A 55,188-nucleotide genomic window follows, 5' to 3' on the forward strand; every position below is an offset into this window, starting at 1 on the left:
GGATCGAGGCGCGCGCCCGCAGCACACCGTCCGCGACGGTGTCGTCGATCTGATCCTGCACCGCCCCGTCCGGGGCCCATCCGGTCGCCATGGCGAAGAGATGGGAGGGCGGCGCCGGCCCTTCCAGGCCTGGAGCCGATCGGCCTATCGCTTCCTCAGCCAGCGCTTGGCGATGCGGCAGGCCACGGTGAAGGCGGGGTTGAAGACATTGCCCACGTCGTAGCGAACCACCTGCCCCATCAGATGGCTCGCCGCGCGCGCATCAAGCCCGTAATCCTCGCCGAGCCAGCGCGACATCTCGGTCGTGGCGTGCTGAAGGGCCTGGTCGAGGGGCCGGGCATTGCCGATCGTGAAGATGTCCTCCGCCGTCTCGCCGCGCGGCCAGGCGATGGTGCGCTTCAGGACCTGGAAGGTGACCTCCATCTCGAAGGAGGTCTCGATGCCCGTGCCGGTGATCTCGCCGTCGCCCTGGCAGGCATGCCCGTCGCCCAGATAGAAGAGCGCGCCCGGCACGGCGACCGGGAACCAGGCCGTCGTGCCCGGCGCGAAGAGCCGATAATCCATGTTGCCGCCGTTGCGGTCGCTGGTGGCCGTCGAGAAGGCCTGCCCGCCCGCGGGTGCCACGCCGAAGCAGCCAATCATGGGCTGGATGTCGGGGGCGAAGTCTTCCAGGCCCCTCTCCGGCTCGCGCAGCCGGACCGTCCCGGCATTGTTGTCGATGGTCCAGACGGCGCGCTGCGGCGGCGGGCGGTCGGGGATCGCGGCGGGGTCGAGCACGGTCAGCGCCAGGGGCGAATAGGTCCAGCCCGTGGCGCGGCTAGGCGTCAGGCGGTCGATGCGGACGGCGAGCGTGTCGCCGGGCTCCGCGCCCTCGATGAAGAAGGGGCCGGTCATAGGGTTGGGGCGGCTGGCGACGGCGACCTCGTTCGCGTCGAGGCCGGAGGCGTCGACGGTGGCGGCGATGATCGTGTCGCCGTCGGCGACGTGGAGGACGGGCTCCGCGGTGCCGAGGGTGTTGTGGTAGCGGGTGGGGCGGAAGCGGTGGGTGGCCATCGGATTTCCTCGGCGCGAGATCAATCCACGCCATAGCTGTACCCGTGACGCTAGGAAGCGGCCGGAAGAGGGTCAAGAAGCGGGATTCGCGCTGTCCGGGACAACCCGCACGCATCCGCCGCTTCATGGGCTTGACGGGCTATCGCGCCTCGCTGATCGATTCTATCGATCTGTTCGCACTTCGACTGCGAGATCCGAGTACGAACTGGCCTTTGATACCTGGCCGATTAACTGAGCAATCGCTGGCTCTTTTTGCCGCACGCGGCGGAAATCCTCATGTGTGCGCTTATCCACGTAAAGTACGTTTGAATATGCAGCGAGCACAGCAAGATGCTCGTCCGCCACGTTGCTGCCGGGGCGCACCACTCGCTTCTGCCCATGCTTGCGCAGCGCCTGCACAATTCGCCAACTCGGCAATTGCTCCATTCGTATCCGTTTGAGGCGATCGAAAGAGAGATTTGCCTGCGCCGCCACAGCCCGCAAATGGCTACGCACGGTTGCGAGAACAGACAGGTCTGAAATTTTTGCACTGTCGCAAATTCGGCCAGATCAATGCCCTTTGCAACGTAGGTCGAAATGAGAAGCTCGCGGGCCGAGGCATCATGAGAAGGCATTTCGGCAACCACTCGCGCCATAAAGTCGTCTGCTATTGCGGAAGCTTCCGGCACAGTGCGCTTTGAATCCGCGGTCATAGCTTCGCGAAACGCTCGCAGACGGATTGCTGCAAGCACACGTGCGGCATCCTCAGGATGGCGTCTCGCCTGTGTTGCGACTTCGCCAAAAGTCTGATTGTCATTGAATGTATGCAGATTACTTAGGGCTGCAACCATGCCTGAATGTTGGCGCCGCGCGAGAATTGTTGGCCGTAATGACTCCCATACCCATCCTTCTACGCCGACCGCGTCGGTGGCCGAGCCAGTCTGGATCAATAGCTGGCGGACATGGTCACGCACCGTTGTCAGAGTGTCGCAGCCAGCTTCGTGCGCCATCACCTCCGCTGCCAGGATGTCAGTGATGGAGCCAGGCCCAACTCGCGCTCGCGGTAAGCGCATCCACGCGACAAGCGGCAATGATTCCAGAAAAGCGATGCGTTCCCGCGCACGAGCTTCGTCTTCAATGCCAAGTAGCTCTTCGATATGATGCCAGGATAAGAAGGGTATCTTTCCCTGATGAAGAAGCCGCTGATGGAGTCCTCGTGCAGCGTCGCGGCGCGCGCGATCTGCGCTCAATGCATCGTCGATCCAATTTGCCCAATGCGAACTGTCAGGCGCGACGACCAACGGAGCAATTAGCGCCAAAATTCAGTCTCTCATTGTTGAGCACGTTATCACGCCACCCGCATCAACTTTGGCGCTACCTTTATGCTGCGCACCTCTGCTTCTTCGAACTCCGCCGCCGCGATCGCCCGTTCCAACGCCGCTCGCAGATCCTTCGCGGTCTCCAGGGTCAGTTCGACCGCCGCCCGCGCTCCCGGCTCCAGCCCGGCGTTCAAGAAGTCCAGGGTGATCACGTCGCCCAGATTCGCATGCCGCGCGTGGTCATAGGCGACCACCGCCTGCGTCAGCGGAAACCATTCGTCCCCGCGCTTGGCCATGCCCTCGGCGGGAACGATCTCGACGATGGAGGTGCACATGGCCCTACCGCCCCAGATGCTTGCCGAAGAAGGCGAAGGTCTTCTGCCAGCCGTCCATGGCCTGCTCGGGCCGGTAGAGCGGCCGGTGCCAGTAGTTGAAGCCGTGGCCCGCGCCGTCGTAGCGATGGAATTCGTAGGTCTTGCCGAATTTCTTCAGCTCGGCCTCGTGCTGGTCCACCTGCTCGGGGCTCGGCGCGCGGTCGTCATTGCCGAAGAGGCCGAGCAGCGGCGCGGAAAGGTCCTTCGTCATGTCGATCGGCGCCACGGGCGTCTTCGCGTTCAGCTCGTCGGCACCCATCACCACGCGGCCGCCCCAGAGCTCGGCGATGGCGTCCACGTCCTGGCGCTGGCAGCCGTAGAGAAAGGCGTGCCGCCCGCCGGAGCAGGAGCCGTAGAGGCCGACCTTGCCGTTGTGCTCGGGCTGCGCCCGCATCCAGGCCACGGCGGCGGCGGTGTCGCCGACCATCTGGGCATCGGGGATGCCGCCCTCGGCGCGGACCTTGGCGGCGACGTCGTCCGGATTCCCCTCGCCCGCGCGCTCGTAGAGGTTGGCGCAGATGGCCAGGAAGCCGTGATGCGCGAAGCGGCGCGTGCTCTCGGTATAGAGCTCGCTCCAGCCCGGCAGGTGGTGGATCAGCACCACGCCCGGGAAGGGGCCGGGCCCCTCGGGCTTCGCCACATAGGCGGTGATGGGGGTTCCGCCGTCGCCCTTGAGGGTGACGTTGGTGCAGGTCATGCCGCGGTAGAACGCCATTCTGTTCCTCCTTTGCGCCGGGGGCCGGGGGCTCGGTTCCCGGCGTCCTGGTCCGTCAGTGCATGATGTCACCACCATTCGGCGACAGACAGGCCCCGCAATAATAGGTGCCCCCCGGCCCGGCCAGCAGCACGGCCGTCGCCGCGATCTCCTCGGGGAAGCCAAGCCGCCCCAGCGGCAGGCTGGCCGAGATCCGCGCCTTCCATTCCGGCCCGCGCCGCGCCGTCAGGTCCGTCTCGATCGGCCCGGGCGCGATGGCGTTCACCAGCACGCCGTGCGGCCCCGCCTCGAAGGCCAGCGCGCGGGTGAAGCTCAGGATGCCGCCCTTGGCCGCGCAATAGGCCACGATGCCGGCCGAGCCCTTGATGGCGAGCTGCGAGGAGATGTTGATGATCCGCCCGCCGCCGCGCGCCACCATGCCCGGATAGACCGCCTGGGCCATGAAGAACATGCCCTTCATGTGGATGTCGAACATCCGGTCGAACTCGGCCTCGGAGACCTCGCCGAAGGGCGTGCGGATATTGATGCCGGCATTGTTGAGCAGGATGTCGCAGGGGCCGAGCGCGGCCTCGGCGGCGGCGGCGAAGGCCTTGACCCGGGCGACCTCGCCCATGTCGGCCTCCATCTGGAAGGCGCGGCGGCCCATGGCCTCGATGGCCGCGACGACGGCCTTTCCTTCCGCCTCGTCCTGATAGTGGCAGAGGGCGACGTCGGCCCCGGCCTCGGCGAAGGCGAGCGCGCTGGCCCTCCCGATGCCCCGGCTGCCGCCGGTGACATAGGCGATCTTACCCGCAAGGCTCATGCGCCCAGGCTCCTCATCGTAGCGGCAAAGTTTTCACGGATGGTCCCCTCGCGGATGTGGCGGCCGCCCTCGACCACCACCCGCCCGCCGACGGCGACGCTGCGGACCATGCGGTCGGCGGGGCCGAAGATCCAGGCGTCGAGCAGCGCGTCGCCCTCCCGGCCGACCAGGGTCGGATGCTCGTCGTCCAGCTCCACGAGGTCGCAGCGCAGGCCCACGGCGATGGCGCCGAGTTTCACGCCGCAGGCCTGGGCGCCACCGGCGAGCGCACGCTCCAGCAGGCCGCGGCCGGGATGCGGCCGCGCCTCGTCGGTGGCGACGCTGCGCAGCTCCAGCGCCAGGCGCTGGCTCGTTTCCAGCTGGCGGAGCTCGGCGGCCGGGTCGATGCCGACATGGCTGTCGGTGCCGATGCCCAGCACGCCGCCCTGCCCCAGATAGGGCAACAGAGGAAAAATGCCGTCGCCGAGCGAGGCCTCCGTGCTTGGGCACAGCCCGGCGACGGCGCCGGTCGCGGCCAGCTCGCGCGTCTCGGCCTCGTTCATGTGGGTGGCGTGGATCAGCACCCAGCGGCGGTCGAGCGGGCAGTTGCGCAGCAGCCATTCCACCGGGCGCAGGCCGGTGGCGGCGAGGCATTCGCCCACCTCGCGCTCCTGCTCGGCGGCGTGGATGTGGATGGGCGCGTCGAGCGCCGCCATCGCCCGCAGCATCTCCGGCGTCACGGCGCGCAGGCTGTGCGGGGCCACGCCCCAGGCGGCGTTGCGCTGCCGGCGCGCGGTGGCCTTCACCGCCTCCAGGATCTCGAAGAAGCCGTCGAGGTCGTTGAGGAAGCGGCGCTGCCCTGCATGCGGCGGGGCGCCGAAGATGCCCCCGTGTCGGTAAAGGCTCGGCAGCAATGTCACGCCCATGCCCGTGGCCTCGCCGGCCGCGAAGAGGCGCTGCGCCATCTCGGAACGATCCGCATAGGGCGAGCCGTCGGGCGCGTGATGGAGGTAGTGGAACTCGGCGACCTGGGTGAAGCCGCGCGCCAGGCACTCGGCATAGAGGAGGGCGCCGATCGCCTCGGCATCCTCGGGCGAGATGGTGAGGGCGAAGCGGTACATGGTCTCGCGCCAGGTCCAGAAGCTGTCCTGCCCGGCGGGGCTGCGCCGCTCGGCGCCGCCGGCCATGGCGCGCTGGAAGGCGTGGCTGTGCAGGTTCGGCACACCCGGGATCACGGAACCGCGCAGCCGCCGCGCTTCGCCGGCCGGCGATTCGGGCGTGACGGACGTGATGAGTCCGGCCTCGTCGCAGGTGACCCGCACGTCCCGCCGCCAGCCTTCCGGCAACAGGGCATGGGCGGCCAGGAATTCCGGCATGAAGGGCCTTTCTCCGCGAGTGCCGGTGAAACATCGACGCCGCCCCCGAGAGGCGCAACCCCGCCTGCTGACATCCCGTGCGCGCCGACCCTATTCTCCGGCGATGAAGCAACTCATCCAGGCGGGCCAGGCTCACCTTGCCGGTCTCCGCGCCATCCGCGACGGCGCCGCCCTCGAGCTGGCGGAGGGCTGGGGGATGGACGTGGCCGCGGGCCTCGCGACGCTGCACGCCGCGCTCGCCAGCGGCGAGCCGCTCTATGGCGTGAACACCGGCTTCGGAAAGCTGGCCTCGACGCGCATCCATGAGGGGGAGCTGGCGAAGCTCCAGCTCAACCTGCTGCGCAGCCACGCCGCCGGCACGGGAGAGGACCTGCCGCGCGCCGTGATCCGGCTGGCGCTGGCGCTGAAGGCCATGTCGCTGGCGCGCGGCGCCTCGGGCGTGCGGCCGGAGATCGTCGAGACGCTTCTGGCCCTGCTGGAGCACGACATGCTCCCGGACGTGCCGAGCCAGGGCTCGGTGGGCGCCTCGGGCGACCTGGCGCCGCTCGCGCATCTCTCGCTGGTGCTGGTGGGCGAGGGCTCGGCGACCGACACCACCGGCGTGCGGCGCGACGGCGATGCGGCGCTGCTCGCCATCGGGCGCCTGCCGGCGGTGCTCGGGCCCAAGGAGGGGCTGGCGCTGCTGAACGGCACGCAGGTCTCGACGGCGCTGGCCATCGATGCGCTGTTCCGCGCGGAGGACCTGCTGCGCGCCTCGCTGCTCACGGGCGCCATGAGCGTGGATGCCGCGCGCGGCTCCGACACGCCCTTCGACCCTCGCATCCACGCGCTGCGCGGCCAGCCGGGGCAGATCCGCACCGCGGCGGCGCTGCGCGGGCTGCTGGCCGGGAGCGCGATCCGCGAGAGTCATCGCCACGGCGACGTCCGCGTGCAGGATCCCTATTGCCTGCGCTGCCAGCCCCAGGTCGTCGGCGCCTGCCTCGACCTGATGGAGCAGGCGGCGCTCACGCTGGAGCGCGAGGCCAATGCCGTCACCGACAATCCGCTGCTGGTGGCCGGCGGCGAGCTGCTGTCGGGCGGAAACTTCCATGCCGAGCCCGTGGCCTTCGCGGCCGATACGCTGGCGCTGGCCATCGCCGAGATCGGCGCCCTCGCCGAGCGCCGCATCGCCCTGCTGACCGACCCGGTGCTCTCGGGCCTGCCGGCCTTCCTGGTACAGGCCGGCGGCGTGAATTCCGGCTTCATGATCGCCCAGGTCACGGCCGCGGCCCTGGCCAGCGAGAACAAGTCCCTCGCCCATCCGCGCAGCGTGGACAGCATGCCCACCTCGGCCAACCAGGAGGACCATGTCTCCATGGCGACGGGCGCGGCGCTGCGGCTGCGGCCCATGCTGGACAACCTCCAGGGCATCCTCGCGATCGAGCTGCTGGCGGCCGCGCAGGGCATCGAGTTCCACCGCCCGCTGACCAGCTCCGCGCCCGTCGAGACGGCCCATGCCGCGCTGCGCGAGCATGTGGCGCCCTGGGACGAGGACCGGCTGATGGCTCCCGACATCGCCGCCGCGCGCAGGTTGCTGGCCGGGCACCGGCTGGCCGCCCTGGTGCCGCTCGCGTGAGCTTCGACCATGTCTGGCTGGGCGCCCATCTCGCCACCATGCGCGACGACGCCCTGGGCCTCGTCGAGGACGGCGCCGTCGCTGCGAAGGACGGTCGCATCGCCTATGTCGGGCCGCGCGCCGGCCTGCCCGCGCACCAGGGCCACGTCACCGACTGCAAGGGCGCCTGGATCCTGCCCGGGCTGATCGACTGCCACACCCACCTGGTCTTTGGCGGCAACCGCTCGGGCGAGTTCGAGAAGCGGCTGGCCGGCGCCTCCTACGAGGAGATCGCACGCGGCGGCGGCGGCATCCTCTCCACCATGCGGGCGACGCGCGAGGCCACCGAGGAGGCGCTGATCGGCGCCGCCCTGCCCCGGCTGGACGCATTGCTGCGCGAGGGCGTCACCACGGTCGAGGTGAAGTCCGGCTACGGGCTGTCGCTCAAGGCCGAGCTGAAGCAGCTCCGCGCGGCCCGCGCGCTCCCCGGCGCGCGGGAGGTGAGCGTGGTCACCAGCCTGCTCGCCGCCCATGCGGTGCCGCCGGAATATGCCGGGCGCCGGGGGGACTACGCGCGGTTCGTCGCGGAGGAGATCCTGCCGCGCGCGGCCTCGGAAGGACTGGCCGATGCGGTCGATGCCTTCTGCGAGAGCATCGCCTTCACCCTCGACGAGACCGCCATGGTCTTCGAGGCCGCGCGACGTTGCGGCCTGCCGGTGAAGCTGCATGCCGACCAGCTCACCGATGGCGGGGGCGCGGCCCTGGCCGCCCGCTTCGGTGCGCTCTCGGCCGACCATATGGAGCGCTCCAACGCCGGCGGCATCGCCGCCATGGCGAAGGCGGGCACGGTCGCGGTGCTGCTGCCCGGCGCGACGCTCACCCTGCGCGAGACGTATTTCCCGGATATCGCCGCGATGCGCGCGACGGGCTGCCGCATGGCGCTCTCCACCGACATGAATCCGGGCTCCTCGCCCGTGCTCTCGCTGCTGCTGATGCTCAACCTCGGCTGCACGCTGTTCCGCCTGACGGTGGCCGAGGCGCTGCTCGGCGTCACCCGCCACGCCGCCGCGGCGCTCGGGCTGAAGGATCGCGGCGTGCTGGAAGAGGGGATGCGCTGCGACCTCGCCCTCTATGCCGTCGAGCAGCCCGCCGAGCTCTGCTACTGGCTCGGCGGCAACCCCTGCCTCGGCCGCGTGTTCGCGGGGCTGCCGGCATGACCCCTGCCCCGCCTTCCACCATCGCCCTGGCCGAGATCGAGGCGATCCTGCATGCCGGCGTGCCGCTCGGCGCCGAATGGGGCGTGCGGCTGCTGGAGGCCTCGCCCGGCTATGCCAGGCTGGAGCTGCCCTCAAGCCCGCGCGTGCTGCGGCCGGGCAACACGGTCTCGGGGCCGGCCATCATGGGCCTCGCGGATATCGCCATGTGGGCCGCGCTGCTCGCCGCGACCGAAGGGCGCGACGACAGCCTGACCACGACGATGAACGTCAACTTCCTCCGCGCCTGCGGGCCGGGGCCGATCGTCGCCACGGCGCGCGTGCTGAAGGGCAGCGGGCGCACCATCTTCGGCGAGGTGCTGGTGACCCGGGCCGACAGCAACGAGGTCGCGGTCCACATCACCACGAGCTGGGTCAGGACGAAGCCGAAAGCCTGAGGCGACTCAACCCACCCGGCGGCCCGTGAAAAGCACGGCGACCAGCATCGCCCCCATGCAGAGGGTGGCGCCCAGCGCCTTCACCGGCCCGATCTCCTCGCCCAGCACCACGGCCGAGAGGATCAGCCCCGTCACCGGCACCAGCACCGAGAGCGTGCTGGCCCGCGTGGCACCGAGCGTCTCCACGCTGCGGGCGAAGAGCAGCATCGAGATAGCGCCGAGCAGGACGCCCTGCGCCACGAGCATCCAGACGACCAGGCCGGGCGGAAGGGCGAAGAAGGCCTCCGCTCGGAACGCCAGGAAGGGCGGTAGGATCAGCGGCAGCGAGACCAGCGTCACCGCCGCGGCTGCGGGGATTGCCGAGACCTGCCAGCGACGCAGCAGCACGGTGAAGACGGACCAGGTGACGCCGGCGCCCGCCAGCAGCAGGTCGCCGCGCCAGGCGCCCGGATGCTGGCCGAGCCCGTCCCAGCCGATGACGAGCACGCCCGCGAGCATGACCGCCAGGGCGATCGCGCGGCCCCGCGTAGGCCGCTCCGCCAGCAGCCACCAGGCCAGCAGCGCGCCGAAGACCGGCGAGATCATGGGCGCGATGGTCGAGCCATGGGTCGCCGGCGCGAATTTCAGCGCCGAGACGAAGAGGATCAAGTTGCCGCAGCCGGCGAAGAGGAAGAGGACGAAGATCCGCCGCCAGCCGAGCCGTCGCATTTCCTCGCGATGCCGCCAGACCAGCGGCAGCAGCAGCAGCGAGGCCGGCACGTAGCGGCAGAACAGGATGTCGAGCACGTGGAAGCCCTGGCCGACGAGGGCAAGCCGCGCGACCACCGCGTGGCCGCCCCAGATCACCGAGGCGAGCGAGCCGAGCAGCAGGCCGAACAACAGGCGGGGGCTAAGGTTCAGCACGTGGCACGCATCGCGCGCCAAACTCGGGAGGCGGAAGCCCCGCGTCAACCCGCAGCGGCGGAATCAGGCCAGGACGAGGTTCACGCCCTCGGCGAAATCGCGGAAGGGAACGCCATAGACATGGATGGAGACGGCGACCTCGGCCCCGCAATTGGCGATGCGGTGGATGAGGTCCGGATCGGCCGGCCCGTGGCTGACGGCGCCGCGGCCGCGCAGATGGACGGCGTTCGGGCAGGGAGTCTCGCCCGGCGCGAAGAAGTGCTCGCTCAGCACACCGCGATGCACGCCGAGCGCGCACCAGGTGCGGTGCGCATGGACCGGCGACATCTGCCCCGGGCGCCAGACCAGCGCCACGACCGCATAGCCGTCGCCCTCGTCGAGCAGGTGGCGGATGTAGCGATCGGGGCAGCAGGGGCAGTCCTTGCCGGCGAGCAGCTTCGGATCGTCGAGGTGCGGGGCGATGGCGGCGGCCACGGCCGCGGGGCGGCCTTCCAGCTGCGTCCGGGCCGCGAGGCGGATGTCCCGCAGCATTGCGTCGAGGCGCGTGGAAGCCGAGGAGTCGGGCCGGGTGAGCGGCGCCATCATGTTCACAACACGGTCCTCGCATCGGGAGCGGTGAGCGCGGCGAGCACCATCTTCCGGCTGGCCGAGACCTGTTCATGCATGATCCGCGCGGCCTCCTCGGCACGGCCGAGCGCCAGCGCCTCCACCAGCACGTGGTGCTCATGCGCCATCTCGCCGGTGCGGTCGCGCGGGCGGAGGCCGAGCACCAGCATGCGCGTGCTCTCGTCGAGTAGCCGGTCGAGCTGGCGGGCGAGGCGGGCATTGCCGGCCAGCTCGGCGATGGCGACGTGGAAGGCCTTGTTGGCGTCCAGGAAGCGCATGGCGCTGTCCTCGTCGGCGCAGTCGTAGCCCTCGGCGCAGACGGCATCGAGGCGGGCCAGGATCTGCGCGTCCACCCGGCCGGCGGCCCGGCGCGCCGCCTCGGGCTCGAGCATCAGGCGGAGGTCGAAGACCTCATGGATGTCGCGGATGGTGACGAGGCTGACCATCCAGCCGCGGCGCGGGACGGCGATGACCAGCCCCTCCTCGGCGAGGCGGGCCAGCGCCGCGCGGACCGGCGCCTTGCCGAGCTCCAGATGCTGGGCGACCGCACCCTCGGAGACCGTCTCGCCGGGGGCCAGGCGGGCGGTGAGAATGTCGCGACGCAGCTCCGCGACGGCGCGCTCCGTCAGGGAGGGCGGGGCTTCGATGGGGGTCAGCAGCGACATTCGTCTGGAACCGTCCGTAACATGTCACTGCAAGTTCTACGGTGAGTACCTGTGGTTCCGCAAGCAGAAACAGCGGAAAACCGGGCCGGAGTCACCGGCCCGGCTGGACTTCAGTCCACCGAGGCGCCGGACCGGCGGACGATCGCGCCCCAGCTCTCGACGTCGCGGCGCTGGATCTCGGCGAAGCCCTCAGGCGTGTAGACGGGCGGCAGGCCGATGCCCTGGTTCTCGGTCAGCCACTTGGCGAATTCGGGATCGCGCAGGACGGTGGTGAAGGCGGCCGAGAGCTTACCCAGGATCGCCGCCGGCAGATTGGCCGGGCCGAACATGCCGTACCAGGTCGTGCTGACGAAGCCCGGCAGGCTGCAGGCCTCGGCCACGGTGGGGACATCGGGGAGGACGGCCATGCGCTCCGCGGTGGTGACGCCGAGCCCCCTCACCTGACCCTGCCGCATCGCGCCCATGGCGGGGCCGGACTGGTTCAGGAAAAAGTCCACGTCGCCCGCGAGCAGCGCCGTCTGCGCGCCGGGCTGGCCGCGATAGGGGATATGCGTGACGTCGATACCGGCGGCCATGGCGAATTGCGCGCCGGCGAGATGCGTCGAGGCGCCATTGCCGGTCGAGGCATAGTTCAGCCGGCCGGGATTGGCGCGCGCGAAGCGCAGCAGCGCCGCGCAGTCGGTGAATTCGGGACGGCGCTCGGGGCTCACCGTCAGGATATTGGGCACGTCCCCGAGATGGGCGATCGGCGTGAAGTCGCGGATCACGTGAAACGGCAGCGTGCGGTAGAGCGTCTGGTTGATGGCATGCGTGCCGGCCGTGCCGAAGTAGAGCGTGTAGCCGTCCGGCCGCGACTTCGCGACGAAGTCCGATCCGATATTGCCCCCGGCGCCGGTGCGGTTGTCGGCCAGGACCGTCACGCCCAGGACGCGGCCCAGCGGCTCGAGCATGCGGCGGACGTAGATGTCGATGCCGGAGCCGTTGGGAAAGCCGCTGTAGATCGTGATCGGGCGGTTGGGAAAGGCGGCGTCCTGGGCCATGGCGGCCACGGGCGCAGCGAATGGCAGGGCGAGCAGGGAGCGGCGGAGCATGGGCAGGTTCTCCAGAATGTGAGGTCGCGCGCAATCTAGGGGGGGACAGGAGCGAGGGAAATCATGACGGCGACGATCAAGCGGAGCGGCAGATCCATCCATGGCGCTCCCCTCGGCATCCTGATGCTGGAGGCCCGCTTTCCGCGCATTCCCGATACGGTGTCGGGCGCGCATCAGCGCGGCTTGGGCCCAGGCGGAGCTCGCGAGCCGTCCAGGTAGATCTGCGGCACGATATTCGGCCAGGGCGTCTGGGGATCGTTGGGCCGACAGTCCGGCCTGAGCGCGCCGCAATCCCAGCGATGCGCGTCCGGCCGGCCGCTGAACTGCGCGCCCTGCTCGAAGCGGCAGCGGCAGAGGCGGCCGTCGAAACAGGCGGTCATGCCCTCGCGCAGGCCGTTGCAGACCGGCACCTGCGCTGCGGCGGGAACGGCCCGTATCGGCAAGACCAGCAGCAGGACCAGCAGCGCGCGCATGCCGCCATGCTGCGCGCCCACCTCTTAATCAAAGAAAAAGGCCCCGGACGTTTCAGTCCGAGGCCCCCGAAAGCCGTGCCGGGAGGCAGGGCTTACTTCATGCCGACAGCCTGCCGGCCACGCTGGCCGTCACGCACGTCGAGCGAGACCTTCTCGCCCTGCGCGAGATCGGTGCGGCCCGCGCGCGTCAGGACGGAGGAGTGCAGGAACACGTCCTGGCCGCCATCCTCGGGGGTGACGAAGCCGAAGCCGCGCACCTGGTCGAACCACTTCACGGTGCCGTTCAGCGGATAGACGGGGCCGGTGCCCTCGTCGAAGTTCCGTCGGGGGCCGCGATCGCCGCCGCCACCGAAGCCGCCGGGGCCGCGCGGGGCGCCGAAGCCGCCACCGCCACCCGGGGGGCCACCGAAGTCGCGCCGGGGCGGACGATCGCCGAAGCCGCCGGGAGCGCCGAAGTCGCGCCGCGGCGGGCCACGGTCGCCGAAGCCGCCGGGAGCGCCGAAATCGCGCCGCGGAGGACGATCGCCGAAGCCACCGCCGCCGCCCGGGCCGCCAAAGTCGCGCCGGGGGGGACGATCGCCGAAGCCGCCGCGGGCACCGCCGCCGCCACCCGGACCGCGCTTCAGCTCGGTGATGCGGGTGACGAGCCGGCGACCCTGACGGTCGGAGCCGATCTCACATACGAGGATGTCGTCGGTGTCGGGCTGGTCGATCCCGGCTTCGGTCAAAGCCGAAGCGTGGAAGAACACGTCCTGCCCGTCCGGGCCAAGCACAAAGCCGAAGCCCTTGCGGCCGTTGTACCACTTGACCTTGGCCTCGATCAGGCCGGTGTCGCCGCCCTCAGGCGCATAATCGTCAGACACGTCTCTCTTCAATCCACGCTAGTGTTCTCGGCCGAACGGGATGCTGGGCGAGTGATTCAGCATGGCACCCCTCTCGACATAATGCACGCGAAAACATCAAGCGAAACGACGGGGCGAATAGGGTCCGGGCGGCACCGGGGGGGGCGCGTCGGTGAGCAGGGCGACGGCCAGTTCCGCACTGCGCGGCGCCGCGACGAGGCCGACATGGCCGTGGCCGAAGCAGTGGAGGATGTCCCCGCTGGCCGAGGACTTGCCGATACAGGGCAGTCCGTCCGGCATGGAGGGGCGGTGGCCCATCCAGACCTTGATCCGCTCGGCCGGGATTTCCCGGGGCAGGCCGGGGAAGCTGCGCAGCAGGTGGTCGCGCAGGATCTCGGCGCGTCTCCAGTTGGGCGCGGCCTCCAGCCCGGCGATCTCGACCTGGCCGGCCACGCGGAGGCCGGCCTCGGTCATGGTGAGGCTCATCTTGCCGTCCGAGGGCATCATGGGCGTGCGCGGCCCGGCCTCGGGATCGGCGATGACGGCGTGGTAGCCGCGCTCCGTCTCCAGCGGCAGCGTGTCGCCGGCCTCGCGGGCCAGCGCCCTGGAATAGGCACCGGCGGAGATGACGGCGCGGTCGGCCGCCACCTCGCCCTGGTCGGTCGTGACGGCCTTGAGGCGGCCGGCCTCGATACGGAAGCCGGTGGCGCGGGCCTTGACGCGCCTCATGCCCTGCGCCTCGGCCAAGGCGACGAGGGCGGCGACATAGGCGCCCGGATCGCGGCAATGGCCGCCTTCCTCGACCAGCAGCGCGAACTTGTACCGCCGGTCGAGATCGGGCTCGCGCTGGCGAAGCTCGTCCTCGTCGATCTCCAGCCATGTCACGCCGGTCTGCGCGCGGATGCGCCAGGCCAGCGCCTCGGCCTCGAAGGCCGCGCGGTCGGGGAAGACGTAGAGCAGCCCGCGCCGCTCCACGAGATGGCCGACGCCGGCCTCCTCGGCCAGCGCCGCATGCAGCTCCGGCGCGCCGGCGACGAGCGCCCGGAGGGCATGGCCGGTCCTCAGCACCTTGGCCTCGGTCCAGCCCGAGAGCAGGTAGCGGACCAGCCAGGGCGCGACCTTGGGGAAGTACGACCAGCGGATGGCCAGCGGCCCGAGCGGGTCGGAGAGGAACTTCGGCACCTTCTTCCAGAGGCCCGGAAGCGCGGGCGGGACCGTGCTGGAGGGGCTGAGCCAGCAGCCATTGCCGTAGCTGGCCGCCTGCTCGCCACCCGGCGCGGCCGGCTCGACGAGGGTGACCTCGAAGCCCGCGCGCTGGGCCGCCAGCGCCGTGCAGGCGCCGACGATGCCGCCGCCGAGGATCGCGAGCCGGCCCCGGCCGCCGGAGGGCGAGGACGGGAGGCGGGCGTCGATCGCGAAGCCGCTCATACCCGGCCCGGGTCCTGGCCCGCGAGGAGGGAGACATGCGCCGAGACCACGCGCCAGCCGATCTCCGGCAGCCGCACCATGATCTTCGTCTCCCGCCCGATCAGCCCCGTGCCGATTCGCTCGTATTCCAGGTGCGTGCAGGCGAAGTCCTGGCCGAACGCGGTGATATGCACCTTCTTCTGCACCCGCTTCGCATAGGCCTTCACGCTGCCGCGAAAGGCGCGGATGGCGTCGATTCCGTACAGGATCTCCGTGATGCCGAAGCGCACGGTCCGCGCATCGCCCCAGAAGATGCCGTCGAGCACCTCCGTGCGGTTGTTCATCAGCGCATCCTCGTAGCGATCGAAGACGGCGCGGGCTTCGGCGATGACGCCGGGATCATCAAGCTGCATGGCCTGGATGCTTGCCCGGCCTCCCGTGGCGCGCAAGCATCAGCCATGCGCATTCTCCCGGCCGCCTTATCCGCCCTCCTGCTGGCCGGCTGCTCGACCGCCCGGGCACCGGCCACGCCGGGGGCCGAATCCGATCCGAGGAGCCTGCTCGCCACGCCGCTCGCGCAGACCCTGGGCGCCGAGGAGGCCGGCCGCATCCGCGCGATGGCCGAGGCGAACGGCATGCTCGCCCACTGTCGGCTGCGCTGGGAGGGGTATTTCGGCCGCATGACGACGCAGCAACGCGACCTCAACCGGTCCGAGGCGGAGATCCAGCGGATCGCGGTCTGGCACGGCTATTGGCTGGGATCGACCCGCCGCGCGGCGGACCGCGACCAGATCGCCTGCCCGGCCGAACTCCTGACCTCCCTGCGCGAGCGCGCGGAGGGGCTCCTGCGCCTGGCTCCCGCGCCCTGAGCGGGCTTCAGCCCGCTGAGGCGACCGCGCGCTTGGCCATCACCGTCACGAGATGGGCGCGGTATTCGGCGCTCCCATGGATGTCGCCGTTCATGCCTTCCGGATTCTGCTTCACCCCGGCCACCGCCTCCGGTGACCAGGAGCCGGCAAGCGCCGCCTCCATCTCTCCCTGGCGGAAGACGCAAGGGCCCGCGCCGTTGATGGCGACCCGGATGCCCTGCGGCCCCTTCGAGACGAAGGCGCCGGCCATGACGTAGCGGCTCGCCGGGTTGCGCATCTTGGCGTAGCCCGCCTTCTCGGGGATCGGGAACTTGATCGCGACCAGCAGCTCGTCCGTCTCGAGGGCGGTGGTGAACATGCCGAGGAAGAACTCGTCGGCCGGGATTTCGCGCTTGCTGGTGACGACCGTGGCGCCGAGGCCGAGCACCGCGGCGGGATAGTCCGCCGCCGGGTCGTTGTTCGAGACGGAGCCGCCGAGCGTGCCGCGGTTGCGCACCTGGGTGTCGCCGATATGGGCGGCCATCTGCGCCAAGGCGGGGATGGCAGCCTTCACCTCGGCGCTCGTCTCCACTTCGACATGCTTCGTCAGCGCGCCGATGACAAGCGTGTTCCCCTCGCGCCGGATGCCGCGCATTTCGCCGATGCCGGTGAGGTCGACGACGGTTGTCGGCTTGTTCAGCCGGTGCTTCAGCGCGGGCAGCAGCGTCTGGCCGCCGGAGATGAACTTCGCGTCGGGGTCTGCCGCCAGGAGCTTGGTGGCGTCGGCGACGGAGGAGGGCTTCGTGTAGGTAAAGTCGTACATGATCTTGTCACTCCTTGTGTCGTGACGCCGGCCGATTCACGCCTCCGGGCAGTTGCGCTCCGGCGATCGGATGGTCGGCTCCCTCAGTGCGTGCTGCCGTGGATGATGGACCAGATTTTGGGGGCTGTCGCCGGCATCTCGACGTGATTCACGCCGAACTCCCGCAGCGCGTCGACCACCGCGTTGATCACCGCCGGCGGCGAGCCAATCGCCCCCACCTCGCCGCAGCCCTTCACGCCAAGCGGGTTGTGCGTGCAGAGCGTGGTGTGGGTGGCGACGCTGACCGGCGCCAGGTCGTCCGCGCGGGGCATCGCATAGTCCATCATGGAGGCGCTGATGAGCTGGCCGGAGCTGTCGTAGACGCAGTTCTCCAGCAGCGCCTGGCCCACCCCCTGCGCCACGCCGCCCTGCACCTGGCCCTCGACGATCATGGGATTCACCACGCGGCCGACATCGTCCACGGCGGTGAAGTTGAGCAGGTGGACCTGCCCCGTCTCCCTCTCGATCTCCACCTCGGCGATGTGGCAGCCGCCGGGATAGGTGAAGTTCTTGGGGTCGTAGAAGGCGGTCTCCTCCAGCCCGGGCTCCAGCTCGTCATGCGGGAAGTTGTGCGGCACGTAGGCGGCGAGGCTGATCTCGGCCAGGGCCTTGGTCCTGTCGGTGCCGGCGACGCGGAAGGTGCCCCCCTTCTCGCCTCTTGGGTCGAACTCGATGTCCTCGACGGAGGCCTCCATCAGATGCGCGGCGATGCGCTTGCCCTTGGCGATGATCTTGTCCATCGCCTTGTCCATGGCCGAGCCGCCCACGGCCAGCGAGCGGCTGCCATAGGTGCCCATGCCGAAGGGCACCTTGCCCGTGTCGCCATGCACGATGTCGACCTGCGCGACGGGCACGCCGAGCTTGTCGCAGACGAGCTGCGCGAAGGTCGTCTCGTGCCCCTGCCCATGGCTGTGCGCGCCGGTCAGCACGGTGATGCTCCCCGTCGGATGCACGCGGATGGTGCCGACCTCGTAGAGCCCTGCCCGCGCGCCGAGCGAGCCGACCACCGCCGAGGGCGCAATGCCGCAGGCCTCCAGATAGGTCGAGATGCCGATGCCGCGCAGCTTTCCGCGCGATGCCGATTCCGCGCGCCGCGCCTCGAAACCGGCCCAGTCGGCCGTCTCCAGCGCCTGGTTGAGCGTCGAGACATAGTCGCCGCTGTCATATTCCAGCGCCACGGGCGTCTGATAGGGGAAGGCGCTGGTGGCGATGAAGTTCCGGCGGCGCAGCTCGACCTTGTCGAAGCCGCACTGCCTCGCCGCCACATCCACCAGCCGCTCCAGCAGATAGGTGGCCTCCGGCCGCCCCGCCCCGCGATAGGCATCGACGGGCACGGTGTGGGTGAAGACGGCCTGGACCTCAGCATAGATGGCGGGCGTCGAATACACGCCGGCCAGCAGCGTCGCGTAGAGATAGGTCGGCACGCAGGGCGCGAAGGTGGAAAGATAGGCGCCCATATTGGCCTGGGTGTGCACGCGCAGGCCGAGGAAGGTGCCGTCCTTGTCCAGCGCCAGCTCCGCGCGCGACACATGGTCGCGGCCATGGGCGTCGGACATGAAGGCTTCGGTCCGGTCGGCCGTCCATTTCACCGGACGGCCGAGCTTCGCCGCGGCCCAGGTGACGATGGCCTCCTCGGCGTAATGGTAGATCTTGCTGCCGAAACCGCCGCCGACATCGGGCGCGACGACGCGCAGCTTGCTCTCGGGAATCTGCAGCACGAAGGCGCCCATCAGCAGGCGGATCACATGCGGGTTCTGGCTGGTGGTGAAGAGCGTGTGCTCGCCCGTGGTCGTGTCGTAGTCGCCGACGGCGGAGCGCGGCTCCATGGCATTGGGGACGAGGCGGTTGTTCGTCGTCTCGAAGACCACGTGATGCGCGGCCTTCGCGAAGGCGGCGTCCGTCGCCGCCTTGTCGCCGATATGCCAGTCGTAGCAGAGGTTGCCGGCCACATCGTCATGCACGCACGGCGCAGCGCCGGCCAGGGCGGCGGTGGTGCCGGTGACGGCGGGCAGCGGCTCCACGTCCAGGACGATCGCCTCGCCGGCATCCCGCGCCTGGCTGCGCGTCTCGGCGATCACGACGGCGATGGGGTCGCCCACGTGGCGCACCTTGCCCTCGGCGAGGACGGGGTGCTTCGGCTCCGCCATGGGCGTGCCGTCCTTGTTGTGGATCTGCCAGCCGCAGGGAATGCCGCCGATGCCGGTCATGTCGGCGCTGGTGTAGATGGCGACGACGCCAGGCATCTTTGACGCGGCCGTGGTGTCGATCGAATTGATGCGCGCATGGGCGTATTGGCTGCGGAGGATCCAGGCATGGGCCTGGCCGGGACGGTTGATGTCGTCCACATACTGGCCGCGGCCGGAGAGGAAGCGGAGGTCCTCCTTGCGCTTGACGCTGGCGCCGATGCCCTCGAACGGCAGGACTGCGTTCATGGCCTTCTCCCTGTTTCGTGACTTTCCGCCACTTGTTTTCGAGGGGCTTTGCCCCTCGAGCGTCCCATTGAGTCCAAGGGTCCAGGGCCAAAAGCCCTGGCGGGGGTCCAGGGGGCGGAGCCCCTTGGCCTTTACTGCGCCGCGGCCGCGATCGTCTCGCGCCTGCCGTGCATGACGTCCTGGGCGGCGGCGATCGCCTTCACGATGTTGTGATAGCCCGTGCAGCGGCAGAGGTTCCCCTCCAGCCCCTCACGGATTTCCGCCTCGCTCAGGCCTTCGGGATGCTTCTGCACCAGGTCCACCGCCGACATCACCATGCCCGGCGTGCAGAAGCCGCACTGCAGGGCGTGGTATTCGCGGAAGGCCTCCTGCATCGGGTGCAGCGTGCCGTCCGGCCTGGCCAGCCCCTCGATGGTCGTGACGGAGGCGCCCTCGCACATCGCGGCCAGGGTGGTGCAGGCCTTCACGCTCTCGCCGTCGATATGGACGACGCAGGCGCCGCACTGGCTGGTGTCGCAACCGACATGGGTGCCGGTGAGGCGCAGCTTCTCGCGCAGCAGCTCCACCAGCAGCGTGCGGCCCTCGATCTCGACGGTGTGCGACTTCCCGTTCACGCTCAGCGTCACTTGCGGCATCGCGCACTCTCCCCTGGTTGTACCGTGCCGCCGAAAGGTCGCGCTCAGAAGGCGCGTCGTCAAGCGTTACGGGTTGCGCCGTGTCGCGGGATTCGGACCTCCGGCGCGGGCGCGCCTTCGGCCATCCCGCTTCAGGGCGGCAGTTCCTGCTCCAAGGTGAGGCGCCGGCCCCGGGTGACAAGGGTCAGGATGCCGAGGATCAGCGCGCCCAACGGCCAGACCGTCCAGATGCCGAAGGCCAGGAGCGCGCCGAACAGCCCTGCCCCGGCCGCCACATCGGGATCCTCGGAGGCGACGTAGGGAATCACGACGGCGCAATTGGCCAGGGAGAGCACGAGCATCAGCAGGTTGAAGCCGATGAACAGCCATTTGCAGAAGCGCCCGAAGGCGCTGCGCGGCGCCCGGGCGACGAAGGTGACGCGTCGCCCGGACATGGGGCCTCAGGCGGCTTCCGTGCGGAAGGCGGTCGGCGGAGCCTTGTTGAGCAGCGGGTTCTGCGCGGCCGGGAGGTCGTTCAGATGGCAGGCCGAGAAATGCCCGCCCCCATTGTCGCGAAGGGCCGGCTCCTCCTTGCGGCAACGCTCGAAGGCATAGGGGCAGCGCGTATGGAAGCGGCAGCCCGGCGGCGGACGGATCGGGCTCGGCACGTCGCCCTTCAGCACGATGCGCTCGCGCATGGCCCCCGGCATCGGCACCGGCACGGCGGAGAGCAGCGCCTCGGTATAGGGGTGCAGGGGCCGGCCGAAGAGGGCCTTGCGCTCCGCGACCTCGACGATCTTGCCGAGATACATGACCGCCACGCGGTGCGTCATGTGCTCCACGATCGCGAGGTCGTGGCTGATGAAGAGCATGGCCAGCCCGAGCTCCGACTGCAGGTCCTGCAGCAGGTTCACGATCTGCGCCTTCACCGAGACGTCGAGCGCGGAGACCGCCTCGTCGCAGACGATCACATCCGGCTCGGCCGCCAGCGCCCGCGCGATGCAGATGCGCTGGCGCTGGCCGCCCGAGAATTCGTGCGGCCAGCGGTCCACGGCGTCGCGCGGCAGCCGGACCTTGTCCATGAGGAGGCCGATCCGCTCCTCGAGGTCGGCGGCGTCCTTCGCCAGGCCGAAGTTCTTGATCGGCTCGGCCAGGATCTCGCGCACGCGCATGCGCGGGTTCAGCGAGGAGAAGGGATCCTGGAAGATCACCTGGATCTGCCGGCGCAGCGGCCGCAGGGAGCCCACGGGCATCTCGTCGATGCGCGTGCCGTTCAGCACCACCTGCCCCGCCGTCAGCGGGAAGAGGCGCAGCACGGACTTGCCGACGGTCGACTTGCCGCAGCCGCTCTCGCCCACGAGGGAGAGCGTTTCGCCCTTGTCGATGTGGAAGGACACGCCGTCCACCGCGTAGACATGGCCCACCGTGGTGCCCAGCAGCCCGCCACGGATGGGGAAATGCTTCTTGAGGTCCGAGACCTCGAGGATGCGCTCGCCGCTCATCGGCCGTTCCATTCAGCGAAAAGGGTCATGCGGCCACCGCGCCGCTGACCGACGCCTCGACGGGCGCGTAGTGGCAGGCGGCGATATGGTTCGGCGCCTTCTCCTGCAGGGCCGGGGCGACGGCGCGGCAGAGCTCGGTCACCTTCGGGCAGCGCGTCGCGAAGACGCAGCCCGGGATCTTCTGCTTGAGGCTCGGCACCAGGCCCGGGATCTCCACGAGCCGGGTGGTCTCCCCGGTCAGCGAGGAACCGAGCTTGGGCACGGAGCCCAGCAGCCCCTGCGTATAGGGGTGCCGCGGCGTGCGGAAGAGCTCGTTGACTGGCGCCTCCTCCACCTTGCGGCCGGCATACATGACGACCACCCGCTCCGCGACCTCGGCCACCACGCCGAGATCATGGGTGATGAGCACGATCGCGGCGCCGACCGTGTTCTTGAGGTCGCGCATCAGGTCCAGGATCTGCGCCTGGATGGTCACGTCGAGGGCGGTGGTCGGCTCGTCGGCGATGAGCAGCTTCGGGTTGCAGGCCAGGGCGATGGCGATCATCACGCGCTGGCGCATGCCGCCCGACAGCTGGTGCGGGTATTCGCGCACGCGCCGCCCCGGCTCGGGGATGCCCACGAGGCGCAGCATCTCGACCGCGCGCTCCTCGGCCTTCTGCTTGGAGAGGCCCTGGTGCAGCCGCAGTGTCTCGCCGATCTGGCGGCCGTTGGTGAGCACCGGGTTCAGCGAAGTCATCGGCTCCTGGAAGATCATGCTGATCTCGTTGCCGCGGATCTGCCGCATCTCCTTGTCGGAGAGCTTCAGCAGGTCCTTGCCCTGGAAGCGGATGGCGCCCGCCATCTTGCCCGGCGGCTCGGGGATGAGCCGCAGGATGGACATGGCGGTGACGGACTTGCCGCAGCCGCTCTCGCCCACGATGGCCAGCGTCTCGCCCGAGCGGACATGGAAGGACACGCCGTCCACGGCGCGGTTCACGCCGTCCATGGTCCGGAAGTGGGTCTGGAGGTTGTCGACCTCCAGGAGGATCTCGCGATTGTCGCCTTCGGCGCGCGTCATGCTCATCAGAGTTTCTTCGCCAGTCGGGGATCGATGGCGTCACGCAGGCCGTCACCCAGCAGGTTGACCGCGAGCACCGTGATGGAGAGGAAGATGGCCGGGAAGAAGACGATGTAGGGCTTCACCTGCCACAGCGCCCGGCCCTCGGCCATGATGTTGCCCCAGGACGGGATGATCGGCGGCGTGCCTGCGCCGATGAAGGAAAGGATGGCCTCGGTGATCATCGCCGCCGCGCAGATATAGGTCGCCTGCACCGTCAGCGGCGCGAGCGTGTTGGGCAGGATGTGCTTGAAGATGATGAAGATGGTCCGCGTGCCGGAGGCGACCGCGGCCTCGACATAGGGCTGCTCGCGCAGGCTCAGCACCACGCCGCGCACGAGGCGCGACACGCGCGGGATCTCCGCGATGGTGATGGCCAGGATGACGTTCTGTACCGAGCCCCGCGTCAGCGCCATCAGGGCGATGGCGAGCAGGATCGAGGGGATGCTCATCATGCCGTCCATGATGCGCATGATGATGCTGTCGGCGAAGCGGTTGAAGCCCGACATCAGCCCGATGAAGAGCCCGACGGCCGAGGCGCAGATCGCCACCGAGAAGCCCACCAGAAGCGACACGCGCGAGCCGTAGAGCACGCGCGAATAGACGTCGCGCCCCAGCATGTCCGTGCCGAACCACCAGCGGGCCGAGGGCTCGCGCGTGCGCAGCGCCGGCGCCAGCGCGGTCGGGTCCTTGGTCCAGAGGAAGGGCGCGAAGATCGCGATGCAGAGCATGATGATCAGCAGGCCGCCGCCGATCGCGATGGTCGGATACCGCCGCAGGAAGCCGATGACGCCCCGCCGCGGCTTGACGTTGGACAGGATGTCCGGCTGCGGCGCCGCGATCGCGAGGCCCGGCGGGATCTCGATGCCCGGAGGGAGGGTGGCTGCGCTCAATACCGGATCCTCGGATCAAAGAAGGTGTAGCTGAGGTCGATCAACAGGTTCACCAGCACATACACGAAGCTGAACAGCAGGATCACGCCCTGGATCACCGGGTAGTCGCGCCGCAGGATGGCGTCGACGGTGAGCCGGCCGAGACCGGGGATGGCGAAGACGCTCTCCGTCACCACGGCGCCGCCGATCAGCAGCGCCACGCCGATGCCGACCACGGTCACGATGGGCACGGCCGCGTTCTTCAGCGCGTGGACGAAGAGGATGCTGCGCTGCCCGGCGCCCTTGGCGCGGGCCGTGCGGATATAGTCCTGGCTCAGCACCTCCAGCATGGTGGCGCGGGTGATGCGGGCGATCAGCGCGATATAGACGCCGCCCAGCGCGATGGCCGGCAGGATCAGGTTCTCGATCCAGGGGAAGAAGCCGTTCGCGAAGGGCGTGTAGCCCTGGACCGGCAGCCAGTCGAGCTCGAGAGCGAAGATATAGGCCAGCACATAGCCCACCACGAAGACCGGCACCGAGAAGCCGAGCACCGCGAAGGCCATGACGAAGCGGTCGATCGTCGTGCCCTGCTTCCAGGCCGCGATCACGCCCATGGGCACGGCGATGGAGACGGCGAGGATCAGCGTCACGACCATCAGCGAGAGGGTCGGCTCGATGCGTTGCTGGATCATGGTGCTGACCGGCAGGTTGGTGAAGATCGAGGTGCCGAGGTCGCCTCGGAAGATGTCCCAGGCCCAGGCGCCGAAGCGCACCAGATAGGGGCGGTCCAGGCCGAGGGATTCGCGGATGCGCTCCACATCGGCCGGTGTCGCCTGGTCGCCTGCGATGACCGCGGCCGGGTCACCCGGCGCGAGGTACAGCAGCGAGAAGACGAAGAGCGCGACGATCGCCATGACCGGGATCGTCGCGAGGATGCGTCGGATGATATAGGCCCACATGACGCTCTTAAACCAGCCTGATCACGATTTGGAAACACCCCAGAAGAAGGGCAGCGGGCCTTTGACGACGCCGCTGACGTTGCGGCGCCAGGCCTGATAGCCCAGGAAGAAACCTGTTGGCGCGTAGACCACGTTTTCGATGGCCTCGCTGTTGATCTTGTCCATCGCCGCCTTCTCCGCGGTCTCGTTGGGCGCCTCGAACCATTCGGTCACCCCCTGCTCCACCGACGGGACGTTCGGCCAGCCGAACCAGGCGCCGTCGCCATTGGCGCGGACCGCGTTGTAGGCGGCGGGATTTACGCAATCCGCGCCGGCGTGCCAGCTGTGGAACATGCTCCAGCCGCCCTGATTCGGCGGGTTCTTCATGGCGCGGCGCTGGCCCGTGGTGCCCCAGTCGGTCGCGACGAAGTCCACATTCATGCCCATGCGCTTCAGCAGGTCGGCCGTCACGTCGCCCATGGCCTTGGTGATCGGCTGATCCTGTGCCACGACGCAGACCACCGGCTCGTTGCGGTAGCCGCCCTCCTGGAGCAGGCGCTTCGCCAGGTCCATGTTGCGCGGGCCCTTCAGGATGTCCCCGCCCGCCTCGGTGTAGCCGGGCGTGCCGGGCGTGAAGAAGCCGGGCAGCGCCTTCCAGAGATTGTTGTCGTCGCCCACCAGGGCGCGCATGTAGTCCTCTTGGCTCATCGCGGCGAGAACGGCCTGGCGGATTTTCTGCGAGTTGAACGGCGGGTGCAGGTGGTTCATCCGGAAGGAGCCGATATTGCCCAGCGGATCGGCGATGTCGACCGCGATGTTGCGGTTGCGGCGCAGCACCGGGATGAGGTCGGTGATGGGATTCTCCCACCAATCGACCTCGCCATTCTGCAGCGCGGCCGAGGCCGTCGCCGGATCGGGCATGACGGTCCATTCGAGGCGGTCGACCATGATGCGCTTGCCGCCGGCGAGCCAGCTCGCGGGCTCGTTGCGCGGCACGTATTGGTCGAACTTCTGGAAGACCGCCTTCGCCCCCGGCACCCATTCGTTGCGCACGAAGCGCATCGGGCCCGAGCCGATGTATTCCGTGATCTGCGTGAAGGGATCGGTGCGCGCGATGCGCTCCGGCATGATGAAGAGGATGGGCGTGTTGGTCTTGGCCAGCGCGTAGATCAGCTTGGGAAAGCGCGACTTCAGCACCCAGCGGAAGCTGCGGTCGTCCAACGCGACCAGCTCCTGCTGGATGGCGCGGATCATCTGGCCCATGGGGTCGCGCGGCATCCAGCGGGTGATGGAGGCGACGACGTCCTTCGCGAGCACCGGCTCGCCGTCATGGAACCTCAGCCCCTCGCGAAGCTTGAAGGTCCAGGTGAGGCCGTCCGACGAGACGGTGTGGCCCTCCACCATCTGCGGCTGCGGCTCGAGCTTGTCGTTCACGCCGTAGAGCGTGTCCCATACGGCCGCCGAGGCGTTGCGCACGACGTATTGGGTGCCCCAGATCGGGTCGAAGTTCGCAAGGTTCGCCTGCGGCACGAAGCGCAGGGTGCGCGCGGCGGCCCCCTGGCTCAGCGCCGGACCGGACAGGCCCGCACTCGCCGCAGCGGCCGCGACGCCGGCCTGTAAAAAGCTTCTACGCTCCATCAGCCAATCTCCCGTTCCCCCGGCCTGCCGCCGTGTTGGGCTCAACCTGCACCACCGTTGGGCAACACGCCAGCGCTACCGCGCTGCAGCATGGTCCCGGCGTGCTGCGTTGCACACGCCGTGCCAGAGATGCGTCAGGCGCGCCGCACGCCCCAGAAGAGCGAGGAACCGCCCCGCACCACGCCCGTGATGCTGCGCCGCCAGGCCTGCGGCGGCCGCACCAGGCCGAGCGGGATGAAGGGCACCTCGTCCCAGGCCACGCGCTGGATCTCCTGGGCGACGCGCTGCGCCGCCGCCTGGTCGGGCGCGTCGAACCATTGCTCGCGCAGCGCCTCCAGCCGCGGCATGGTCGGCCAGCCGGACCAGGCCTGCGCGCCGTTGCCGCGCAGCGGCTGGTGGCTGCCGGGCACCGAGACGTCGAGCCCTTCCCAGGTCGTGCAGAAGACGCTCCAGCCGCCCTGCTCCACCGGGTTGCGGTTGGTGCGGCGCTGGATCTGCGTGCCCCAGTCCATGGCTGGGAAATCGACGTTGAAGCCGACCCGGCGCAGCAGGTCCGCCGCGACTTCCGACAGGTTCTGCAGCACCGGAAGGTCGGTCGCGGACATCATGACGACCCGCTGGCCGGCATAGGAGGAGGCCCGCAGCGCGGCGCGCGCCGCCTCCAGATCGCGCGGCCCCGAGAGAGCCTCCAGCCCGGCACCGTTCGCGAGCGGCGTGCCCGGCGTGAAGACGCCCGCCGGCACGACGGAGAGCCCCGCATCCGTGCCGATCGCCGCATCCATGAAGGCGCGCTGGTCCACGGCCGGCAGCAGCGCGCGCCGCACCGCCACGTCGTTGAAGGGCGGGTGCAGGAAATTGAAGCGCAGCACGCCGAGATTGCCGGCCGGGTTCACCACGCCGATCTCGATGTCGCGGTTGCGGCGCAGCAGCGGCAGCAGGTCGGGCAGCGGCGTCTCCCACCAGTCCGCCTCGTTGTTCTGCAGCGCGGCGCCGGCCGTCGCCGGGTCGGGCATGATGCGCCACTCGACGCGGTCGAAATGCACCGGCTTGGCGCCGGCGAGGAAATCGGTCGGCTCGCTGCGCGGCACATAGCCCTCGAAGCGCTCGTAGACCGCAACGTCGCCGGGCCGGAAGAGATCGCGGCGGAAGCGGAAGGGTCCGCTGCCCGTGGGGTCGGTGATCTGCGTGAAGGGATCGGTCCGCGCCACGCGCTCGGGCATGATAGCGCAGATATTGGCCGACGGCTTGCCCAGCGCCCAGGCGAGGCCGGGCCAGGGCTTCTTCAGCCGGATCCGGATGGTGCGGTCGTCCGGCGCCGAGACCTCCTCGCCGAGCGCGACGAGCCGGCTGCCCAGCACGTCCCGCTTGGACCAGCGCAGGATGGAGGCCACGCAGTCGCGGGCGCGCACCGGCTCGTTGTCGTGGAACTTCAGGCCCTCGCGCAGGCTGATGGTCCAGGTCAACCCGTCGACGCCGATCTCGTGCCCTTCCGCCATCTGCGGCCGCACCTGATAGTCGGCACCGAGGCCGTAGAGCAGGTCGTAGACCATCAGCCCGTGGTTGCGGACGACGACCGCCGTGCTCCAGACCGGATCGATGCTGGCGAGGTTCGCCTGCGGGATGAAGCGCAGCGTGCGCGCGGAGGCCTGAGCCGAGGCGAGGCTGGGCGCGCCGAGCAGCGCCGCCGCGCCGCCCAGGCTCGCCCTGCGGGAGATGCCCATGGCGCTCAGGCCTTTCCGATGTTCCAGAACACCGTCGCGGGCGCCCGGAAGACGCCGGTGAGGTTCCGCCGCCAGGCGCTCGGCTGCCAGTAGTAGCCGAGCGGCAGGTAGGACATGACCTCCATCGCGCGGCGGTTGAGCTGCTCGGCGATGGCGCGGCTCTCCTGCGGGCCGTCCGCATTGATCCAGGCGCCGCGCAGCCGCTCGATCTCCGCGTCGTCCGGCCAGCCGAACCAGGCATTGGCGCCGTTGGCGCGGACCGCGTTGTAGGCGGCGGGATTTACGCAATCCGCGCCGGCGTGCCAGCTGTGGAACATGCTCCAGCCGCCCTGATTCGGCGGGTTCTTCATGGCGCGGCGCTGGCCCGTGGTGCCCCAGTCGGTCGCGCGGCGGTTGAGCTGCTCGGCGATGGCGCGGCTCTCCTGCGGGCCGTCCGCATTGATCCAGGCGCCGCGCAGCCGCTCGATCTCCGCGTCGTCCGGCCAGCCGAACCAGGCATTGGCGCCGTTGGCGCGGAGGAACAGGTGGAAGACCGGCATGGTCAGCGACTGGCCGGAGGAGGTGGTGTGGATGATGCTCCAGCCGCCCCGCTCCACCGGCTCCTTGCTGGCGCGGCGCTGGATCAGCGTGCCCCAGTCGGCCGAGATGAGCTCCAGGTTCATGCCGAGGCGCTGCAGCAGATCCGCCGTCACGAGGGAGAGCGCGTTGATCTGCGGATAGTCGCCCGGCGCGATGAGCACGACCTTCTCGTCGCGATAGCCCGCCTCGCGCAGCGCGGCCTTGGCGCGCTCGAGGTTGTGGATCTTCAGGATCTCGCTGCCGGCCTCGTTGGCGAGCGGCGTGTCGCAGGTGAAGACGCCCTCGCAGACGCCCCAGCCCCGCGTGTCGGTCCCGGCCACGGCGGTGAGGTAGTCGCGCTGGTCCACCGCCATGGCGACCGCGCGGCGGATCGCGGGATTGTTGAAGGGCGGCTGTAGCGTGTTGAAGCGCGCGATGCCGTAGGTGCCGTCGAGCAGCCGCTGCTCCACCACGAGCTCGCGCGAGCGGCGCATGACCGGCAGGAGGTCGTGCAGCGGATATTCCCAGTAATCCTGCTCGCCCTGGGTCATGGCGGCGGCGCTGGTGGCCGGATCGGAGATCACCGTCCATTCCACGCGGTCGATGCGCGGCGCGCGGCCGCCGGCCAGGCCGTCCACCGCCTCCTGCCGGGGCACGTAGCCGTCATGCTTCGCCCAGACCGCCTTCTGGCCGGGGTTCCACTCATTCGCCACGAAGCGGAAGGGACCGCTGCCGATGGCCTCGCGGATCTGGGTGAAGGCGTCGGTGCTGGCGATGCGCTCGGGCATGACGAAGCAGGGGAACTGCGTCTGGCCGAGCGCCTGGAGCAGCAGCGGGACAGGGCGATGCAGGCGGAAGCGGAAGCGGCGGTCGTCCATCGCCTCCACCTCGGCGACGCTCGGCTGCAGCACCTGCATGAAGGGATCGCGCCGGGCCCAGCGCCTGATCGAGGCGACGGCATCCTTCGAGGTCACCTTCTGGCCGTCGTGGAAGACGAGGCCCTCGCGCAGGGTGAAGGTGAGCGTGAGGCGGTCGTCCGAGAGCGACCAGCCCTCCGCCATCTGCGGCCTGATCTCGCCCTGGGCGTTCTGGGCGCAGATCTGGTCGAAGACCATGAAGGCGTTGTTGCGCGTGACGACGGCCGTGGTCCACACCGGATCGAGGCTGGTGAGGTTGGCCTGGGGGATGACGCGCAGCACGCGCGCGGCGCCGCCCTGGGCGCCCGCCACCCTGGGGGCGGCCACGCCCGCCGCCGTTGCCGCCATGACGCTGCGCCTATGGATCATCGCTTCCTCCAAAGAAGATCGAGGGGCTTCGCCCCCCGAACCCACCAAGAAACTCAGCTTCCTGGATTCGTCCGTCAGGGGGGCAGCGGAGCCCCCCTCAACTCCTCCGGATGCCCCAGAACAGCGCCAGCCCGGACACCCGATCCGCCAGGTTGGTGCGCAGCGCGGTCAGCGACTTGTACGCACCGACCGGGATATAGGGCAGCTCGTCCAGCGCCACGGTCTGCATCTCGCGCGTGATGCGCTGCTCGGTGGCGAGGTCCGGCGCCTCGAACCAGCTGTCGCGCAGCTCCTCGAGCCTTGGGATGGTCGGCCAGCCGAACCAGGCGTCGTTGCCGTTGCCGCGCAGCGGGAAATGCGCCGCCGGGTTCACGAAATCGAAGGAGGAGAAGGCGGTGAAGAGCATGCTCCACCCGCCCCGGTCCACCGGCTCGCGCGAGGTGCGGCGCTGCACGGTCGTGCCCCAGTCGGTCAGCACGATGTCGGCGTTGAAGCCGAGGCGCCGCACGAGGTCCGCGCCCACCTGGGTCATGGCCGAGGGCGCCAGGATGTCGGTCGGGCCGATCAGGCGCATGGGCTGGTTGGTGTAGCCCGCGGCGCGCATGAGCTCCTTCGCGCGGTCGATGCTGCGCGGGCCGTTCAGCACGGACATGCCGGCGTCCGAGGCCAGCGGCGTGCCCGGCGTGAACATGCCGCAGGTGGCGACATAGTTCTGCGGCTCGTCGCCGACCACCGCCGCCATGAAATCCGCCTGGCTGATCGCCGGCAGCATCGCCTGGCGCAGCTTCTTCTCGTTGAAGGGCGGGTGCAGGTGGTTGAAGCGCAGGATTCCGGTGAGCGGCAGGGGATCGATCGCCTCGATCTTGATGGCCCGGTTGCGGCGCAGCAGCTGCTGGATCTCCGGCGGCGGCTGCTCGTACCAGTCGATCTCGCCTGTCTGCAGCGCGGCGGCCGAGGTCGCCGCGTCGGTGATGATGTTCCACTCCACGCGGTCGAAATGCGCGACCTTCGGCCCGGCCGTGAGGCTCGGCGCCCCGCTGGAGACGGGGACGTAGTCGGCGAAGCGCGTATAGACGACGCGGCTGCCGGAGTTGAACTCGTCCGCCTTGAAGACGAAGGGACCGCTGCCGACCGTCTCGCGGATCTGGGTGAAGGGATCGGTGCGCGCCAGCCGCTCCGGCATCACGAAGGCCGGGCTGTTGGAGACCTGCGCCAGCGCCATGAAGAGCAGCGGGAAGGGCCGCTTGAGCCGGAAGCGCAGGCGCTTGTCGTCCACCACCTCGACCGCGTCGGTCACGGTCGCGAGCTTCTGGCCCATGGGGTTACGGCGCATCCAGCGGGTGAGGCTCGGCACCACGTCCTGCGCGCGCACCGGCTCGCCGTCGTGGAACTTCAGCCCGTCGCGCAATGTGATGACGACGATCTTGCCGCCATCCTCCAGCACGTGCCCGGACGCCATCTGCGGCGCGGTCTGGAAATCCGCATTCACGCCATAGAGCGTGTCGTAGACCATGTGGCCGTGGTTGCGGGTGACGTTCGCCGTGGTCCAGATCGGGTCGAGGCTGGTGAGGTTCGCCTGCGGGACGAATTTGAGCACGCGGTTCTGGGCCGGCTGCGCCAGGGCGGGGCCCGCCAGGGTGGCGGCGGCGGCGCCGGCGAGGAGGTCACGGCGTTTCATGGGCAGGTCCCTTATGGTCGTGCGGCGCAGGTTGAAAGCGGCGGCCGCGATCGGTCAAGTTGTTATAGCAGCACGGAAGGCAGCCAGGTGGCCGATAACGGGAAGAGCACGACCAGCGCCAGCGCAATAATCTGGATCATCACGAAGGGAATGATTCCGCGATAGACGTCCTGGGATGTGACGCCCGGAGGCAGCACGCCCTGGATGTAGAAGAGCGTCGGCCCCAAAGGCGGGGTCAGGAAGCTCGTCTGCAGGTTCAGCGCGAGCAGCACGCCGAACCAGATGGGATCGATGCCCATCTGCATCAGCACCGGGCCGGTGATGGGCACGACGATGATGACGATCTCCGTGAAGTCCAGCGGAAAGCCCAGGAGGAAGACGATGAGCATCACGAGGAACAGCGCGCCGTACTTCCCGCCCGGCATGGCCTCGAGGACGGAGCGCACCACGTCGTCGCCGCCCAGGCCGCGGAAGACCAGGCTGAACAGGGTGGCGCCGATGAGCGTCCCGAAGATCATCGCCGTCACGCTCATGGTGGCGTGCGAGGTCGGGCCGAGGATGCCGTCCCTGAAGGTGCGCGAGAGCGAGACGAGGATGCCCCAGGCCAGGACCAGGGTGAGGACCGCCGCCGCGACGAGCGCGAGCTGGTCGGCGAGCGGCGCCTCCTGCCGGCCGAGGCGCAGGTCGAAGAAGCTGCGCAGCACCACCAGCAGCAGGGCCGCCGCATTGGCGAGATGGATGGGCGCGGGCGAGCCCTTCCCCGCCCGCAGCCCCGCCAGCAGCAGCGCGCCGATGGCGCCGACCGCGGCGGATTCCGTGGGCGTCGCGATGCCGGCCAGCGTCGAGCCGAGGATCGCCACCAGCAGCACGATGGGCGCGACCAGCACCTCGACCAGCGTGGCGAGGCTGACGTTTCCGGCCTCGTCCGGCGGTACGGCAGGGCCGATCGACGGCTTCCACCAGCACAGCACCGCCTGGTAGATCATGTAGAGCGCCGTCAGCACCAGGCTCGGGATCATCGCGCCGGCATAGAGATCGCCAACCGAGATGGTCTGGATGGAGAACAGCCCCTGGGAGAGCTGCGCCTGCTGATAGGCCGAGGCCAGCACCTCGCCCAGCACGACCATGACCGTGGCCGGCGGGATGATCTGCCCGAGCGTGCCGGCCGCGCAGATGCTGCCCGTGGCGAAGGCCGGGTCGTAGCGGTGGCGCATCATGGCCGGCAGGGCGATCAGCCCCATGGTGACGACCGTCGCGCCCACCACGCCGGCCGAGGCGCCGAGCAGCGCGCCCACCACCGTGACCGAGATGGCGAGGCCGCCATTCATCTTGCCGAAGAGCCGACCCATCGCCTCCAGCAGGTCCGGCGCGATGCGGCTGCGCTCCAGCATCATGCCCATGAAGACGAAGAGCGGGATGGCGATCAGCGTCTCGCTCGTCATCGTGCCGAAGATGCGCTGCGCCAGCGCGCCCAGCAGGAAGTGGTCGAAGACGCCGAAGGCGATGCCGAGCCCGCCGAAGACCATGGCGCAGCCGGTCAGGATGAACATCACCGGCAGGCCGACCATGATGAAGGTGCAGAGCGCCGCCATCATGCCGATGTTGAGCCAGAGCCCGATGCCGCTCATGCCTCGCCTATGGCCTGGCGGTGGGGAAAGGTCTCGGAGGCCGCGCCGCCGATGACCGCGATCGCCCGGCAGGCCACCGAGACGGATTGCAGCGCGAGCAGCCCCACCATCACCAGGATCAGGGCCTTGAGATAGGGCAGCAGGGGCACGCCGCCCATCTGCATGGGCCCCTCGTTGAAGCGGAAGGAAAGCGCCACGTAGCCCCAGCTCGCCCAGACGACGAGCGCGCAGAAGGGCAACACGAAGAAGGCCACGCCCGCGAGCTCCAGCCAGGCCCTCGGCCGCTCGCGCCACCGCCCCCAGAAGAAGTCCACCCGGACATGGGCGTCGAGCATGTAGACGTAGCCGATCGCCAGCATGAAGAGCGGGGCGTGGAAATAGATCACCGCCTCCTGCGCCCAGGCGAAGCTGGAACTGAAGGCGTAGCGCATCACCACGACGGCGAACTGCATGAGCACGAGGGCCACGGCGAGCCACTTCGCCGCCTGGCCGATCCGGCGCGAGACGGCGTCGATCCCGTTCGCCACGGCCAGGAGAAGGCGCAAGCGGCTCAGCCCCAGCGGATCGGCAAGGCGCGTGCGTTGAAGTTGCCGGCGTAGGATTGCAGCATGTAGGCCGCGCTGCGAACCCGGAAGGCGGCGTAGGAATCGGCGATGCGCTTCACCATCGGGTCGGCATGGCTGCGGTATTCGGCCAGCATCTCGCCCGCGGTGTTGCCGAAGGCGATCAGCAGGTCGCGCGGCGCCTCGCGCACGACGACGCCATGGCGCGCCACGAGCTCGGCGAGCGCGATCGGGTGGCGCACGTCGTATTCGCTGGTCGTCTCCTCGTGCAGCGACATGGCGGAATAGCGCACGACGGCCTTCAGATCGTCCGGCAGGGCGTTCCAGCGGGCCATGTTGATGCCGATCTCCTCGGCCGAGGAGGGCTCCTGCACGCCGGGGAAGTAGTAGTTCTTCGCCACCTGGTGCAGGCCGAGCGGCGCGTCGGAGAAGGGGCCGAGGAACTCGGCGGCGTCGATCGTGCCGGACTGCAGCGCCGGGAAGATCTCGCCCGCCGGCAGGTTCACCACCGAGGCGCCGGCGCGGCGGAACATCTCGGCGCCCAGGCCGGTCGTGCGGAAGCGCAGGCCGCGGAAGTCGTCGATGGAGCGCAGCTCGCGGCGGAACCAGCCCATCCATTGCGGGCCGGAATTGCCGACGATGAAGGGCTTCACGCCGAAGCGGCCGTAGATCTCGTCATACATGGCCTGGCCGCCGCCATGGATCATCCAGCCCTGCTGCTCATAGGCGGTGAGGCCGAAGGGAAAGCTGCCGAAGAAGCCGATGCCGGGCGACTTCGAGACCCAGAAGGCCGGCACGCCGTGGTAGAGGTCGGCCGTGCCGGCGGCCACCGCATCGAAGGCGCCCGGGGCCGGGACCACCTCGCCGGCGGCGAAGAGCCGCACCGTGAGCCGCCCGCCCGAGAGCGCCGCGATCCGGTCGGCGCAGCGCTGCGCGGCGACGCCCGGGCCCGGCAGGTTGCGCGGCCAGATGGTGACCATGCGCCACTCGATCCGCCCCTGGCTCAGGGCCGGCGAGGAGAGGGTCGCGCTGGCCGCGACGGTGCCGGCGGCGGCGGCCTGTGCAAGGTTGCGGCGCTTCATGCCCGAAGTCCCCTGATGATGGTTCTCCCCCAAGAGTGACAGGGGATTCACGCCGCTGCCAAGCAATACCGCACGGAAAAAGCTGGCCCTTTCCTGGGCATGGACGGCCCCCGCCCAAAAACCGTGCAGCCGCCCAGCTCAGGCGACCACCGGGAAATCGGCCCCTTCGAGCAGCGCCCCATCCGGCAGCGTGACGTGCCGCAGCGGCGGCGAGCCCCTGCCCTTCCGGTCAATGAAGACCGCATCCTGCCCCACCCAGCGCGCCGAGAAGACGCGCCGCCTGTTCTGCCGCGAGGTATTGGCCGGCGCCCCGTGCACCGTCCGGAAATGGAACGCCACGGCATCGCCCGGCTCCATGGCCCAGCCGAGGATGCGATAATCGGCGCGGTGCGCGTCGATGTCGGGCATCTCGGCCGCCGTGTCGCCCTCGTAGAGGTCGGTGCCGTCGAAGCGCTTCGGCTTGTGGCTCACGCCCCAGAGATGCGAGCCCGCGACGCATTCCAGCGTCGTCTCGCGCCCGACGGGATCGAGCGGGATCCAGAAGCTCACGCTCTGCTGGCCGCCGACGCAGTAATAGGGACTGTCCTGGTGCCAGGGCGTGACGATGGAGGTTCCCGGCTCCTTCACCAGCACGTGGTCGTGGAAGAAGCGCGAGACGGGCGAGCGCATGAGCTGCCCCGCGAGCGCGGCGGCCGGGCTCTCGAATACGAAGGCGCGGAATTGGGGGATGCGCTGCCAGTTGCACAGGTCCTGGAAGAACTTCGCAGAACCGTCCCTGGGCAGGTAGGAGCGCTCCAGCGGGCTGGGCGCCTCCATCAGCGCGGCGATGCCGGCCGAGAGCGGCGCGACCCAGTCGCGGAAGGCGCCACGCAGGAGGACGGCGCCGTCGGCCGCATAGGCGTCGATCTGGGCCTGGTCGAGCGGGGGCATGACTTCTCCTGAACGAGGGATCGCAGGCTATTCAGGCGGAGGCCGGCTCGCCAACCCCGTTTTGGCTGGACAGCCGGATTCCGGGACGTTCTCCTGCCGGGAACGATCTGGAGGAAACACCATGCTTCGCCGAGCTCTGCTCGTCGCGCCCCTTTGGGCGCCCGCCATCGTCTCCGCGCAAAGCCTGCAGGACCGCCCCATCCGCCTCGTCGTCCCCTATTCGGCGGGCGGCGTGGCAGACACCGTGGCGCGGATCCTCCAGCAGAAGGTCTCGGAGCATCTCGGCCAGCCGCTGATCGTCGAGAACCGGACCGGCGCGGCCGGCGCCATCGGCGCCGCCTTCGTGGCGCAGTCGCCGCCGGACGGTCACACGCTGCTACTGGAGGGCGCCACCTCCATCACCGGGCCGCTCGCCCATCGCGGCATGACCTTCGACTACGCCGCCATGCCGATCTGCGCCCAGATCACCGCCGCGCCCTATGTCCTCGGCATCAGGGCCGGCTTCCCGGGCGACGACCTGCGCGGCTACCTGGCCGAGGCGCGCCGCCGGCCCGGCGAGGTCACCTTCGGCACGCCGGGCGTCGCCCATATCGCGCATCTGATGGGCGAGATGCTGCAATCCCTCGCCGATGTCCGGCTCGAGCACGTGCCCTTCCGCGGCGGGGCCGATGCGGCGCGCGAGGTGGCCGGCGGCCGCATCGATTCCTGCCTCATCAGCGAGAGCAGCTTCTCGCCCGTGCTGCGCGGCGAGCGCGGCCGGGTGGTCGCCGTGACCGGGGCCGCGCGGCGGCTGAACCTGCCGAACGCGCCCACCATCGGCGAGATCGTGCCCGGCTACGAGCTCTCGACCTGGATGATGATCTTCTCGCCGCCCGGCACCTCCATGCCCATCCGCCGGCGCCTGTCCCAGGCCTTCGCGGCGGCGGTGACCGACCCCCGGCTGCGCGGGCGAATCGAGGAGAGCGGCAACGACCCCGTCAGCGCCGGGCCCGAGCAGGCCGAGGCGCTGTGGCGCAGCGAGCGGGAAAAGCTGACCGCACTGATGCGTCGTGCAGGTTTGGTGGCGGGGTAGTCTTGTGGCCTCCGCGCGACTTCGCTAGATGAGCCGCGGACCGGGGGCGCTTAGCTCAGCGGGAGAGCACTTCCCTGACACGGAAGGGGTCACAGGTTCAATCCCTGTAGCGCCCACCATCCTTTCAACGACTTAGATGGTAATGCCTCGGTCCCCCGGAGGGCGTAGTGCCCAAGTAGGGCACAACAATCCCCCCGGCCGGGCGCCCTCAATCGCCCCGGCGCAGCACCAGAAAGATGCAGAAGCCCGCGCAGGCCAGGGCCGCGAAGATCGGCAGCCCATGCGTCGTGATCCCCATGGAGAAGCCGGCCAGCGCCGGGCCCAGCAGCGCCCCCACGCCCCAGGCCAGCCCCATCACGGCATAGATCCCGACGAGGTCGGTCCCCTTGAAGCGGCTGCCCACCAGGGTCAGCATGATGGTGTAGATGCCCACGAAGGCGCCGCCCCAGACGAAGAGCGTCGCATAGGACAGCACGGGGTCGTGCAGCACGAAGGGCCAGAGCAGCGCGCCGGCCGCCGAGACCACGCCCAGCATCAGCACCAGCCGTCCCCGGTCCATCCGGTCGCCAAGCCAGCCGATCGGCAGCTGCAGCAGGATCGCGCCCACCATCAGCGCCGTGATGAGCCGGGGCGCCTCGGCCTCGGTCCAGCCGGCCCCCATGGCGTAGAGGGCGAGGAAGGACATGCCGGCCGTCTCGATGGCCGCATTCAGCACGGTCGCGGCGATGGCCACGGGGGCGAGGCGCAGGTAGCGCATCGGCCCGCCGGTCGGCGCCTCGCCGAAATGCGGCGCGGCGACGCGCTTCGTCGCGACCAGGGGGATCGCGCAGGCGACCAGCAGGGCGCCGATCGCATAGGGCAGCGCGCCGTTCGTCCCGACCAGCGAGAGGATCAGCGGTCCCGCGGCGAAGCCCAGCGAGAGGGCGGCCGTATAGGTGGCCATGGCGCGGGCGCGGGTGGCCTCGGCGGAGAGGTGGTTGATCCAGGTCTCGGAGAGGACGAAGAGTGTCTCGGCCGCGCAGCCCAGCAGCAGGCGAAGGGGAAACCATAGCCAGATCAGCGGCATGGCCGGAAAGAGCAGCACCACGACGGCGGACAGGACCAGGGCGCCCACCACCATCGGCCGCGCGCCGAACCGCGCCACGAGTCGCGGCAGGAGCGGTGCCGTCAGCAGCACGCCGACGGCATGCATCGCTGCGTTCAGGCCGATGGCCGTCTCGCCCAATCCGCGCTCGGCGAGGTCGAGCGCGATGAGCGGAGCGGTCAGGCTGTAGGTCAGCCCGAAGATCGTCGCGACCGCGATGACGGCGGCGCGGGCCAGCAGAGGCGCGGGCTGGTCGTTCATGCGGCGCGCTCGACACGGCGATGGGCCCGCCAGCGCATCCAGGCGCTCCGCAGGCGGCCGAGCCAGCCCATCTGGTGGGGCTCCACCACGCGGCGGAGCGCGCGGGCATAATCATAGACGAGCATGGGGGTCCAGGTCAGGGTCTCGGCCCGCCGGCGCAGCGCGGCGGCCACCCAGAGGTCGGGGTTGAGCAGCAGCCGGGGGAGCCGCCGCCAGAGGGGGCCGCTGCCGCCCATCCCCTCCAGCGCCGCATCCAGCGCGACGGCGACGGCGACCGAGCAGTTGCGGCGGGTGAAGTTGTAGGTCCGGTCCCGGGAGTAATGCGCCCAGTGAATGAGCAGGCGCGCGGCGTTGAAGCGCCGGAAGGCGATATGCGCGTCGGCCGGGAACCAGGTGTCCACCTCGTAGCGGTAGCTGTCGAGGAAGCGGCCGGGCACGTCGTTCTCGGCCGTGGCGCGGAGCTGCTGGAGGAACCCCGCGGCGGCACGCTCGGTCTCCTCCGCCGGGTAGTGGCTGATGTACAGATGCGGCGCGAAATCCAGCACGGCATGTCCGCTGGAGATCTTCCCGCTCTTGTCCACGGCGGCGATGTAGCGGTCCACCACCGGGCGCCGCGTCGCGATCTCGGCCGAGCCGGTGGGCGTCCAGATGCGGACCACCATGGCAGGACGGCCGGACATCTCGGGCAGGCCGACGGCGCGCACCTCCTCCAGATGCTCGTACCAGCCGGGCGGGCCGAAGCCCGGGATGGAGAGGATCGAGGCATCGGGCGGCAGGCGGCGCAGCGCCAGCCCCATCCGGGCCAGCGTGATCCCGTTCATGATCAGCAGCAGCGCGATGGCGAAGGGCACGGTGAGGTGATAGCTGAGCGGCCAGTTGCTGATCGCCAGCATGGCCAGCCCCGCCTCGACCAGCCCGCCGGCGATCGCGACCCGCCAGCGCCGGAAGCGCAGGACCCAGGCGCCGGCGATGCGCAGCACCGCATCGATCAGGAAGGCCAGCCCGAAGAGCAGGCTGTTGGCGATCTGGTTGTTCCAGGGCAGGTCGACGATCAGCAGGCCCAGCACCAGCAGGCCGCCGGCCCGGACGAGGACCATCCGGTTGGCGCGGATCTGGGGGCTCAGCGTGCCGAGCAGGCCGAGCGCGCCGCTCAGCACCAGGATATAGCCGAAGGCATGGGTGGCAACGACGGTGGCGCCGTCGCTGGTGTCGAGCAGGATCAGCAGGCCGAGGCCGCAGGCTGCGACGCCTGCGGCCATCAAGGCGGGCCAGCGCGCGCGCAGGGCGGTGGCACCGGTCAGGAGGAGGGCCAGGCGGATCATACCTGGCCGCACCATAGGGCTTTGCGACGGCGCCTCAACCGGCGGTTGCGAGCGCCACGCGAATGGCCGCCAGGGCGTCCCCGGCCTTGTCGCCCTCGGGACCGCCGGCCTGGGCCATCTCGGGCCGGCCGCCGCCGCCCTTGCCGCCGACCGCCGCCGCGCCCGCGCGGACCAGGGCCACCGCATCGGCGCGGCCCTTGGCCACCTCGCCCACGCCCACCACGATGCTGGCCTTGCCCTCGGCCGAGGAGACCAGCCCGACCACATCGGCCCCGCCGTCCTTCAGGATGGCCTCCGCGATGCCCTTGAGCTCCTTGCCCGGCATGTCACCGAGGTCGCGCAGCGCCAGCCGCAGGCCGGCCACAGTCTCGATCTCGGCCGAGGCGCCGCCGGTGGCGAGCTTCTTGCGGGTTTCGGACAAATCCCGTTCCAGCTTGCGGCGCTCCTCGATGAGGATCGCGATGCGGGCGGGCAGGTCGGCCGGGCTGACCTTCATGGCGGCGGCGGCCTCGCGCAGCAGGCGGCTCTCGGCCTCCATGGCCGCATAGGCCGCCTCGCCCGTCACGGCCTCGATGCGGCGCACCCCGGCGCTGACGGCGCCCTCGCCCACGAGCCGGAACATGCCAATGTCGCCCGTGCGCTTCACATGCGTGCCGCCGCAGAGCTCGATCGAATAGTTGCCCTTCCGGTCGGTGGCGGCGGGGTCGTGGCCCATGGCGACGACGCGGACTTCCTCGCCGTACTTCTCGCCGAAGAGCGCCATCGCCCCCTCGGCCACGGCGGCGTCGGGGGTCATGAGGCGCGTGGTGACCTCGGCATTCTCGCGGATGCGCGCATTCACCTCGGCCTCGACCCAGGCCAGGTCCTCCGACGCGATGGGGGTGGGCTGGCTCACGTCGAAGCGCAGCCGGTCGGGCGCGACCAGCGAGCCCTTCTGGGCGACATGCGTGCCGAGCCGGCGGCGCAGCGCCTCGTGCAGCAGGTGCGTCGCCGAGTGGTGCGAACGGATGGCGGAACGGCGTGTGTGATCGACCTCGGCCACCACGGCCTGGCCGACCTCGATGTCGCCGCTCTCGACCTTGCCGAGATGCACGAAGAGGTCGCCCAGCTTCTTCTGCGTGTCGCGGATGCGGATCACGGCATGACCCGCGCGGATCACGCCGGCATCGCCCTGCTGGCCGCCGCTCTCCCCGTAGAAGGGCGTCTGGTTCAGCACGATCGCGACGTCGCGGCCGGCGGCCACACTGTTCACCGAGGCGCCGTCCGCCACGATGGCGGCGATAGCGCCCTCGGCGGATTCGGTGGAATATCCCAGGAAATCCGTCGCTCCGAGCTTTTCCTTCAGGTCGAACCAGAGCGTCTCCGTGGCCGCCTCGCCCGAGCCGGCCCAGGCGGCGCGGGCGCGCCTCTTCTGCTCGGCCATGGCACTGTCGAAGCCGGCCACGTCCACCGCCCGGCCCTCGGCGCGCAGCGCGTCCTGCGTCAGGTCGAGCGGGAAGCCGTAGGTGTCGTAAAGGCGGAAGGCGACGTCGCCGGGGAGCGGCTGGCCCTCGCCGAGCTTGGCCTTCTCGGCCTCCAGCAGGCCGAGGCCACGGTCCAGCAGCGTGCGGAAGCGGTTCTCCTCCAGCCGGAAGGTTTCCGTGATCAGGCTCGCCGCGCGGGACAGCTCCGGGTAGGCGGCCGCCATCTGGCGCTCCAGCGCGGGGAAGAGCCGGTGGAGCAGCGGCTCCTGCGCGCCCATCATATGGGCGTGGCGCATGGCGCGGCGGAGAATGCGGCGCAGCACATAGCCGCGCCCCTCATTGGAGGGCAGCACCCCGTCGGCCATCAGGAAGGAGCCGGCGCGCAGGTGGTCGGCGACCACACGGTGGGAGGAGCGGAAGGGCCCGTCCGGCTCCTGGCCGGTGAGCTGGGCGGATTCGAGGATGATCGCCCGGAAGGTGTCGGTGTCGTAGTTGTCGTGCTTGCCCTGGAGGATCGCCGCGAAGCGCTCCAACCCCATGCCCGTGTCGATCGAGGGGCGGGGCAGCGGATTGCGCGTCCCGGCCGGCTCCTCGAGGTACTGCATGAAGACCAGGTTCCAGATCTCGATGAAGCGGTCGCCGTCCTCGTCCGGGCTGCCGGGGGGGCCGCCGGGGATCTTGTCGCCGTGGTCGTAGAAGATCTCCGAGCAGGGCCCGCAGGGGCCGGTGTCGCCCATGCGCCAGAAATTGTCGGAGGTGGCGATGCGGATGATCCTGCTGTCGGGCAGGCCGGCGATCTTGCGCCAGAGGGCGGCCGCGTCCTCGTCCTCGGAATAGACGGTGACGAGGAGCTTGTCCTTGGCGAGCCCGAAATCCTTGGTCAGCAGTTCCCAGGCATGCGTGATCGCCTGCTCCTTGAAGTAGTCACCGAAGGAGAAATTGCCGAGCATCTCGAAGAAGGTATGGTGCCGGGCGGTATAGCCGACATTGTCCAGGTCGTTGTGCTTGCCGCCGGCGCGCACGCATTTCTGGGCCGTCGTCGCGGTGGAATAGTCCCGCTTCTCCTGGCCGGTGAAGACGTTCTTGAACTGCACCATGCCCGAATTGGCGAACATCAGCGTCGGATCGTTGCGCGGAACGAGCGGGCTGCTCTCCACGATCCGGTGCCCATTGCGCGCGAAATAGCCCAGGAAGGTGGCGCGGATGTCGTTGCTGCTGCTCATCGGGGGTGCTCTGAAAAACCTGAGGGGCGGAATTACCCTGGCAGGACATGCCTCTCAATAGGGGCGCCTCAATAGGCCGGGCTCGTCTCGGTCACGGAGACATGGGCGGAGACCACCTTCCAGCCAAGGTCGGGGAAGCGCACCCAGGTCTGCGTCTGGCGGGCCGGGGCGTCGCCGCGGCCGCGCATCCTGAAGATCAGGTTCACGGTGGCGATGTCGCGGCCGAGGGTCAGGATGTCGAGGCGGATGCGCTCCAGCTTGATGCCGGGACCGGGCGGCCGGCGGACGCGGTGGGCGTGGATCTCGTCGAAGCCGAAGCCGTTCTCATGGATGGCGAGCCGGATGGTGTGGGGCGAGTTCCAGAAGGTGTCGTCCAGGACCTCCACGTTCTTGTCGATCAGCGCCTGCTCGTAGCGCTCGAACTTTTCCCGGATTTCCTCGACGACCTCGGGGATGTTGGGGGTCATGCGAGCTTCTCCATGGCCATGGCGGTGCGGACGAGCAGCGTGTCGGCGCCGCGGGCCCCCATGAGGGACAGGCCGACGGGCCGGCCCTCGACCGTGGCGCCGGGCAGGTTCACCTGGGGGTGCCCGGCGAGCCCGCCCTGGGCGCAGAGACAAAGAATCTGGTCGCGCAGCGGCGTCAGCACGTCCAGCGGCAGGCCGGCCTTCGGCGCCGGGAAAGGCGTGGTCGGCATGGCGAGGATCGTGCCGGGCGGCAGCAGGTGCCGCAGCCGCCCGCGGACCTCACGCCGCATGAGCTCGGCCCAGCCGCGATCCGCCTCGCTGGACATCGCGCCGAGGACCAGCCCCTTGGCGACGCTGAAGGCGAAGCGCGGATTGTCGCGCTCGATCCATTCGCGAAAGGTCTGCCAGGCCTCGACCGGCTGAAGCACCCGCTGGGCGCGGCCCCAGACCGAGAGGCCGGCCGGCGCCATCACGACCTCCTCGACCTGCGGAACGATCGTCCTCAGGCGGTCCAGCATGGGCCGCAGCGCCTCGGCCACCGCGGGCTCCGCGAAGCCGAAGGCGTCGGTGGCGAGGAGGAGGCGGGTCGGCATCGCCTCGCCGATCGGCTCGCCCAGCAGCACCTCCGAGACGCGGGCGAAGGTCTGTGCCTCACGTGCGAACCAGCCGGTCGTGTCCGAGCTCGGCGCCTGCGGCATCATGCCCATGAGGTCCAGCCGCCCATGCGTAGGCCGGATTCCATGGAGCCCGCAGAAGCTGGACGGCACGCGCACCGAGCCGCCGGTATCCGTGCCCAGCGCCGTGTCGCAGAGCCCCTGCGCCACCGCGCTCGCCGAGCCCGAGGAGGAGCCGCCCGGCACATGGCCCGGCGCCGCCGGATTGAGCGGCGTGCCCTCGAAGGCGTTCTCGCCGAGGATGCCGAGCGAGACCTCGTCGGTGACGGTCTTGCCGATCAGCGTGGCGCCGGCGTCGAGCAGCGCCTGCACCGCCCAGGCATGCCGCGCCGGCACCGGATTCTGCCGCGCCCAATCCGGATTGCCGCCGCCCGTGGGATGGCCCGCGACGTCGAAGAGGTCCTTCGCGGCGAAGGTCAGCCCATCGAGCGGGCCGCCGGCACGCCCTTCGACGCGGACGGAGGTTCCGGGAACGAAAGGCGACGACATGGAGGCAGCTCCGAACGGTCAGGCGGTCAGCTTGGCCGGGACGGCGCGCGCTGGCGAGGGCGGATCAGTCCTCCGCGTCGTCCGAGTCCGACGTGGCCAGCATCGTCTCGGCCACTGCCGGGCCCTGCCCGCGGATGCGCTTCTCGATGCTCTCCGCCATGGCCGGGTTGTCGCGCAGATACTGCTTGGCGTTCTCGCGCCCCTGCCCGATCCGCTGGCCGTCGCAGCTGAACCAAGCGCCGGACTTTTCGATCACCGCGCCCTTCACGCCGAGATCGATGAGCTCGCCCACCTTGCTGATGCCCTCGCCGAACATTATGTCGAACTCGACCTGCCGGAACGGCGGCGCCATCTTGTTCTTCACGACCTTCACGCGGGTCTGGTTGCCTGTGACCTCCTCGCGCTCCTTGATGGAGCCGACGCGGCGGATCTCGAGCCGCACGGAGGAGTAGAACTTCAGCGCGTTGCCGCCCGTCGTCGTCTCCGGATTGCCGAACATCACGCCGATCTTCAGGCGGATCTGGTTCAGGAAGATCAGCAGGCAGTTGGAGCGGCTGACCGTGCCGGTCAGCTTGCGCAGCGCCTGGGACATCAGGCGGGCGTGCAGGCCGACATGGGTATCGCCCATCTCGCCCTCCAGCTCGGCCTTGGGCACGAGCGCGGCGACGCTGTCCACCACCAGCACGTCGATGGCGCCCGAGCGCACCAGCGTGTCGGCGATCTCCAGCGCCTGCTCGCCGCCGTCGGGCTGGCTGATCAGCAGGTTCTCCACATCGACGCCGAGCTTGCGCGCATAGCCGGGGTCCAGCGCATGCTCGGCATCGATGAAGGCGCAGGTGCCGCCGCCCTTCTGCGCCGCCGCGATGGCATGCAGCGCCAGCGTCGTCTTGCCCGAGGATTCAGGACCGTAGATCTCGATGATGCGGCCCTTGGGCAGGCCGCCGATGCCCAGCGCCAGGTCGAGCCCCAGCGAGCCGCTGGAGATGACCTCGATCCCCTCCATGGCGCTCTTCGAGCCCATGCGCATGATCGAGCCCTTGCCGAAGGCCCGCTCGATCTGGCTCAGCGCGGCGTCGAGCGCCTTTCCCTTTTCCATCCTGGAAATCCCCTCAAGGCCACAACCAAAGACAGCAGAAATGCCGCCGACCACACGCTGATAGGCCAGGCTCGGAGTCCACCGATAGCCGAAACCGAAGCAGCGCTTCTGTTCTAGTTATGTTCTTTTTCCTGGCATGTTGCAAGGGCCGTTCAGGCCGTTCCGAGCGCTTTTCTGACCGCGGCCAGCAGCGACTCGGGCGTATAGGGCTTGGCCAGGAAATGCATCCCCTGCCCCGCGAGATCCGAATCGACGGTGGAAGCGGAGTAGCCCGACAGCAGGAGAATCGGCAGGCCCGGATGGCGCGCCCGCACGGCCCGTGCCAGCTCCAGCCCGTCCATGCCCGGCATCGCGACATCCGTCGCGACGAGGCAGGGCTCCAGCCCCACCTCGATGCGCCCGAGCGCCTCTTCCGCGTCGCCCGCCACCTCGACGCCGAAGCCCGCCTGCTGCAGCCCGAACCGCGCGACGCGCAGCAGGTTGGGCTCGTCATCCACCAGAAGCACCGGGCCCTCGACAGCCCGCTTCTCCGCGACCGGCGGGGGCGGCTCGGAATCCGCGGGGCCGTCATGCCGCGGGAGCACGATCCGGAAGGTCGTGGCGCTGGGCCGGCTCTCGACCTCCATCTGCCCGCCGAACTGGCCCACGATCCCCTGGACGGTCGCGAGCCCCAGCCCCGTCCCGCCCTGGTCGAGCCTGGTGGTGAAGAAGGGCTCGAAGATCCGCGGCACGATCTCGGGCGCAATGCCGGGCCCGTCATCCGTGACCTCCACCACGGCGTAGCGACCGGGATTCAGCGCCTCGCCCGCGAGCACCAGCCGCCGCCCCGTCGCGATCCGCAGCCGCCCCCTCCCCTTCATGGCGTCGCGCGCGTTCACCACGAGATTCAGCAGCACCTGGTCCCATTGCGAGGGATCGACGCGGATGCGCCGCGAAGGCTCCTCCAGCTCCAGCTCCAGCACGATTCCCGCGCCGAGCAGACGCGGCAGCAGGATGGCGAGCTGCCGGACTGATTCGTTCAGCTCGACGATGCGCGGCGCCATCACCTGCTGCCGCGCGAAGGCGAGCAACTGCCGGACCAGCGCCGTGCCACGCTGCGCGGCGCCCTCGATCGCGCCAAGCTCCTCGGCCGCCTCCGGCTGCGCTGCGATGCGCCGCAGCGCCGTGGAGGCGCCGAGTATCACGCCGAGCAGGTTGTTGAAGTCATGCGCGATGCCGCCGGCCAGCCGGCCCAGGATCTCGAGGCGCGCCGAGCCGCCCGCCGCCGGCTCCAGCAGGATCATCGCCCCCGCGCCGCCCAGCGGCAGGGCGCGCAGCCTGCCGCCGCCCTCGACCGGAACCGCGATCGGCGTCTCGCCGCGGAGCGCGGCCGCCATGACCTCGGCTGCTGCCGGGAAGACCCGCGCCGCCTCGTCACCGGGACGGATCAGCAGCCCGCCCTCCAGGCTTCGGCGCAGCGCGAGATTCGCGACCAGGATCCGCCCGGCCGAATCCAGCAGCAGGGCCGGCTGCGGCAGCGCGGCGATCACGGCTTCCGCGCCCGCCAGGTTCCGGTCGGGCATCAGGCCCGTCCGCGCAGGCGCATCACATAGGCGATGATCTTCGCGACCGCCTCCCAGTGCTCGTTCGGAATCTCCGCCTCCACCTCCAGGCGATGCAGCGCGCGCGCCAGCGGCGGATCGGGCACGATCGGCACGCCCGCCTCCCGCGCCGCCTCGCGGATCCGCGCCGCCATCGAATCCACCCCCTTGGCCACCAGCTTCGGCGCAGCGGCTTGCCCGGCTTCGTAGGACAAGGCAACGGCGTAATGCGTCGGATTGGTGACGACGACGGTCGCCTTCGGCACCGCGGCGAGCATGCGCCGGCGGCCCATGGATTCGCGCAGCTGCCGCATCCGGCCCTTGATCTGCGGGTCGCCCTCGCTCTCCTTCATCTCCTCCTTCAGCTCCTGGCGCGACATGCGCAGGCGCTCCAGATGGCGATGGCGCACCAGCAGAAGATCGAGCCCCGCGAGGAGCGCGAAGGCGGCAAGCGTCGTCAGCACCAGGCGCGCCACGCCGCGCCCGGCAGCGGCGAAGATCTCCGAGGGCGGCGTCTCCAGCATCGCCGAGAGGCCGGGAAGGTCCGCGGCCACGAACCAGAGCGCCGCGGCGACGACGCCGATCTTCAGCACCGTCTTGAGGAATTCGAGCAGCGCGTCCGCTCCGAGGATCCGCTGGAGACCCGTCGCGGGCGAAAGCTTGGACAGGCTCGGGACAAGCTGGCTCAGGGAGATCGCGCCGCGAGTCTGCGCCAGGGTCGCGACCACCGCGCCCAGGATCGCGGCGACGGCGACGGGCCATGCCAGGCCGAGGAACAGCCCGAGCCATTCCGCGCCGGCCCGCGCCGGCTCCATCTCGTGGGCGCGCGAGAAGCTGCCCCGCATGGCGGCTGCCAGGCCGCGGATCTGACCCGGCATCAGTAGCGCCGCGCCCAGCGCCGAGGCCATCAGCGTCGCGAAACCCACCGCCTCGCGCGACAACGCGACCTGCCCTTCCTCCCAGGCCTTCCGGAGCCGCTTTGGGGACGGCTCTTCCGTGCGGTCCTCGGTCGCCTCGTCGTCGCTCTCCGCGCCGGCCATGGCTCAGTCTGCCCCCGGCAGGCGGAGGAAGCCGGCCGCCATGCCGCGCGCCCAGACGTCGAGCATGTTCGGCAGGAGCAGCAGCATCAGCAACAGCCCGCCCAGGATCTGCGCCGGCGAGGCCAGGACGAAGATCTGCGCATGCGGCGCGAGGCGCGCGATAAGCCCCAGCCCCGCATTGAAGAAGATCGCGGCCAGCACGAAGGGCGCCGCGAGCTGCATGGCCAGGAGCAGGCTCTCGCCCACGCGGCGCGCCACCGCCTCGGCCACGGCGCCGCCCGGCCAGCCGCCGCCCGGCGGGAGGACGCTGTAGCTCTCCGCCAGGGCGCGCAACGGGACCTCGTAGAGCCCGGTGGCCAGCATGAGCGCCGCCGTGGCCAGCGAGAGCAGCCGCGCCAGCGCCGTCGCGCTGCTGCCAAGCACGAGGTCGCCCTGAAGGGGCGAAGCGAGGCCGATCATCAGCGAGACCACCTGCCCCGCCTGGGCCAGGGCCATCGAAAGGAAGCGCGCGAGGAGCCCGATCCACAGGCCCGCAAGAATCTCGCCGGCCACCAGCGCCAGCAGTCCCGAGACCTCGCCCGGCAACGGCGGCAGTCCGGGCGACAGGACCGGCAGGAGGGCGAAGACCAGTCCCGCCGCCAGCGCCATGCGCAGCGTCGCCGGGATCTCCGCCTCGCCGAGGCCGGGCAGCAGCATGACGGCCGCGCCCATGCGGCACAGGATCAACGCGGCATGGAAGGCCAGCCCGGGCAGGGCGGCCAGCAGCGCGGCATCGGCCGGCGCGATCACGGCAGCCCGCCGACCGCGACGACCTGGTCGAAAAGCCGCGCCGCCCAGGCCTGGAGCACGCCCGTCATGAAGGGCCCGGTGAAGAGCAGCAGGCCGCCGATCGCGGCGACCTTCGGCAGAAAAGCCAGGGTCGCCTCCTGGATCTGCGTCAGCGCCTGCAGCAGCGAGACGACGAGGCCGATGGCGAGCACGATCAGCAGCGGCGGCCCCGCCAGCTGCAGACCCACCCAGAGCGCCTCCCGCATCGCCATGACGACGGGTTGTTCCACCATGCCGCCCGCCTCCTGCGGGAGCGCGGCCGATCCGTTAGATCGGCATGCGCATCACATCCTGATAGGCTGTCACCACGCGATCGCGCACCGCGGTCGCCGTCTGCAGGGCGAGCTCCGCGCGCGAGACTGCGAGCACCACATCCGTGACGCTGCCCTGGCCGGTCAGCGCCTGGGTCGAAGCCGCATCGGCGCTGCGGCCGATCTCGATCGCGCCCTGCACGGCCCGCTGCAGCGTCTCGCCGAAGCCCGCGCCCTCCGAGACCGCCTCGCCTGCGCCTTGGACCGCTCGATAGGCCGCGGCCGCGCCGGCGGCGCCAAGGACTGGAAGGGCCATCAGCGCAGCGTCTCGATGGCGCGCATCAGCATGCCGCGCGTGGTCTCGAGCACCGCGAGATTGGCAGAGTAGCTGCGGTTCGCCTCGCGCATGTCCATGTTCTCGATCATGCTGTCGACGTTCGGCGTCCGGACGTAGCCCCGCGCGTCGGCGGCCGGATGGCCGGGCTCGAAGCGCTCGGGAAACTCCCGCTGGTCGCGGCCGACGCGCGCGACCCGCACCGTCTCCGCGCCGAGCTCGCGGTCCACCCGGCTCGCGAAGGTCACGGTCTTGCGTCGGTACGGCTCGGCACCGGGCGACTGGCCGGTGCTGTCGCGGTTGGCGATGTTCTCCGCCACCACGCGCAGCCGCGTGGACTGCGCGGCCATGCCGGCGGCTGAGATCGAAAGCGCGCGATCGAGATCCATGAATACTCTCTTTCTCAGTTGCGGCCGAGCGCGGTGCGGAACAGGCCGAGGTATTTTCGGTGCAGCCCCATCGCGAGCGCATGCGCCTGGTCGGTCTCCGCGATGCGAAGGGCCTCGGCGTCCAGCGAGACGGCGTTGCCGTTGCGGCTGCGCTCGACGATGTCGCGGTCCTGCACGGTCAGGGCGCCGCTGCCTCGGGGCGCGACGTGATTTGCATCGGTGGTCGTCATCGCGGCTCCGTGCCGCCGGCGCTGCAGGATCTCGCCGAAAGGCACGGCGTCGCTCGGGCGGAAGCCGGGCGTATCGGCATTGGCCACGTTGCGCGCGAGGATGCGCTGACGCGTGTCGAGCCAGGCGAGGCGGCTTTCGGCGAGGGCGATCGGGCCGTGGCGGGTCAGGTCCATGGCCCCAGAGACACCGGCGCCGGTTAAGGAAGCGTGAAGGCCGTGCGTTGAGGGTTGGTTAAGACTTTTCCCCTCATGTTCCGACTATGTTCGAGAAACGATCTCAGCCGCCTTCGACCTTCGAGGTCGCCGCCACGATGGCGGCGATCGAGAGTCTCCATGGCACCTTGTCGATGGCGCGCGCCCTCGTCGTCACGGGCCGCGCGATCGACCTCGCCGGCCTGGATCGCGAGGCCGCGCGCCTCTGCGCGGCCGTGGCCTGCCTGCCCGGCGATTCCGGACGGGCGCTGCTCGATCCGCTGCAGACACTGACACGCGAGGTCGATCTGCTGACGGGCTGCATGCCTCGCCCCTGACGACACCCTGGCGCCGGCAGGAGGCCGCACCATGTCCTTCCTCGATCCTTCCCCGATGGCCCAGATGGCGGCCGCGCTCGGCGCCGTCCTGCTGCTGATCTGGAGCGCCTCCCGCCTGGCCGGCCGGCACAAGGCCAGGCTCCGGCCGGCCGGGCGCCTCGGCGTGCGCTCCGTCTGCGCCGTCGATCCGCGCCGCCGGCTCGTCCTGGTCGCCTGCGACGGGCGCGAGGGGCTGCTGCTCACGGGACCGGCGGGCGACCAGTTCCTCGGCTGGCTGCCCGGCGCATGACGCCTCTTCTTGCTCTCGCGGGCATGCTGCTGCTGGCGGACGGCGCTTCGGCGCAATCGGTCTCGATCGATCTCGGCGCCGGCGGGCAGGCCGGCGCCACGTCGCGCCTGGTGCAGCTCACGGCGCTGATCGGGCTGATCTCGCTCGCGCCCTCGCTGCTCATCATGGCGACGGCCTTCACGCGCATCGTCATCGTGCTGGCGCTGCTGCGCACCGCGATCGGCGCGCAGGGCGTGCCGCCCAATCCGGTGCTGATCGGGCTGGCGCTCTTCCTCTCTCTCTTCGTGATGCAGCCGGTGCTGGAGGAGGCCTGGCGGCTGGGCGTGGTACCGATGAACGAGGGCCGGATCGGCGATCTCGACGCCCTCGCCGCGATCGCCGAGCCGTTCCGGAAATTCATGGCCGCGAATGTGCGCGAGAGCGACCTGAACCTCTTCCTGGACCTCGCGCGACTGCCCATGGCCACGCCGGAGCAGGCTCCGTTCCGCGGGCTGATGCCGGCCTTCCTCGTCACCGAGCTGAAGCGCGCCTTCGAGATCGGATTCCTGCTGTTCCTGCCCTTCCTGGTGATCGACATGGTGGTGGCGTCGGTCCTGATGTCGCTGGGCATGATGATGCTGCCGCCCTCGGTCGTGGCCCTGCCCTTCAAGCTGATCTTCTTCGTGCTGGTGGACGGCTGGGCCCTGCTGTCGTCCAGCCTCGTGCAGGGCTTCGCCATGCCATGAGCCTACTCCATCTCCGCAGGCGGCTCCTGGGTGCGCGGACGCGGCAGCGGGCGGGGCGGAACCCAGGGCCGGTCGCCGCGCCAGGCCCGGTCGGACAGCACGCGGGGACCGGCGGGTTCGAGCCAGACGGCGTGCGCGCCGTCGCGCCAGACGGAGAAGCGGTCCACGACTTCGCTGCCGCGGCAGTCGCCGCGGACCGGCTCGGGGGAGAGGATCACGGGCACCTGGCCGCAGGCGGGATTGGGGCCGCGCTCGAAGGGCGCGCGCTGGCCGCGCGGCGGCATGGGTGGGCGGAGCAGGATCAGGCCTGGGGCGCCGTCAGGGGCGGCCATCGTGCAGGCCTCCGGCCTGCAGCGGATGCGTGCCGCGGCAGGTTCGCCCTCCTCCGGAAGCGGAGTCGCCTCCGTGTCGCCCAGCCCGCGCAGCCAGGAATCGCCAATGAAGCGCGACGCGCCCGGGCGGCGCTCCAGGAACACCTGGCCGCCGGATTGGAGGGCGAAGAGCCGTCCGTCGGCCGAGGCCATCGCGTCGGGCAGGCGCACGAACTGCCAGGCGACGAGGCCGGCGGCGATCGCCAGGAGGCCGAGGAGCCTCCAGCGCGTCCGCCACAGGCAGAGCCAGCACAGGCCGAAGCTCAGCAGCGCCAGGCCCTCGGCCGGCAGGGGCGCCGTGGCGAGCGCCGCGCCCGGCCAGCCAGCGACCTCGCGCGCGACGGCCAGGATTCCCCCTATGCCCCAGCCCATCAGGCGAAGCGGCCAGGCCTCGAGGCCGAACGGCAGCAGGGCCAGCGCGGCCATGCCGGCGGGCATCACCAGCAGGGAGGTCAGCGGAACGGCCAGCGCATTGGCGGCGACGCCGTAAAGCTGCAGCCGCCCGAAATGGTGCAGGCCGAAGGGCGTGGTGGCCGCGCCCGCGATCGCCGAAGTCGCGACGCTGCCGATCACCACCAGCGCCGGACGCCACCACCAGGGCCGCGGCGTGCCCGGCCGAGAGAACCAGGGGCGCGCGGCCTCATAACCCGCGATCAGCGCCATGACCGCGGCGAAGCTCATCTGGAAGGAAGGGCCGAGCAGCGCCGCCGGCTGCAGGGCCATCACGCCCAGGGCTGCGAAGGCGAGCACGCGCGGGCTCAGCGCGCGGCGGCCGGCGAGCAGGGCCAGCGTCACCAGCACGGCCATGAGGAAGCTGCGCTGCATCGGCACCTGGCTGCCGGTGAGCAGCATGAAGAAGAAGCCCATGGCCAGCGCCGCGATCGCCGCGAAAGGGCGGGTTCCCCAGCGCAGCGCAAAGCCGGGCCAGAGGGCGAGCACCGCCCGCACGGCGCCGAAGGCCAGCCCCATCACGATCGCGATGTGCAGCCCGGAGACGGAGAGCAGGTGCGCCAGGCCGGAATCGCGCATCGCCTGCATCTCGGCCGGCGGGATCGCGCTCTGCCCGCCGGTCAGGAGCGCGGCTGCGACGGCGCCGACCGCGCCAGGCAGGATCCCCGTCACCCGCGCCTCGATCCGCGCGCGCGTCGCGGAAAGCGGGGGGGCGGCGCCGCCCCGGTCCAGGATCTCCAGCGGACCCAGCGCGAAGCCCGAGCCGCCCACGCCCTCGAAATAGGCGGCGCGCTGAAAATCCCAGGCGCCCGGATAGGCCGGCGGCGAAGGGAGCCGCACCAGGGCGCGGATCGCGACGCGGTCGCCGGGCCCGGGGCGCGCGCGATCGTCGGCGCGGAGCCGGACGCGGACGAGTCGGCGGGCCGGCGGCATGTCCGGCTCCCATCGCGCGCCGGACAGGGTGATCCGGACGCCGCCCGGCAGCAGGTCAGTCTCCGCCACGGTGCCGCCCAGGACCACGGGCGTGCGCGGCAGGTCGAGTGGCGGCGGTGCCTGCGCGGCGTGCCAGGAGGTCAGCGCGAAGCCCAGCCCGGCGGCGCCGAGCAGGGCCATGGTCCAGGCCGCGAGCGGAAAGCGCGGCCGCAGCCAGAGCGCCAGGGGAGCCGGCGCCAGGGCCGCATAGCCCCACCAATCGGGCGGCTCGAAGCGCGGCAGGAAGTAAAGGAGAATCCCCGCCGCCACCGCGACCGGCAGCCAGAGCGCGAGCCGCCCCTGCTCGGCGGCGAGGATCGCGGCGATCCGTCCCGTTGCGAAAGGGCCGGATGCGGGACGGCCAGCCTCGCGCATCGGCGCGAGGGATCGGAACCACACCCAGGGTCGCGCGGCCGGCTGCATTTCAACCAGTCGTGCCCGACCCCTCAACCGCGAGCAAGCGCCGTGTTAAAGGGGGCCATGACCGTCCGCACCCGCTTCGCCCCCTCGCCCACCGGCTTCCTCCATATCGGAGGGGCGCGCACGGCGCTGTTCAACCAGCTCTTCGCCCGCCGGCACGGCGGCGCCTACCTGCTGCGCATCGAGGACACGGACAAGGCGCGCAGCACACAGGCGGCCGTGGAGCAGATCCTCGAAAGCCTGGCCTGGCTCGGCCTCAGCCCGGACGAGCCGCCGGTCTTCCAATCCACGCGCGAGGCGCGCCACGCCGAGGTCGCGCGCGAGCTGCTGGCGCAGGGCAAGGCCTACCGCGCCTACGAGACGCCGGAGGAGCTCGTCGCCATGCGCGAGCGCGCCATGGCCGAGAAGCGCCCGCCCCGCTACGAGGGCGTCTGGCGCGACCGCGAGCCCGGCCCCGAGCAGGAGGGCCAGCCCTTCGCCATCCGCCTGCGCGCGCCGCGCCCAGAGGAGGGAACGGGCGAGACGGTCGTCGAGGATCTGGTGCAGGGCACGGTGCGCGTCGCCAATACCGAGCTGGACGACATGATCATCCTGCGCTCCGACGGCACGCCGACCTATCTGCATGCCGTCGTCGTGGACGATCACGACATGGCCATCACCCACGTCGTCCGCGGCGACGACCACCTGACGAACACCTTCCGGCAATGCATGGTCTACGACGCGATGGGGTGGCACCGGCCGCGCTTCGCGCATATCCCGCTGATCCATGGCGCGGACGGGGCCAAGCTGTCCAAGCGCCACGGCGCCGTCTCGGTGCTCGACCTGCGCGAGCAGGGCATGCTGCCGGACGCCGTATGCAATTATCTGCTGCGGCTGGGCTGGGGGCATGGCGACGAGGAGATCATCTCGCGCGAGCGTGCGGAGAAGATCTTCGACATTGCCGATGTGGGCCGCGCCGCCTCGCGCATGGACTACACCAAGCTCGCGCATGTGAACGGCGTCTACCTGCGCCAAGCCAACCCTGAGGCGCTGCTGCCCGAGGTGCTGCGGCGCCTGACCGCCGCCGGCGAGGGCTTCGGGACGGACAAGATCGCCAAGCTCAAGCTGCTGCTGCCGGCGCTGCAGGAGCGGGCGAAGAGCCTCGCCGAGCTCGCCGACAGCGCGGCCTTCGTGGTGGCCGATGGCGCGCCGGAGTTGGACGAGAAGGCGGCCGCCGTGCTGACGCCGGAGGCCAAGGGACGGCTGGAGGACCTGGCGCAGTTCCTTTCCGGCGCCCCCTGGGAGCGGGCGGATCTGGAGCAATGGCTGCGCGACTATGCCGATGTGAAGCAAGTGAAGCTGAAGGAGATCGCGCAGCCGCTGCGCGTGGCGCTGACCGGCAGCACGATGAGCCCGCCGATCGACCTGACGCTCTTCGCGCTCGGGCGGGACGAGGCGCTGGCACGGATGCTGACGGCCGCGGGGGATGATCTGCCGCCGCCGATCTAGGATCGGCGCGCGCGCCCGTCATGAGGGACGCGGGCATCCCGCCCGGATGACATGCGGTCGGGCCTTGGCTTCGCCTTCACGGACCGAACCTCGGCATTGGGCCGCCCGTCACGAGCCGGCTTCAATGGGCTGAAGCCCGAACAGGAGACGCCATGAACCTCGCCCGCCTCCTTGCCGCGCGCGCCGCGGCCGGAAAGCCCATCACGGTCGGCGTCATCGGCGCCGGGAAGTTCGGTTCCATGTTCCTGGCCATGGCGGCACGCTCGCCCGGCATCCATGTCGCCGTCATCGCCGACCTCGCCCCGCCGCGCGCCCGCGAGAACCTGACGCGCATCGGCTGGTCCCCTGAGCAATCGGCGGCCGCTTCCCTCGGGGCCGCCCTCGCTTCCCGCGCGACCTGCATCACCGAGGATGCTGCCGCGGTGAACGACCCGCGCATCGAGGTCGTGGTCGAGAGCACGGGCCACCCCGCCGCCGGCATCCGCCACGCGCTCGCCGCCATCGCCGCGCGGCAGCACATCGTCATGGTGAACGTGGAGGCCGATGTCCTGGCCGGGCCGCTGCTGGCGGCACGCGCGGCCGCCGCCGGCGTGGTCTATTCGATGGCCTATGGCGACCAGCCGGCCCTGGTCTGCGAGATGGTGGACACGATCCGCGCCATGGGCCTGCCGGTCGTCGCCGCGGGCAAGGGCACGAAGTACCTGCCCGCCTTCCACGAATCCACGCCGGAGACGGTCTGGGGCCATTACGGCCTCACGCCCGGGCAGGCGCAGGCGGGCGGGATGAACCCGCAGATGTTCAACTCCTTCCTCGACGGCACCAAGAGCAGCATCGAGATGGCGGCCATCGCCAATGCCACCGGCCTGCTGCCGCCGGAGGACGGGCTCGCCTTCCCGCCCTGCGGCGTGCAGGACCTGCCGCACGTCTTCCGGCCGCGCGTGGAGGGCGGGCATCTGGCGCGCAAGGGCGTGGTCGAGGTCATCTCCTCGCCTGGAGCGTGACGCGCGGCCCGTGGCCGGCGACCTCCGCTGGGGCGTCTATGCCGTCTTCGAGGGGGAGACCG

The 55,188-nt window shown here is 70.3% G+C and carries 56 protein-coding genes and 1 tRNA gene (2 of these 57 only partly in view); 12 read left to right on the forward strand and 45 right to left on the reverse strand.

Features of this window, described 5'->3' with window-relative positions:
• The 7 genes from EJV46_RS17535 to EJV46_RS17565 all read right to left on the reverse strand — a co-directional run.
• On the reverse strand, positions 1-91 hold the beginning of the coding sequence (locus EJV46_RS17535) for a DksA/TraR family C4-type zinc finger protein (protein ID WP_131549991.1). Its footprint begins 173 nt before the window's first position; 91 of the gene's 264 nt are visible here — the first part of the coding sequence; its start codon is at positions 89-91; its stop codon lies off the left edge, out of view.
• A 53-nt stretch (positions 92-144) separates the two neighbouring features.
• On the reverse strand, positions 145-1,053 hold the full coding sequence (locus tag EJV46_RS17540) for an acetamidase/formamidase family protein (protein ID WP_131549992.1): 909 nt from the start codon (positions 1,051-1,053) through the stop codon (positions 145-147).
• A gap of 227 nt (positions 1,054-1,280) precedes the next feature.
• A complete protein-coding gene (locus tag EJV46_RS17545; RefSeq protein ID WP_165585593.1) occupies positions 1,281-2,282 on the reverse strand; it encodes a hypothetical protein in 1,002 nt (333 codons plus the stop codon).
• 98 nt (positions 2,283-2,380) lie between these two features.
• A complete protein-coding gene (locus EJV46_RS17550; protein ID WP_206020858.1) occupies positions 2,381-2,686 on the reverse strand; it encodes a DUF6295 family protein in 306 nt (101 codons plus the stop codon).
• 4 nt (positions 2,687-2,690) lie between these two features.
• Positions 2,691-3,440: a dienelactone hydrolase family protein gene (locus EJV46_RS17555; protein ID WP_131549994.1), complete on the reverse strand. Its 750-nt coding sequence runs from the start codon at positions 3,438-3,440 to the stop codon at positions 2,691-2,693.
• A gap of 55 nt (positions 3,441-3,495) precedes the next feature.
• The gene (locus EJV46_RS17560; protein ID WP_131549995.1) at positions 3,496-4,242 is read right to left on the reverse strand and encodes an SDR family NAD(P)-dependent oxidoreductase; all 747 of its coding nucleotides are present in this window, start codon (positions 4,240-4,242) and stop codon (positions 3,496-3,498) included.
• Entirely contained in the window at positions 4,239-5,597 is a 1,359-nt protein-coding gene (locus EJV46_RS17565) for a formimidoylglutamate deiminase (protein ID WP_131549996.1), read from the reverse strand. Before EJV46_RS17565 ends, EJV46_RS17560 begins: the two co-directional genes overlap by 4 nt.
• A 103-nt stretch (positions 5,598-5,700) precedes the next feature.
• On the opposite strand from EJV46_RS17565, the gene hutH reads away from it, so the two are divergent.
• Genes hutH through EJV46_RS17580 form a run of 3 tightly spaced genes read left to right on the forward strand, consistent with a single transcriptional unit; the run spans position 5,701 to position 8,842 of the window.
• Positions 5,701-7,212, forward strand: coding sequence for a histidine ammonia-lyase (gene hutH / locus EJV46_RS17570; protein ID WP_131549997.1), 1,512 nt, complete (start codon positions 5,701-5,703; stop codon positions 7,210-7,212).
• Between the two features lie 38 nt (positions 7,213-7,250).
• Positions 7,251-8,408 carry an imidazolonepropionase gene (hutI, locus tag EJV46_RS17575; RefSeq protein WP_206020867.1) on the forward strand — a complete coding sequence of 386 codons (1,158 nt, stop codon included), beginning with the start codon at positions 7,251-7,253 and terminating at the stop codon, positions 8,406-8,408.
• The gene (locus EJV46_RS17580; protein ID WP_131549999.1) at positions 8,405-8,842 is read left to right on the forward strand and encodes a PaaI family thioesterase; all 438 of its coding nucleotides are present in this window, start codon (positions 8,405-8,407) and stop codon (positions 8,840-8,842) included. The genes hutI and EJV46_RS17580 overlap by 4 nt, the downstream gene beginning before the upstream one ends.
• A 6-nt stretch (positions 8,843-8,848) precedes the next feature.
• Here EJV46_RS17580 and EJV46_RS17585 read toward each other — a convergent pair whose 3' ends face one another.
• The 8 genes from EJV46_RS17585 to EJV46_RS17625 form a co-directional block, all read right to left on the reverse strand.
• Positions 8,849-9,745 carry a DMT family transporter gene (locus tag EJV46_RS17585; protein ID WP_165585594.1) on the reverse strand — a complete coding sequence of 299 codons (897 nt, stop codon included), beginning with the start codon at positions 9,743-9,745 and terminating at the stop codon, positions 8,849-8,851.
• Between the two features lie 63 nt (positions 9,746-9,808).
• Positions 9,809-10,330 (reverse strand): cysteine dioxygenase family protein, encoded by a 522-nt coding sequence (locus tag EJV46_RS17590; RefSeq protein WP_240782619.1) that lies wholly within the window; start codon positions 10,328-10,330, stop codon positions 9,809-9,811.
• 2 nt (positions 10,331-10,332) lie between these two features.
• On the reverse strand, positions 10,333-11,016 hold the full coding sequence (locus tag EJV46_RS17595) for a GntR family transcriptional regulator (protein WP_131550001.1): 684 nt from the start codon (positions 11,014-11,016) through the stop codon (positions 10,333-10,335).
• 110 nt (positions 11,017-11,126) lie between these two features.
• A complete protein-coding gene (locus tag EJV46_RS17600) occupies positions 11,127-12,107 on the reverse strand; it encodes a tripartite tricarboxylate transporter substrate binding protein (RefSeq protein ID WP_131550002.1) in 981 nt (326 codons plus the stop codon).
• Between the two features lie 173 nt (positions 12,108-12,280).
• On the reverse strand, positions 12,281-12,601 hold the full coding sequence (locus EJV46_RS17610) for a hypothetical protein (protein ID WP_165585595.1): 321 nt from the start codon (positions 12,599-12,601) through the stop codon (positions 12,281-12,283).
• A gap of 71 nt (positions 12,602-12,672) precedes the next feature.
• Positions 12,673-13,443 (reverse strand): cold-shock protein, encoded by a 771-nt coding sequence (locus EJV46_RS17615; RefSeq protein ID WP_165585596.1) that lies wholly within the window; start codon positions 13,441-13,443, stop codon positions 12,673-12,675.
• Between the two features lie 96 nt (positions 13,444-13,539).
• Positions 13,540-14,850 (reverse strand): FAD-binding oxidoreductase, encoded by a 1,311-nt coding sequence (locus EJV46_RS17620; protein ID WP_131550005.1) that lies wholly within the window; start codon positions 14,848-14,850, stop codon positions 13,540-13,542.
• Positions 14,847-15,242: an AtzH-like domain-containing protein gene (locus tag EJV46_RS17625; protein ID WP_131550006.1), complete on the reverse strand. Its 396-nt coding sequence runs from the start codon at positions 15,240-15,242 to the stop codon at positions 14,847-14,849. The genes EJV46_RS17620 and EJV46_RS17625 overlap by 4 nt, the downstream gene beginning before the upstream one ends.
• Before the next feature lie 45 nt (positions 15,243-15,287).
• On the opposite strand from EJV46_RS17625, the gene EJV46_RS17630 reads away from it, so the two are divergent.
• Positions 15,288-15,698 (forward strand): hypothetical protein, encoded by a 411-nt coding sequence (locus tag EJV46_RS17630; RefSeq protein ID WP_131550007.1) that lies wholly within the window; start codon positions 15,288-15,290, stop codon positions 15,696-15,698.
• A gap of 7 nt (positions 15,699-15,705) precedes the next feature.
• Here the strand turns inward: EJV46_RS17630 and EJV46_RS17635 are convergent, their stop codons facing one another.
• From EJV46_RS17635 to EJV46_RS17710, 16 genes are all read right to left on the reverse strand, one after another.
• Positions 15,706-16,500 (reverse strand): xanthine dehydrogenase family protein subunit M, encoded by a 795-nt coding sequence (locus EJV46_RS17635; RefSeq protein ID WP_131550008.1) that lies wholly within the window; start codon positions 16,498-16,500, stop codon positions 15,706-15,708.
• Between the two features lie 83 nt (positions 16,501-16,583).
• The gene (locus EJV46_RS17640) at positions 16,584-18,971 is read right to left on the reverse strand and encodes a xanthine dehydrogenase family protein molybdopterin-binding subunit (RefSeq protein WP_131550009.1); all 2,388 of its coding nucleotides are present in this window, start codon (positions 18,969-18,971) and stop codon (positions 16,584-16,586) included.
• Between the two features lie 131 nt (positions 18,972-19,102).
• Positions 19,103-19,606, reverse strand: a complete 504-nt coding sequence (locus EJV46_RS17645) for a (2Fe-2S)-binding protein (RefSeq protein WP_131550010.1) — start codon at positions 19,604-19,606, stop codon at positions 19,103-19,105.
• A gap of 131 nt (positions 19,607-19,737) precedes the next feature.
• A complete protein-coding gene (locus EJV46_RS17650) occupies positions 19,738-20,040 on the reverse strand; it encodes a hypothetical protein (protein WP_131550011.1) in 303 nt (100 codons plus the stop codon).
• A gap of 6 nt (positions 20,041-20,046) precedes the next feature.
• Complete coding sequence (locus EJV46_RS17655; RefSeq protein ID WP_131550012.1) at positions 20,047-21,087, reverse strand: ABC transporter ATP-binding protein; 1,041 nt, start codon at positions 21,085-21,087, stop codon at positions 20,047-20,049.
• Between the two features lie 25 nt (positions 21,088-21,112).
• The gene (locus EJV46_RS17660) at positions 21,113-22,150 is read right to left on the reverse strand and encodes an ABC transporter ATP-binding protein (protein WP_131550013.1); all 1,038 of its coding nucleotides are present in this window, start codon (positions 22,148-22,150) and stop codon (positions 21,113-21,115) included.
• The gene (locus EJV46_RS17665) at positions 22,150-23,076 is read right to left on the reverse strand and encodes an ABC transporter permease (RefSeq protein ID WP_206020859.1); all 927 of its coding nucleotides are present in this window, start codon (positions 23,074-23,076) and stop codon (positions 22,150-22,152) included. Before EJV46_RS17665 ends, EJV46_RS17660 begins: the two co-directional genes overlap by 1 nt.
• Positions 23,073-24,014, reverse strand: coding sequence for an ABC transporter permease (locus tag EJV46_RS17670; protein ID WP_131550014.1), 942 nt, complete (start codon positions 24,012-24,014; stop codon positions 23,073-23,075). The genes EJV46_RS17665 and EJV46_RS17670 overlap by 4 nt, the downstream gene beginning before the upstream one ends.
• A 21-nt stretch (positions 24,015-24,035) precedes the next feature.
• Positions 24,036-25,631 (reverse strand): ABC transporter substrate-binding protein, encoded by a 1,596-nt coding sequence (locus tag EJV46_RS17675; RefSeq protein WP_131550015.1) that lies wholly within the window; start codon positions 25,629-25,631, stop codon positions 24,036-24,038.
• A 134-nt stretch (positions 25,632-25,765) separates the two neighbouring features.
• Complete coding sequence (locus tag EJV46_RS17680; protein ID WP_370323098.1) at positions 25,766-27,346, reverse strand: ABC transporter substrate-binding protein; 1,581 nt, start codon at positions 27,344-27,346, stop codon at positions 25,766-25,768.
• A gap of 11 nt (positions 27,347-27,357) precedes the next feature.
• Positions 27,358-29,196, reverse strand: coding sequence for an ABC transporter substrate-binding protein (locus tag EJV46_RS17685; protein WP_131550017.1), 1,839 nt, complete (start codon positions 29,194-29,196; stop codon positions 27,358-27,360).
• Between the two features lie 97 nt (positions 29,197-29,293).
• Complete coding sequence (locus EJV46_RS17690; protein WP_131550018.1) at positions 29,294-30,874, reverse strand: ABC transporter substrate-binding protein; 1,581 nt, start codon at positions 30,872-30,874, stop codon at positions 29,294-29,296.
• Positions 30,875-30,936: 62 nt separating this feature from the next.
• A complete protein-coding gene (locus EJV46_RS17695) occupies positions 30,937-32,502 on the reverse strand; it encodes a TRAP transporter large permease subunit (protein WP_206020860.1) in 1,566 nt (521 codons plus the stop codon).
• Positions 32,499-33,047 (reverse strand): TRAP transporter small permease subunit, encoded by a 549-nt coding sequence (locus EJV46_RS17700; RefSeq protein ID WP_131550019.1) that lies wholly within the window; start codon positions 33,045-33,047, stop codon positions 32,499-32,501. The genes EJV46_RS17695 and EJV46_RS17700 overlap by 4 nt, the downstream gene beginning before the upstream one ends.
• Positions 33,048-33,052: 5 nt before the next feature.
• The gene (locus EJV46_RS17705) at positions 33,053-34,147 is read right to left on the reverse strand and encodes a TRAP transporter substrate-binding protein (RefSeq protein ID WP_131550020.1); all 1,095 of its coding nucleotides are present in this window, start codon (positions 34,145-34,147) and stop codon (positions 33,053-33,055) included.
• Positions 34,148-34,285: 138 nt separating this feature from the next.
• Positions 34,286-35,077 (reverse strand): phytanoyl-CoA dioxygenase family protein, encoded by a 792-nt coding sequence (locus EJV46_RS17710; RefSeq protein ID WP_131550021.1) that lies wholly within the window; start codon positions 35,075-35,077, stop codon positions 34,286-34,288.
• A gap of 121 nt (positions 35,078-35,198) precedes the next feature.
• Here EJV46_RS17710 and EJV46_RS17715 point away from each other — a divergent pair, with 121 nt between their 5' ends.
• Entirely contained in the window at positions 35,199-36,149 is a 951-nt protein-coding gene (locus EJV46_RS17715; protein WP_165585597.1) for a tripartite tricarboxylate transporter substrate binding protein, read from the forward strand.
• Positions 36,150-36,193: 44 nt separating this feature from the next.
• Positions 36,194-36,268 (forward strand) — tRNA-Val (locus EJV46_RS17720).
• 89 nt (positions 36,269-36,357) lie between these two features.
• On the opposite strand, the gene EJV46_RS17725 is transcribed toward EJV46_RS17720, so the two are convergent.
• The 13 genes from EJV46_RS17725 to EJV46_RS17785 all read right to left on the reverse strand — a co-directional run bounded on the left by EJV46_RS17725 (position 36,358) and on the right by EJV46_RS17785 (position 49,054).
• The gene (locus EJV46_RS17725; RefSeq protein ID WP_131550023.1) at positions 36,358-37,494 is read right to left on the reverse strand and encodes an MFS transporter; all 1,137 of its coding nucleotides are present in this window, start codon (positions 37,492-37,494) and stop codon (positions 36,358-36,360) included.
• Entirely contained in the window at positions 37,491-38,816 is a 1,326-nt protein-coding gene (locus tag EJV46_RS17730; protein ID WP_131550024.1) for an HdeD family acid-resistance protein, read from the reverse strand. The genes EJV46_RS17725 and EJV46_RS17730 overlap by 4 nt, the downstream gene beginning before the upstream one ends.
• A 34-nt stretch (positions 38,817-38,850) precedes the next feature.
• Positions 38,851-41,502 carry an alanine--tRNA ligase gene (gene alaS / locus EJV46_RS17735; RefSeq protein ID WP_131550025.1) on the reverse strand — a complete coding sequence of 884 codons (2,652 nt, stop codon included), beginning with the start codon at positions 41,500-41,502 and terminating at the stop codon, positions 38,851-38,853.
• A gap of 68 nt (positions 41,503-41,570) precedes the next feature.
• The gene (locus EJV46_RS17740) at positions 41,571-41,969 is read right to left on the reverse strand and encodes an AtzH-like domain-containing protein (protein WP_131550026.1); all 399 of its coding nucleotides are present in this window, start codon (positions 41,967-41,969) and stop codon (positions 41,571-41,573) included.
• The gene (locus EJV46_RS17745; RefSeq protein WP_131550027.1) at positions 41,966-43,132 is read right to left on the reverse strand and encodes an amidase; all 1,167 of its coding nucleotides are present in this window, start codon (positions 43,130-43,132) and stop codon (positions 41,966-41,968) included. Before EJV46_RS17745 ends, EJV46_RS17740 begins: the two co-directional genes overlap by 4 nt.
• Positions 43,133-43,196: 64 nt before the next feature.
• Positions 43,197-44,228 (reverse strand): recombinase RecA, encoded by a 1,032-nt coding sequence (gene recA, locus EJV46_RS17750; protein WP_131550028.1) that lies wholly within the window; start codon positions 44,226-44,228, stop codon positions 43,197-43,199.
• 152 nt (positions 44,229-44,380) lie between these two features.
• Positions 44,381-45,790: an ATP-binding protein gene (locus EJV46_RS17755; protein ID WP_131550029.1), complete on the reverse strand. Its 1,410-nt coding sequence runs from the start codon at positions 45,788-45,790 to the stop codon at positions 44,381-44,383.
• Entirely contained in the window at positions 45,790-46,848 is a 1,059-nt protein-coding gene (locus EJV46_RS17760) for a flagellar biosynthesis protein FlhB (RefSeq protein WP_131550030.1), read from the reverse strand. The genes EJV46_RS17755 and EJV46_RS17760 overlap by 1 nt, the downstream gene beginning before the upstream one ends.
• 3 nt (positions 46,849-46,851) lie before the next feature.
• Positions 46,852-47,637: a flagellar biosynthetic protein FliR gene (locus tag EJV46_RS17765; protein ID WP_240782620.1), complete on the reverse strand. Its 786-nt coding sequence runs from the start codon at positions 47,635-47,637 to the stop codon at positions 46,852-46,854.
• Entirely contained in the window at positions 47,634-47,909 is a 276-nt protein-coding gene (locus tag EJV46_RS17770) for a flagellar biosynthetic protein FliQ (protein WP_131550031.1), read from the reverse strand. Before EJV46_RS17770 ends, EJV46_RS17765 begins: the two co-directional genes overlap by 4 nt.
• Before the next feature lie 34 nt (positions 47,910-47,943).
• Positions 47,944-48,243, reverse strand: coding sequence for a flagellar hook-basal body complex protein FliE (locus EJV46_RS17775; protein WP_131550032.1), 300 nt, complete (start codon positions 48,241-48,243; stop codon positions 47,944-47,946).
• Positions 48,243-48,650 carry a flagellar basal body rod protein FlgC gene (gene flgC / locus EJV46_RS17780; RefSeq protein ID WP_131550033.1) on the reverse strand — a complete coding sequence of 136 codons (408 nt, stop codon included), beginning with the start codon at positions 48,648-48,650 and terminating at the stop codon, positions 48,243-48,245. The genes EJV46_RS17775 and flgC overlap by 1 nt, the downstream gene beginning before the upstream one ends.
• A 14-nt stretch (positions 48,651-48,664) precedes the next feature.
• Positions 48,665-49,054 (reverse strand): flagellar basal body protein, encoded by a 390-nt coding sequence (locus EJV46_RS17785; RefSeq protein ID WP_131550034.1) that lies wholly within the window; start codon positions 49,052-49,054, stop codon positions 48,665-48,667.
• Between the two features lie 86 nt (positions 49,055-49,140).
• Here EJV46_RS17785 and EJV46_RS17790 point away from each other — a divergent pair, with 86 nt between their 5' ends.
• From EJV46_RS17790 to fliP, 3 genes are read left to right on the forward strand one after another with little or no spacing between them, the layout of a single operon-like run.
• Positions 49,141-49,410: a hypothetical protein gene (locus EJV46_RS17790; protein WP_131550035.1), complete on the forward strand. Its 270-nt coding sequence runs from the start codon at positions 49,141-49,143 to the stop codon at positions 49,408-49,410.
• Positions 49,411-49,441: 31 nt separating this feature from the next.
• On the forward strand, positions 49,442-49,699 hold the full coding sequence (locus EJV46_RS17795; protein WP_131550036.1) for a flagellar biosynthetic protein FliO: 258 nt from the start codon (positions 49,442-49,444) through the stop codon (positions 49,697-49,699).
• Positions 49,696-50,424, forward strand: a complete 729-nt coding sequence (fliP, locus tag EJV46_RS17800; RefSeq protein ID WP_131550037.1) for a flagellar type III secretion system pore protein FliP — start codon at positions 49,696-49,698, stop codon at positions 50,422-50,424. The genes EJV46_RS17795 and fliP overlap by 4 nt, the downstream gene beginning before the upstream one ends.
• Positions 50,425-50,426: 2 nt before the next feature.
• Here fliP and EJV46_RS17805 read toward each other — a convergent pair whose 3' ends face one another.
• Positions 50,427-52,616: a ComEC/Rec2 family competence protein gene (locus EJV46_RS17805; protein ID WP_240782621.1), complete on the reverse strand. Its 2,190-nt coding sequence runs from the start codon at positions 52,614-52,616 to the stop codon at positions 50,427-50,429.
• Between the two features lie 81 nt (positions 52,617-52,697).
• Between EJV46_RS17805 and gltX the strand changes: the two genes are divergently transcribed.
• The 3 genes from gltX to EJV46_RS23335 form a co-directional block, all read left to right on the forward strand.
• Positions 52,698-54,125: a glutamate--tRNA ligase gene (gene gltX, locus EJV46_RS17810; RefSeq protein ID WP_131550039.1), complete on the forward strand. Its 1,428-nt coding sequence runs from the start codon at positions 52,698-52,700 to the stop codon at positions 54,123-54,125.
• Positions 54,126-54,277: 152 nt separating this feature from the next.
• Positions 54,278-55,126 (forward strand): hypothetical protein, encoded by an 849-nt coding sequence (locus tag EJV46_RS23330; protein WP_240782622.1) that lies wholly within the window; start codon positions 54,278-54,280, stop codon positions 55,124-55,126.
• 10 nt (positions 55,127-55,136) lie between these two features.
• Positions 55,137-55,188 carry the 5' portion of an SAF domain-containing protein gene (locus EJV46_RS23335; RefSeq protein ID WP_240782623.1) on the forward strand. Its footprint extends 452 nt past the window's final position, so the window shows 52 of its 504 coding nt (coding positions 1-52); its start codon is at positions 55,137-55,139; the stop codon falls past the right edge of the window.

The sequence above is a fragment of the Roseococcus sp. SYP-B2431 genome, assembly GCF_004336745.1.
In the GTDB taxonomy this organism is placed as follows: Bacteria; Pseudomonadota; Alphaproteobacteria; order Acetobacterales; family Acetobacteraceae; genus Roseococcus.

Bases quoted from the DNA above. Each gene is read 5' to 3' on its own strand.
- EJV46_RS17770 (WP_131550031.1), bottom strand. From the start codon at position 47,909: ATGGTGGAACAACCCGTCGTCATGGCGATGCGGGAGGCGCTCTGGGTG.
- EJV46_RS17590 (WP_240782619.1), bottom strand. From the start codon at position 10,330: ATGATGGCGCCGCTCACCCGGCCCGACTCCTCGGCTTCCACGCGCCTC.
- EJV46_RS17795 (WP_131550036.1), top strand. From the start codon at position 49,442: ATGTCCTTCCTCGATCCTTCCCCGATGGCCCAGATGGCGGCCGCGCTC.
- EJV46_RS17775 (WP_131550032.1), bottom strand. From the start codon at position 48,243: ATGGCCCTTCCAGTCCTTGGCGCCGCCGGCGCGGCCGCGGCCTATCGA.
- EJV46_RS17635 (WP_131550008.1), bottom strand. From the start codon at position 16,500: ATGTACGACTTTACCTACACGAAGCCCTCCTCCGTCGCCGACGCCACC.
- EJV46_RS17710 (WP_131550021.1), bottom strand. From the start codon at position 35,077: ATGCCCCCGCTCGACCAGGCCCAGATCGACGCCTATGCGGCCGACGGC.
- EJV46_RS17655 (WP_131550012.1), bottom strand. From the start codon at position 21,087: ATGAGCGGCGAGCGCATCCTCGAGGTCTCGGACCTCAAGAAGCATTTC.
- recA (WP_131550028.1), bottom strand. From the start codon at position 44,228: ATGGAAAAGGGAAAGGCGCTCGACGCCGCGCTGAGCCAGATCGAGCGG.
- EJV46_RS17740 (WP_131550026.1), bottom strand. From the start codon at position 41,969: ATGACCCCCAACATCCCCGAGGTCGTCGAGGAAATCCGGGAAAAGTTC.
- EJV46_RS17565 (WP_131549996.1), bottom strand. From the start codon at position 5,597: ATGCCGGAATTCCTGGCCGCCCATGCCCTGTTGCCGGAAGGCTGGCGG.
- EJV46_RS17540 (WP_131549992.1), bottom strand. From the start codon at position 1,053: ATGGCCACCCACCGCTTCCGCCCCACCCGCTACCACAACACCCTCGGC.
- fliP (WP_131550037.1), top strand. From the start codon at position 49,696: ATGACGCCTCTTCTTGCTCTCGCGGGCATGCTGCTGCTGGCGGACGGC.
- EJV46_RS17670 (WP_131550014.1), bottom strand. From the start codon at position 24,014: ATGTGGGCCTATATCATCCGACGCATCCTCGCGACGATCCCGGTCATG.
- EJV46_RS17690 (WP_131550018.1), bottom strand. From the start codon at position 30,874: ATGAAACGCCGTGACCTCCTCGCCGGCGCCGCCGCCGCCACCCTGGCG.
- EJV46_RS17650 (WP_131550011.1), bottom strand. From the start codon at position 20,040: ATGTCCGGGCGACGCGTCACCTTCGTCGCCCGGGCGCCGCGCAGCGCC.
- EJV46_RS17685 (WP_131550017.1), bottom strand. From the start codon at position 29,196: ATGATCCATAGGCGCAGCGTCATGGCGGCAACGGCGGCGGGCGTGGCC.
- EJV46_RS17550 (WP_206020858.1), bottom strand. From the start codon at position 2,686: ATGTGCACCTCCATCGTCGAGATCGTTCCCGCCGAGGGCATGGCCAAG.
- EJV46_RS23330 (WP_240782622.1), top strand. From the start codon at position 54,278: ATGAACCTCGCCCGCCTCCTTGCCGCGCGCGCCGCGGCCGGAAAGCCC.
- EJV46_RS17660 (WP_131550013.1), bottom strand. From the start codon at position 22,150: ATGAGCATGACGCGCGCCGAAGGCGACAATCGCGAGATCCTCCTGGAG.
- EJV46_RS17645 (WP_131550010.1), bottom strand. From the start codon at position 19,606: ATGCCGCAAGTGACGCTGAGCGTGAACGGGAAGTCGCACACCGTCGAG.
- EJV46_RS17715 (WP_165585597.1), top strand. From the start codon at position 35,199: ATGCTTCGCCGAGCTCTGCTCGTCGCGCCCCTTTGGGCGCCCGCCATC.
- EJV46_RS17725 (WP_131550023.1), bottom strand. From the start codon at position 37,494: ATGAACGACCAGCCCGCGCCTCTGCTGGCCCGCGCCGCCGTCATCGCG.
- hutH (WP_131549997.1), top strand. From the start codon at position 5,701: ATGAAGCAACTCATCCAGGCGGGCCAGGCTCACCTTGCCGGTCTCCGC.
- EJV46_RS17595 (WP_131550001.1), bottom strand. From the start codon at position 11,016: ATGTCGCTGCTGACCCCCATCGAAGCCCCGCCCTCCCTGACGGAGCGC.
- EJV46_RS17600 (WP_131550002.1), bottom strand. From the start codon at position 12,107: ATGCTCCGCCGCTCCCTGCTCGCCCTGCCATTCGCTGCGCCCGTGGCC.
- EJV46_RS17675 (WP_131550015.1), bottom strand. From the start codon at position 25,631: ATGGAGCGTAGAAGCTTTTTACAGGCCGGCGTCGCGGCCGCTGCGGCG.
- EJV46_RS17745 (WP_131550027.1), bottom strand. From the start codon at position 43,132: ATGTCGTCGCCTTTCGTTCCCGGAACCTCCGTCCGCGTCGAAGGGCGT.
- EJV46_RS17730 (WP_131550024.1), bottom strand. From the start codon at position 38,816: ATGATCCGCCTGGCCCTCCTCCTGACCGGTGCCACCGCCCTGCGCGCG.
- EJV46_RS17560 (WP_131549995.1), bottom strand. From the start codon at position 4,242: ATGAGCCTTGCGGGTAAGATCGCCTATGTCACCGGCGGCAGCCGGGGC.
- EJV46_RS17620 (WP_131550005.1), bottom strand. From the start codon at position 14,850: ATGAGCGGCTTCGCGATCGACGCCCGCCTCCCGTCCTCGCCCTCCGGC.
- EJV46_RS17555 (WP_131549994.1), bottom strand. From the start codon at position 3,440: ATGGCGTTCTACCGCGGCATGACCTGCACCAACGTCACCCTCAAGGGC.
- EJV46_RS17580 (WP_131549999.1), top strand. From the start codon at position 8,405: ATGACCCCTGCCCCGCCTTCCACCATCGCCCTGGCCGAGATCGAGGCG.
- EJV46_RS17695 (WP_206020860.1), bottom strand. From the start codon at position 32,502: ATGAGCGGCATCGGGCTCTGGCTCAACATCGGCATGATGGCGGCGCTC.
- flgC (WP_131550033.1), bottom strand. From the start codon at position 48,650: ATGGATCTCGATCGCGCGCTTTCGATCTCAGCCGCCGGCATGGCCGCG.
- alaS (WP_131550025.1), bottom strand. From the start codon at position 41,502: ATGAGCAGCAGCAACGACATCCGCGCCACCTTCCTGGGCTATTTCGCG.
- EJV46_RS17630 (WP_131550007.1), top strand. From the start codon at position 15,288: ATGCGCATTCTCCCGGCCGCCTTATCCGCCCTCCTGCTGGCCGGCTGC.
- hutI (WP_206020867.1), top strand. From the start codon at position 7,251: ATGCGCGACGACGCCCTGGGCCTCGTCGAGGACGGCGCCGTCGCTGCG.
- EJV46_RS17760 (WP_131550030.1), bottom strand. From the start codon at position 46,848: ATGGCCGGCGCGGAGAGCGACGACGAGGCGACCGAGGACCGCACGGAA.
- EJV46_RS17640 (WP_131550009.1), bottom strand. From the start codon at position 18,971: ATGAACGCAGTCCTGCCGTTCGAGGGCATCGGCGCCAGCGTCAAGCGC.
- gltX (WP_131550039.1), top strand. From the start codon at position 52,698: ATGACCGTCCGCACCCGCTTCGCCCCCTCGCCCACCGGCTTCCTCCAT.
- EJV46_RS17705 (WP_131550020.1), bottom strand. From the start codon at position 34,147: ATGAAGCGCCGCAACCTTGCACAGGCCGCCGCCGCCGGCACCGTCGCG.
- EJV46_RS17755 (WP_131550029.1), bottom strand. From the start codon at position 45,790: ATGCCCGACCGGAACCTGGCGGGCGCGGAAGCCGTGATCGCCGCGCTG.
- EJV46_RS17785 (WP_131550034.1), bottom strand. From the start codon at position 49,054: ATGGACCTGACCCGCCACGGCCCGATCGCCCTCGCCGAAAGCCGCCTC.
- EJV46_RS17790 (WP_131550035.1), top strand. From the start codon at position 49,141: ATGTTCGAGAAACGATCTCAGCCGCCTTCGACCTTCGAGGTCGCCGCC.
- EJV46_RS17625 (WP_131550006.1), bottom strand. From the start codon at position 15,242: ATGCAGCTTGATGATCCCGGCGTCATCGCCGAAGCCCGCGCCGTCTTC.